The 57,671-nt window shown below is 49.4% G+C and carries 37 protein-coding genes, 1 pseudogene and 1 riboswitch (1 of these 39 running past the window's edge); of the genes and pseudogenes, 9 read left to right on the top strand and 29 right to left on the bottom strand.

Features of this window, described 5'->3' with window-relative positions; all coding sequences use genetic code 11:
* The 3 genes from sbcD to B5F87_RS15175 all read left to right on the top strand — a co-directional run.
* Nucleotides 1-168, top strand: partial view of an exonuclease subunit SbcD gene (sbcD, locus tag B5F87_RS15185; RefSeq protein ID WP_087282515.1) — the final stretch only. The gene continues 1,044 nt to the left of window position 1, outside the view; only the last 168 of its 1,212 coding nucleotides appear in the window; its start codon lies off the left edge, out of view; its stop codon occupies nucleotides 166-168.
* Nucleotides 165-3,566: an SMC family ATPase gene (locus B5F87_RS15180; protein WP_087282513.1), complete on the top strand. Its 3,402-nt coding sequence runs from the start codon at nucleotides 165-167 to the stop codon at nucleotides 3,564-3,566. Before sbcD ends, B5F87_RS15180 begins: the two co-directional genes overlap by 4 nt.
* A gap of 98 nt (nucleotides 3,567-3,664) precedes the next feature.
* On the top strand, nucleotides 3,665-4,597 hold the full coding sequence (locus B5F87_RS15175; protein WP_158097060.1) for an SH3 domain-containing protein: 933 nt from the start codon (nucleotides 3,665-3,667) through the stop codon (nucleotides 4,595-4,597).
* Between the two features lie 105 nt (nucleotides 4,598-4,702).
* Here B5F87_RS15175 and B5F87_RS15170 read toward each other — a convergent pair whose 3' ends face one another.
* From B5F87_RS15170 to B5F87_RS15160, 3 genes are all read right to left on the bottom strand, one after another.
* Complete coding sequence (locus B5F87_RS15170; protein WP_087282527.1) at nucleotides 4,703-5,800, bottom strand: glycerol dehydrogenase; 1,098 nt, start codon at nucleotides 5,798-5,800, stop codon at nucleotides 4,703-4,705.
* Nucleotides 5,801-5,948: 148 nt separating this feature from the next.
* Entirely contained in the window at nucleotides 5,949-6,908 is a 960-nt protein-coding gene (gene pta, locus B5F87_RS15165) for a phosphate acetyltransferase (protein WP_087282508.1), read from the bottom strand.
* A 195-nt stretch (nucleotides 6,909-7,103) separates the two neighbouring features.
* Nucleotides 7,104-7,946, bottom strand: coding sequence for a hypothetical protein (locus tag B5F87_RS15160; protein ID WP_087282507.1), 843 nt, complete (start codon nucleotides 7,944-7,946; stop codon nucleotides 7,104-7,106).
* Between the two features lie 213 nt (nucleotides 7,947-8,159).
* Between B5F87_RS15160 and B5F87_RS15155 the strand changes: the two genes are divergently transcribed.
* Entirely contained in the window at nucleotides 8,160-8,906 is a 747-nt protein-coding gene (locus B5F87_RS15155; protein WP_143405264.1) for a hypothetical protein, read from the top strand.
* Between the two features lie 26 nt (nucleotides 8,907-8,932).
* Nucleotides 8,933-10,120 carry a CDP-glycerol glycerophosphotransferase family protein gene (locus B5F87_RS15150; RefSeq protein ID WP_087282503.1) on the top strand — a complete coding sequence of 396 codons (1,188 nt, stop codon included), beginning with the start codon at nucleotides 8,933-8,935 and terminating at the stop codon, nucleotides 10,118-10,120.
* A 109-nt stretch (nucleotides 10,121-10,229) separates the two neighbouring features.
* Here B5F87_RS15150 and B5F87_RS15145 read toward each other — a convergent pair whose 3' ends face one another.
* Genes B5F87_RS15145 through B5F87_RS15115 form a run of 7 tightly spaced genes read right to left on the bottom strand, consistent with a single transcriptional unit; the run spans nucleotide 10,230 to nucleotide 17,791 of the window.
* Nucleotides 10,230-11,189 carry an ABC transporter ATP-binding protein gene (locus tag B5F87_RS15145; RefSeq protein WP_087282501.1) on the bottom strand — a complete coding sequence of 320 codons (960 nt, stop codon included), beginning with the start codon at nucleotides 11,187-11,189 and terminating at the stop codon, nucleotides 10,230-10,232.
* A complete protein-coding gene (locus tag B5F87_RS15140; protein WP_087282499.1) occupies nucleotides 11,182-11,964 on the bottom strand; it encodes an ABC transporter ATP-binding protein in 783 nt (260 codons plus the stop codon). Before B5F87_RS15140 ends, B5F87_RS15145 begins: the two co-directional genes overlap by 8 nt.
* A gap of 12 nt (nucleotides 11,965-11,976) precedes the next feature.
* Nucleotides 11,977-12,804: a nickel transporter permease gene (nikC, locus tag B5F87_RS15135; protein WP_087282496.1), complete on the bottom strand. Its 828-nt coding sequence runs from the start codon at nucleotides 12,802-12,804 to the stop codon at nucleotides 11,977-11,979.
* A 5-nt stretch (nucleotides 12,805-12,809) separates the two neighbouring features.
* Entirely contained in the window at nucleotides 12,810-13,748 is a 939-nt protein-coding gene (gene nikB / locus B5F87_RS15130; protein ID WP_087282494.1) for a nickel ABC transporter permease, read from the bottom strand.
* Between the two features lie 46 nt (nucleotides 13,749-13,794).
* Complete coding sequence (locus B5F87_RS15125) at nucleotides 13,795-15,462, bottom strand: ABC transporter substrate-binding protein (protein ID WP_087282492.1); 1,668 nt, start codon at nucleotides 15,460-15,462, stop codon at nucleotides 13,795-13,797.
* The gene (locus tag B5F87_RS15120; RefSeq protein WP_087282490.1) at nucleotides 15,462-16,796 is read right to left on the bottom strand and encodes an MATE family efflux transporter; all 1,335 of its coding nucleotides are present in this window, start codon (nucleotides 16,794-16,796) and stop codon (nucleotides 15,462-15,464) included. The genes B5F87_RS15125 and B5F87_RS15120 overlap by 1 nt, the downstream gene beginning before the upstream one ends.
* The gene (locus B5F87_RS15115; protein ID WP_087282488.1) at nucleotides 16,793-17,791 is read right to left on the bottom strand and encodes a M14 family metallopeptidase; all 999 of its coding nucleotides are present in this window, start codon (nucleotides 17,789-17,791) and stop codon (nucleotides 16,793-16,795) included. The genes B5F87_RS15120 and B5F87_RS15115 overlap by 4 nt, the downstream gene beginning before the upstream one ends.
* 277 nt (nucleotides 17,792-18,068) lie before the next feature.
* Nucleotides 18,069-18,249, bottom strand: a riboswitch (cobalamin riboswitch).
* A gap of 279 nt (nucleotides 18,250-18,528) precedes the next feature.
* Here B5F87_RS15115 and B5F87_RS15110 point away from each other — a divergent pair.
* Nucleotides 18,529-19,347, top strand: coding sequence for a DUF4097 family beta strand repeat-containing protein (locus B5F87_RS15110; RefSeq protein WP_087282486.1), 819 nt, complete (start codon nucleotides 18,529-18,531; stop codon nucleotides 19,345-19,347).
* A gap of 82 nt (nucleotides 19,348-19,429) precedes the next feature.
* Here the strand turns inward: B5F87_RS15110 and B5F87_RS15105 are convergent, their stop codons facing one another.
* The 7 genes from B5F87_RS15105 to B5F87_RS15075 all read right to left on the bottom strand — a co-directional run bounded on the left by B5F87_RS15105 (nucleotide 19,430) and on the right by B5F87_RS15075 (nucleotide 28,142).
* Nucleotides 19,430-20,545, bottom strand: a complete 1,116-nt coding sequence (locus tag B5F87_RS15105) for a HAMP domain-containing sensor histidine kinase (RefSeq protein ID WP_087282484.1) — start codon at nucleotides 20,543-20,545, stop codon at nucleotides 19,430-19,432.
* Nucleotides 20,542-21,216: a response regulator transcription factor gene (locus B5F87_RS15100; RefSeq protein ID WP_087282482.1), complete on the bottom strand. Its 675-nt coding sequence runs from the start codon at nucleotides 21,214-21,216 to the stop codon at nucleotides 20,542-20,544. Before B5F87_RS15100 ends, B5F87_RS15105 begins: the two co-directional genes overlap by 4 nt.
* 148 nt (nucleotides 21,217-21,364) lie before the next feature.
* A complete protein-coding gene (locus B5F87_RS15095; protein ID WP_087282525.1) occupies nucleotides 21,365-21,967 on the bottom strand; it encodes a cytidylate kinase-like family protein in 603 nt (200 codons plus the stop codon).
* Between the two features lie 35 nt (nucleotides 21,968-22,002).
* On the bottom strand, nucleotides 22,003-23,775 hold the full coding sequence (locus tag B5F87_RS15090) for an ABC transporter ATP-binding protein (protein WP_242964503.1): 1,773 nt from the start codon (nucleotides 23,773-23,775) through the stop codon (nucleotides 22,003-22,005).
* Between the two features lie 101 nt (nucleotides 23,776-23,876).
* Nucleotides 23,877-25,634: an ABC transporter ATP-binding protein gene (locus tag B5F87_RS15085; RefSeq protein WP_087282478.1), complete on the bottom strand. Its 1,758-nt coding sequence runs from the start codon at nucleotides 25,632-25,634 to the stop codon at nucleotides 23,877-23,879.
* 158 nt (nucleotides 25,635-25,792) lie between these two features.
* The gene (cysK, locus tag B5F87_RS15080; protein WP_087282476.1) at nucleotides 25,793-26,722 is read right to left on the bottom strand and encodes a cysteine synthase A; all 930 of its coding nucleotides are present in this window, start codon (nucleotides 26,720-26,722) and stop codon (nucleotides 25,793-25,795) included.
* Between the two features lie 103 nt (nucleotides 26,723-26,825).
* On the bottom strand, nucleotides 26,826-28,142 hold the full coding sequence (locus tag B5F87_RS15075) for an O-acetylhomoserine aminocarboxypropyltransferase/cysteine synthase family protein (RefSeq protein ID WP_087282474.1): 1,317 nt from the start codon (nucleotides 28,140-28,142) through the stop codon (nucleotides 26,826-26,828).
* 184 nt (nucleotides 28,143-28,326) lie between these two features.
* On the opposite strand from B5F87_RS15075, the gene B5F87_RS15070 reads away from it, so the two are divergent.
* The gene (locus tag B5F87_RS15070) at nucleotides 28,327-28,635 is read left to right on the top strand and encodes a thioredoxin domain-containing protein (protein ID WP_087282471.1); all 309 of its coding nucleotides are present in this window, start codon (nucleotides 28,327-28,329) and stop codon (nucleotides 28,633-28,635) included.
* Between the two features lie 62 nt (nucleotides 28,636-28,697).
* Here B5F87_RS15070 and B5F87_RS15065 read toward each other — a convergent pair whose 3' ends face one another.
* From B5F87_RS15065 to B5F87_RS15055, 3 genes are all read right to left on the bottom strand, one after another.
* Complete coding sequence (locus B5F87_RS15065) at nucleotides 28,698-29,483, bottom strand: ZIP family metal transporter (RefSeq protein WP_087282523.1); 786 nt, start codon at nucleotides 29,481-29,483, stop codon at nucleotides 28,698-28,700.
* Nucleotides 29,484-29,696: 213 nt separating this feature from the next.
* The gene (locus B5F87_RS15060; protein WP_087282522.1) at nucleotides 29,697-30,572 is read right to left on the bottom strand and encodes a LysR family transcriptional regulator; all 876 of its coding nucleotides are present in this window, start codon (nucleotides 30,570-30,572) and stop codon (nucleotides 29,697-29,699) included.
* Between the two features lie 169 nt (nucleotides 30,573-30,741).
* Nucleotides 30,742-40,839 carry a fibronectin type III domain-containing protein gene (locus B5F87_RS15055; protein WP_158097059.1) on the bottom strand — a complete coding sequence of 3,366 codons (10,098 nt, stop codon included), beginning with the start codon at nucleotides 40,837-40,839 and terminating at the stop codon, nucleotides 30,742-30,744.
* A gap of 324 nt (nucleotides 40,840-41,163) precedes the next feature.
* Here B5F87_RS15055 and B5F87_RS15050 point away from each other — a divergent pair, with 324 nt between their 5' ends.
* Together B5F87_RS15050 and B5F87_RS15045 are read left to right on the top strand one after the other, a co-directional pair.
* Nucleotides 41,164-41,901, top strand: a complete 738-nt coding sequence (locus tag B5F87_RS15050; RefSeq protein ID WP_087282467.1) for a LytTR family DNA-binding domain-containing protein — start codon at nucleotides 41,164-41,166, stop codon at nucleotides 41,899-41,901.
* Nucleotides 41,898-43,277 (top strand): sensor histidine kinase, encoded by a 1,380-nt coding sequence (locus B5F87_RS15045; protein WP_087282465.1) that lies wholly within the window; start codon nucleotides 41,898-41,900, stop codon nucleotides 43,275-43,277. The genes B5F87_RS15050 and B5F87_RS15045 overlap by 4 nt, the downstream gene beginning before the upstream one ends.
* 130 nt (nucleotides 43,278-43,407) lie before the next feature.
* On the opposite strand, the gene B5F87_RS15040 is transcribed toward B5F87_RS15045, so the two are convergent.
* From B5F87_RS15040 to B5F87_RS21225, 9 genes and pseudogenes are all read right to left on the bottom strand, one after another.
* Nucleotides 43,408-45,297 carry an ABC transporter ATP-binding protein gene (locus B5F87_RS15040; protein ID WP_087282463.1) on the bottom strand — a complete coding sequence of 630 codons (1,890 nt, stop codon included), beginning with the start codon at nucleotides 45,295-45,297 and terminating at the stop codon, nucleotides 43,408-43,410.
* A complete protein-coding gene (locus tag B5F87_RS15035) occupies nucleotides 45,290-47,023 on the bottom strand; it encodes an ABC transporter ATP-binding protein (protein WP_087282461.1) in 1,734 nt (577 codons plus the stop codon). Before B5F87_RS15035 ends, B5F87_RS15040 begins: the two co-directional genes overlap by 8 nt.
* The gene (locus B5F87_RS15030) at nucleotides 47,016-47,504 is read right to left on the bottom strand and encodes a MarR family transcriptional regulator (RefSeq protein ID WP_087282459.1); all 489 of its coding nucleotides are present in this window, start codon (nucleotides 47,502-47,504) and stop codon (nucleotides 47,016-47,018) included. Before B5F87_RS15030 ends, B5F87_RS15035 begins: the two co-directional genes overlap by 8 nt.
* 245 nt (nucleotides 47,505-47,749) lie before the next feature.
* A complete protein-coding gene (locus B5F87_RS15025; RefSeq protein WP_087282456.1) occupies nucleotides 47,750-51,034 on the bottom strand; it encodes an alpha-mannosidase in 3,285 nt (1,094 codons plus the stop codon).
* Nucleotides 51,035-51,202: 168 nt separating this feature from the next.
* The gene (locus B5F87_RS15020; protein ID WP_087282452.1) at nucleotides 51,203-51,871 is read right to left on the bottom strand and encodes a chloramphenicol acetyltransferase; all 669 of its coding nucleotides are present in this window, start codon (nucleotides 51,869-51,871) and stop codon (nucleotides 51,203-51,205) included.
* 59 nt (nucleotides 51,872-51,930) lie between these two features.
* Nucleotides 51,931-52,853: pseudogene (rhuM, locus tag B5F87_RS15015) on the bottom strand (RhuM family protein).
* A 447-nt stretch (nucleotides 52,854-53,300) separates the two neighbouring features.
* Nucleotides 53,301-55,928, bottom strand: a complete 2,628-nt coding sequence (gene ppdK, locus B5F87_RS15010; RefSeq protein WP_087282450.1) for a pyruvate, phosphate dikinase — start codon at nucleotides 55,926-55,928, stop codon at nucleotides 53,301-53,303.
* Between the two features lie 150 nt (nucleotides 55,929-56,078).
* The gene (locus B5F87_RS15005; protein WP_087282447.1) at nucleotides 56,079-57,422 is read right to left on the bottom strand and encodes a chloride channel protein; all 1,344 of its coding nucleotides are present in this window, start codon (nucleotides 57,420-57,422) and stop codon (nucleotides 56,079-56,081) included.
* A gap of 17 nt (nucleotides 57,423-57,439) precedes the next feature.
* A partial coding sequence (locus B5F87_RS21225; RefSeq protein ID WP_204246081.1) for a hypothetical protein occupies nucleotides 57,440-57,671 on the bottom strand: 232 nt, incomplete at its 5' end.

Here is a 57,671-nt window from a genome sequence, read left to right as displayed (position 1 = left end):
GTCTTCCCGGAAGACGCCGGTTCCCCGCACACCTCTGAGCCCATGGAAGACCTGCCTTTTGAGGTTCTCGTGAAAAACTATTATAGAAAGAAGTTCCAGACAGAGATGGATCAGGAGACCCTGGATCTCCTTCTGGAAATCATGCAGGATGAGGAGGATCTGCCATGAGACCACTTAAACTGACCCTGCGGGGTATCAACAGCTACCGAAAAGAGCAGACTATTGATTTTGAGACATTGACCTCCGCCGGATTATTCGGTATATTCGGCCCCACCGGCAGCGGTAAATCCAGCATTCTGGACGCCATAACTCTGGCTCTGTACGCCAGACTTCCCCGTTCCACCAAAAACTTTATAACCATCAATGAAGAGACGGCCGCTGTCTCCTTTCTGTTTTCCATCACCACAACAGAAACCCACATATACCGGGTGGAACGCGCTTTCCGCTATCATAAGGGAAACGCCGGCTCCACAGTGCGCAACACCGGCGCTTCTCTGGCAGATATGACAGAAGACCAGCCCCGGATTCTAGCAGACCGCCCCACGGAGGTAACACAGGAATGCATTCGTCTGCTGGGCCTGAACAGCGACGATTTCATGCGAACCGTCGTTCTTCCTCAGGGACAGTTCAGCGAATTTCTCAAGCTTAAAAACGCCGAACGCCGCAGCATGCTGCAGCGTATTTTCCATCTGGAACAGTATGGCATGGATCTTACCCAGAAAATTTCCTCCGCCAGGCAGAAGCAAGAACTCCTTCTCAGCAATCTGGACGGACAGGTGCAGATGTTTGAGAATATCTCCAGAGAAACTCTGCAGGAACTGAAAGAAAAATACGCCGCTCTAATCAAAAGCATGAAAAAAACTACCGAAAAAAAGGAGGAAGCCGCCCGGGCATTCCAGGAAGCGGACGCCGTTCGTTCCCTTCTCATTGAATACGAACCCGTCAGGAAAAAGTATGAAGAGGCTCTTCAGAAGATGCCAGCCATGGATGAAAAGGAACAACGGCTCAATCTCGGAAAACGCGCCGCGCAGGTCCGCCCTTTTGCCGCGCAGGCGGAAAAAAGCAAACAGGATGCTGAAGATGCACAGCGGACTCTTTCACAGGTACAGAGGGAATTACAGACTCTCCTTTCTTCCTGCCGTCAGCTTCAGGAAGAAAAAGAAGCAGCCGCTGAAGCCTATGCTTTGCATCTGCCAACATTATTACAGCAGGAACAGAATTTTCTGCATGCCATAGAACAGAGTCAGTCCATTCATACATGGATGAACCGGCAGAAAGAAACGGAGGAACAGCTTCTCGATATGCAGAAAAAGTTGTCTGTGCTCAATCAGAAAGAAGATGAATTCCGACGTGAAGAAAACAGACTTCAGGAAACCATTTTGTCAAAAGAACAAAAGGCTGCAAAGATCAAACCGTCCCGCGAGGAGCTCCACGGTCTGGAACAAGGGCATATTCTGGAAGAGAGCTATCGGGAAAAACGCGGCCTTTATGAAGAAGCCAGACAGGAGACGCAGGAACTGAGGCGTCTGCTGGAAGCCGAACAGTCCGAACTCTCCTGCCTCACCGGACAGCTCACATCCATACATGATACAGCCCGCCGATATCTCACCATACAGCAGGAGCAGCTTGCCGAACTTTCTGTGCAGCTTGCAGCGTTCACAAAGGCCAAGGTTTCCGTTCAGAAAGACACGGAAGAATTACAGAACAGACATATGGCGCTGACGTTAAGAAGCCGTCTGAAAGATGGGGATATATGCCCGGTCTGCGGCGGTATTCATCATAAAGACCACGGCATGCATCCGGACAAGGTCATCGCAGAAAGCTCCCCGGACACAGCGGAGCTTTCCGATGATGCGTCAGTACTCCTTCAGCTACAACATTTACAAAGCAAGGCAGAAGAACTGACCCGACAGGAAAAAGAACTGGAAGATTCCCGGAGAAAAACGGAGGAACAGATCTCCTCCGCTTCCCGGAATCTGGAAACGATCCATCATCTTCTTCCGGAGCTATCCGCTGCTTTTGATACTGATAATTCCGCCTCTCCTTCCGGAACTGATGACCGCAGTGCCGTTGATTCTGCTGAGATTCCCGCTGCCGGTAATTTTGACGCCGACACTCTCCGTCTGGAACTTCAGAATCTCTCCACACAGTTCCTTGCCTGCCGCGAACGGTTTATGCAGCGAAAAGAACAATATGACCGCCTGCTAAAACAAAATCGGGAGCAGTACAGCAGACTGCAGCAGTCAGGGCAGGAAATCCTCGCCCTTCGAAAGCAGTGGAATACAGAAAACTTTACCGAGACTCTTGAAGCAAAACAGGCGGCGGAAAAGAACTATGATTCTTTGCAGGAAGAACTGCATTTTCTGCGGCAGCAGATGGAAAGCAGCCGGAAGGACAGAGAAGCTCTCACGGCAGAATCTCAGGCATTATCCGGACAGATTACGGCAGCCCGAAACAACATCACCCACTTCCGCACACTCATCGGAGAGGCCGAGCAAAAGCTTCCCGGCGGTTATTCCTCCCAGACGGATTTTTCTGTCCTTTTGGAAGAAACCAAAACTCAAAGAGAGCTGCTGGAACGAAAAAAAGATACACTGGAAAAAAAATATCAGGAAAACGCACAAGCTCTGCAGTCCAAACGAGAAGAAGCTTCGGCCGCGGAAAACCAATGGAAACTCTGCAGAAAAAATCAGAAGGAAGCAGAAGCAACTCTGCGGAAACAGCTCACCCTTGCCGGTTTTTCCCCGGATGCCGTCTTGGAGGACATTTATCTCTCTGAAGAAACTCTGACTTCCATGGAAACAGAAATATCAAAGTTCCGCGAAACCTTTGCCAAGACGAAAGAACGCCTCGCTTATCTGGAAGAAAAAAAGCAAAATCAGAATATTTCTGAGGAGGAATGGAAAAAACGAAAGAACGATATGGAGCAGGCGTCTCTCCTGTTGGAACAGCAGCAAAAAGAAGAGGCCGTATTATCAAATGAGACAGCGGATTGTGAACAAAAACTGAGACAGAAAAACAAACTGCTGCAACAACAGAAAGAAGCCCTGCACCGCCGGGGTCTCATCCGCCAGCTGGAGCAGCTTTTCAAAGGAAATTCGTTTATTGAGTATGTAGCGGAATCCAGACTCCGCTACATCGCCGCAGAAGCTTCCGTCATTCTTTCTTCTATCTCCAACGGAAATTATGAACTGGAGATCAATGAGAATACCGAATTCATCATCCGGGATAACAAAAACGGAGGAAGCCTTCGTCCCTGCGATACCCTGTCAGGAGGCGAAACCTTTATTACCTCTCTCTCCCTTGCGCTTGCACTGTCCTCAGTCATCCAGCTAAACGGCACCGCCCCTCTGGAACTTTTCTTTCTGGACGAAGGTTTCGGCAACCTGGACGACGATCTCCTTGATGTAGTCATGACAAGCCTGGAACGCCTTCAAAATACACGGAGAAGCATCGGGATAATCACCCATGTGGAGGCCATTCAGGCCCGGGTTCCGGTGAAGCTCATCGTCATTCCTTCTGATGACAGTCAAAATGGAAGCCATATCCAAATGGAATACAGTTAATAAGAAAAATGTTACATTTTTGTTTTGATTTTTAAGTAAAGTGTGTTATACTTTACAAAAATGTAATGATTTTCATTAAGAAAAGGGAGAGATGTTACATGCATTTTAAAATTCGACATGGTTTGATTCTCGTGTCGGCTGTCTGTCTGATTTCAGCGGTACCTGCGCAGGCCCGGACCGCCTATAAGACTACTGCCAAAACCGTCTGTCTGACCAAAACCAGTGTTCACATGCGAAAAGGGCCGGGACTCAACTACCCGGTGCAGACCACCATACGAAAAGGAGCGCGCGTAAAAAAAATAGGAGCTTCCGGCTCCTGGACAGCCGTTAAAACAAACGGTTCTGTCAGTTACATCAAATCCCGCTATCTAAAGAAACTGTACAAGGTCATATATGTATCCGGCGATGGTGTCAATCTCCGGACGGGTCCCGGAACCGGCTACAGTTCCATTGCCGTCGTGCCGCAGAATACCCGGCTGAAATGCCTCGGCAAACATGCAGGATGGGCTAAAGTCAAATACAAAAAGCGTACCTGCTATATCAGCAGCTCCCTGACTTCCACCCGCAAAACTGCCTCAGCTTCCGGAAGCCCCGCCGGCAGCACCAGTACAGGCTCCGCCGCCGGCTCCCAGAGTGCGGACGCCATACGGTCCAAAGCAATATTTGCTGCACGCGCCCGTCTTGGCGATCTCTACAGTCAGTCCAAACGGAATTTTCCTGGCTATGCAGACTGCTCCAGTCTTCTGCGCGACGTTTTTCTATCTGCTTCCGGCATCAATATCGGAGAAACCACCAGCGGACAAATCGCCAGACTTACCGCTTACAGGAAACCGCTCTCCGCTCTTCAGGCAGGAGATATCCTTATGCGGATTGAATCCGGTTCAAACCATGCGGCCCTGTATATAGGCAATGGTCAGTATATTCACGCATCGTCCACCAGAGGAAGGGTCATTATCTCAACCTACTATCCGGCCAGTTCCTACTGGACATGCTGTTATGACGCTGCCGCCTACTGCAGCAGCCAAAGATAATCCGTCTTCTTTGTCCGGGTAGTCAAAAACCCTCCCGGGAGTCAAATCCCTGGAGGGTTTTCTTTATAAGATCATAAATTCTTTCTCTGTTAATCTTCTGCGATATTACAGTCCTTTATAATATCTTCCCAGAGCGTCTGCTCCTACCATGGCTGCGTATACCTTCTCCGGTGTAATCTCCATAGGCTCATTGCCCAGAGTATCGGTCGGAGCTGCTGCCAGCGTAGCCGCTTCCATAAGAACATCCTTGTCAGGATTCTCAATTCCCAGATCCGCAAAGGTAGTAGGAAGTCCTACTTCCATACAGAAGGAAATCACTTCATCCAGTAAGTCTTCGTCTGCATTCTCCAGAACGAGCTGTGTCAGAGTACCGAAGGCAACCTTTTCTCCATGATATAAATGGTGGCATTCTTTAATACAGGTAAGACCATTGTGAATAGCATGCGCGCCTGCCAGACCGCCGCTCTCAAATCCGATACCGGAAAGAAGGGTGTTGGCCTCGATGATCTTCTCCACTGCCGGAGTACATACGTCCTGTTCCACTGCCAGTTTTGCCTTTACGCCTTCCTCGATCAGAGTATCGTAGCAGGCTTTTGCCAATGTCATAGCTGCAACAGTCACATTGCCGCCCGCACAGCTTGTGGCGTTGGAAATCTGACATGCTTTTGCTTCAAAATAAGTTGCCAGAGCATCACCCATACCGGATACAAGAAGTCTGGCCGGTGCTTTGGCAATAATGTCGGTGTCTACCAGAACCACATTCGGGTTAGCCGGCAGCCACAGGTATTCTTCAAACACACCGTCATCGGTATAAACAACTGTCAGTGCGGAACAAGGCGCATCCGTTGCCGCAATGGTCGGACAGATGATAACCGGCGTCTCTGTGTAATACGCAACAGCTTTTGCGGTATCAAAAATCTTTCCGCCGCCGACACCAATAACGAGATCACAGCTTTTTTCTTTTACGATGGCAACCAGACGGTCGATCTCTTTTTTGGAGCACTCGCCGTTGAATGTCTCAAATGTCAGTTCACAGCCGGTATCTTTGAAGCTGTCCTCAATGATACCGCCGACACGCTTACGTCCGCCTTCACTGATCAATACAAACGGTTTCTTACCTAACTTCACCGCGTATTCTGCCACATTTGCAAGTTCTCCCGGGCCCTGCACATATTTTGATGGGCTGATAATTACATTTGCCATAATAGAATCCTTCCTTTCCTTATGCACATGCAAATATTCCGGCATAGTCATTATGCCGTAAAGTCTCCTTCATATCGAAACTTTATGTGATTATTATAACAAACACTTTGCATAAATGGAAGAAATTATTTAAAAATTGCACAAAAAATCAGCTCAAAGCCGCTGTCACAAGAGCCATTTTATATACTTCGTCTGCGTTGCAGCCGCGGCTCAGGTCATTGATCGGCGCGTTAAGTCCCTGCAGCACTGGTCCGATGGCTTCGTATCCTCCAAGACGAGCTGCGATCTTATAACCGATGTTGGCAGCGCTGATATCAGGGAAGATAAAGGTGTTGGCCTGTCCGGCTACCGGAGAGCCCTGACATTTAATCTTTGCCACTTCCGGAGACACAGCCGCGTCAAACTGCAGCTCGCCGTCGATAGCCAGATCCGGAGCCAGTTCTTTTACTTTTGCTGTGGCGTTGGCCATTTTTGTCACAGAATCTCCCTTTCCGGAACCCAATGTGGAATAAGATAACATGGCAACCTTCGGATCAATACCGAATACCTCAGCCGTCTTTGCGCTCTCGATGGCAATCTCCACCAGATCGTCCTCGGTCGGATCAATATTGATCGCACAATCCGCAAAAGCAAGCTTCTCGTCGCCCTTTACCATGATGAAAGTAGAGCTTACGATCTTGTTGCCCGGTTTTGTCTTAATCAGCTGAAGCGCCGGACGAACCGTATCTGCTGTGGAATAGGTGGCGCCGCCCAGCAGACAGTCTGCCTTGCCCATCTTCACCAGCATGGTTCCGAAATAATTTCCCTGCGCTAAAGCGCTTCTTACCTGTTCTTCCGTCATTTTACCCTTACGAAGACGAACCATCTCTTCCACCATGGCTTCCATCTCCCCGTAATCCGCCGGATTCACAATCTGACATTTGTCAATATGAAAACCGCCTTCCTGAGCAGCTTTTTTCACTTCTGCTTCTTCACCGATAAGAATCACGCCGAGAATCCCTTCATTGGTCAGCTTATCAGCCGCATTGAGAATACGGGCGTCTGTTCCTTCTGTGAAAACAATAGTTCTCGGGTTTGCCTTTAACTGCTCCGCTAATTTTGTAAACATTTCTTGTCCCTCCAATAAAATATTCTGTATGTATCTTTTGAGCATGTATACAAAATACATGTAATTCTATCTTAATATTACGCCGCCGATATTGCAAGTATTTTATCCTAAACATAGGAATACGGCATGTGCAGCCAGCTGCGGAATCTGTTCCCGCAAAGCGCCGCATTTCACATCTATCCTAAATTATCTATCCTAAATCTGTCCGCATTTCTTTCTATATATATACTGCAGAGTTCCATCCACAAACCGGCCTTCCTGGAATGTTCCGGCCTTCACCATCTCCCAGTCTTTGTCTCCCGGCTGTCCATTCTCCGGAAGACGGGCAAAACCTTCCCACACTTTTCCGTCCCGGAAGACAGCGTCACAGAGCATGGTTCCGTCTTCCTCAAATACCTGATACCGGCTGCCTTCCCAACGGTAAGCAGTCACGCCGGAACGGTACCTGTTCTTATATCCGAGACGAAACTTCTTTCCGGTCAGCCGATGGAACAGATTGAGCATAGTCTGATTGAGAAGCGCTGTATATCTGACGCCATCCAGTTTGTCATAATACACCGGATAGAACGGAAGCACCATGCGCAGGAATACCTGACGGAGCTTTTCTGCGTCCCTCACCTCTCCCGGCTTCTTTTCTTCAGAACCCTCGCTGTCAATACAGGAAAAGAAATCGTCCAGAATATCCGCAGACTGAGGCGTCAGAGACTGCCTGATTCTGTCGTAATGTTTCTGCACCGCACCGGAAGGAACATTGACCCGGGTCAGCTGATTCCAGGTACCTCTCCGGTAATGCATGAACATCTTTTTGATAACCTGCGTCAGATACTGATACAAATCTTTTTTGGCTGCGGTCACCTCCGGATCCTCTTTGACCGGTTCCTTTTTTCTCTTCATTTCCACCGCGTCCACTTTCAAATCTCTGATTCGATTCCCGCCTTCTTCCTTTTGTTCCCCGGATTTTTTCCCGGATATCATTGCTGCGGCTGCTATCGCCAGAATAACCACAAGAGCAATGATGATTATTACCATTCCATTCATTTGCTACCTCCGTCTCTTCTCTCTCTTTTTTACATTCTGTACTAATTTTATACAATTCACGCTGAAATTTCAACATAATTCTCTGTCACAGGAAGTGCAATACCTCTTTTTTCGTCACAATTTTTTCGATTTCATCTGATAGAATAAGAACAGTTCTTGTAAAATCAGCATAATGATGATATGATAGGCCATATTTTCAGCGAGGGAACATATATGTTTGACTTATTTATCCAATGTAATATCAAAATACTGCTGGTACTCGTTGCTTTCGGTTTTATCATGGGCCGGGCCAGGCAGTCTGCATGGCGTAATTTTTCCAAAAACGCCCGGGGATATTTTCTGCTTGATTTTTTCAACCTGATCGGGACACCGGTTCACGAGCTGTCGCATCTGATTTTTGCGCTGCTTTTTGGATACCATATCGACAAGGTCTGTCTGTACCGGCGGATCAAAACAGCAAAGAAAAACGGCGGCACTCTCGGTTATGTCAAAATGCATTATGAAGGACAGGGGCTGTTTCACAGCCTGCGCCGGGATACCGGTCTGTTTTTTATCGGCATCGGGCCTCTTCTGCTGCCTCCGTTTCTTCTTTTTCTCGGAGGACAGTTTCTTCCGGACAATCTGCAGGCACTTCCTGCCGCTTTCCAGAACGGAACAGATTCTTTTTTTAAAGCCTTGCAACAGCTCGGCGGCGCTGATATAATAATAATGTTTGCATATTTATATGTTATCATAAGCGTATCAATGAATATGGAGCTGAGCCGCCAGGATCTGCATATGGCCGCAGGGGGATTGTTAATGCTGGAACTTTTATTTCTCCTGTTGTCCGTCTGCGCTCATTTTTTTGGCTGGAATCCGGGAGCCTTCATTGATTTTCTTTTTCAGTGGAATCTTTTGATCGCATCCATCGGAATCATCTGCGGCCTGACTTTTAACCTGATTTCACTGATATCTTCATAAAATATATTTAACAAAGGAGTTTCTCAATGGGAGTCATTCGAACTATTAAAAGAGCTGTTATCAAACGACTGAAACTGATCTATAAGCATTACCGTTATAAAATTTATTTTCCAAAACTATATCGGCAGTGCTGCAAAGACAATCCGGTCCAGGAGAATAAAATCCTTTTCCTGGAAATGCGCTTTGACAAACTGTCTAATTCCATGGAATACATGTACCACGTGATGGAACAGTCCGGCAAATATGAGCTGGCCACCGCCCATCTTCATTTTAATTTCTCCAGAGGACGTGAATTTACAGAAAATGTAAAGCATATGATCAGGGAGCTGGCCACCAGCCGGTGCGTGATCCTTGACGAAGCTTCCATCGTTCTCTCCTGTCTTCCTCTCCGGAAGGAAACCATGGCGATCAATCTTTGGCATGGCTGTGGTGCTTTCAAGAAGTTCGGACGAAGCACAGCGGAACTTAAATTCGGCGCTTCCGCCGCCACACTGGACAAATATCCGAATTACGGTAATCTGGACGTGGTGACTGTCAGCAGCCCGGAAGTAATCTGGGCGTACGAAGAGGCTATGAATCTGCCAAAGGGCATCGTACAGGCCACGGGAATCAGCCGGACGGATTTATTCTACGATGAGGAATTCGTAAACAGCCGCAGGGAGAAACTCTACGAAGTAATGCCGGAAGCAAGAGGCAAAAAGGTTATTCTCTACGCGCCGACTTTCCGCGGACATGTGGCCAGCGCCACTTCTCCGGACGAGATTGATTTTTACCGGTTTGCAAAGGAGCTTGGCGATGAATATGTTCTTGTCTGCAAGCATCACCCGTTTGTCAAATTCCCGCCGGAGATTCCAGAGGAACTTTCTTCTTTTGCCAGAAATCTGACACAGGAACTGACTATCGAAGATCTGCTGTGCAGCGCGGACATTTGTATTTCTGACTATTCCTCTCTTATCTTTGAGTATTCTCTCTTTGAGAAACCGATGATTTTCTATGCCTATGATTATGAGGATTACTGCGACTGGCGCGGCTTCTATTACGATTATTTTGAACTGACGCCGGGGCCGGTGGTAAAGACCCAGGACGAACTCCTGGACACTATCCATCATATCGACGAGCGGTTTGACAGACAGAGAGTCATTGACTTTAAGAACAAGTTCATGGGAAGCTGTGACGGACATGCCACAGAGCGGATTATTTCCCTGATAAAATAAATTCATCACTGACCATAAGGAAGGAGGAGCGATTCACCGGAATCACCCCTCCTTTTGCATTGAGAAAGTTTTTTATTAAGAAATGTATAAGGTATAAAGATTGAGAAGTTTATATCAGATTAAAATGACAGGCCACTTCATGCCCTTCACCGATTGTTCTGAGGACTGGGCTTTCGGCGCGGCACAATTCGGTACAGTGATCGCAGCGGGTCTGAAAAGGACATCCGGCAGGGATATCCAGCGGGCTCGGAATCTCACTGTCGATACGCTCGATTTTTTTGCTGAAATCCATTCTGGTATCAAAAATAGCTTTTATCAGAGTCTTCGTGTAAGGATGCTGTGCCTGATCTACATTTTCCCCCGGAATGATTTCTACGATATTACCCAGATACATCACGGCAATCTGATGCGCAAAAGACTGAATCAGTCCCAGATCGTGGGCAATAAAGCCGATGGCGATATTTTTCTCCTTCTGCAGCCTGCATACAAGTTCGATGATGGTCTTCTGCACAGATACATCCAGAGCGCAGGTAGCCTCATCCATGATGATCAGATCCGGCTCCAGGGCGATAGCCCGGGCAATGGCAATCCTCTGCCGCTGTCCGCCGGACATATTATGGGGATAACGATCGGCAAAATCCGCCGGAAGCTCCACTGTCTCCAGAAGCTTCCGGGCTGTTTCTTCCTTTTGAGACGCTTTGATCCGTCTGAAATTTATAAGCGGCTCACAAATGATATCCCGAATCTTCATCTTCGGATTAAACGAACCGCCCGGATCCTGGAAAACCATCTGGATATGCTGACGGGTCTGCCGAAGCTCTTCTCCCTTCAGATTGGTCAGATTCTTCCCTTGGAAAATAATTTCCCCTTCCGTCGGTTTATCCAGTCTGACCACAAGGCGCATAAATGTAGATTTACCGCAGCCGGATTCTCCTATCAACCCCAGCGTTTTCCCTCTATAAAACTTCAGACTGACATCATTACAGGCCGTCAAAGTCCTTCCGCCCGGAGCGGGAAAACGTCTTGTCACGTGTCTCGTCTCCAGAAGCAGATCCTTTTCATCAAACATAACGTTCACCTCCCAAAGACGGAACCGCATCCAGAAGCTCCCTGGTATAGACACTCCTGCCTCCCTGCAGGATCTGTTTTCTGTCTCCCATATCCGCAATCTGTCCATCTCTCATCACCACGATCTGGTCGGACATATAGGCAGCAACTCCCAGATTATGCGTAACCATAATAATACTGGTTCCATATTCATCCCGAAGTTCCATCATCTGCCGTACAATTTGCGCCTGAGTGGTCACATCCAGCGCCGAAGTCGGCTCATCGGCCAGAAGCAGTTTCGGCTGAAATGTCATTGCCATGGCGATGCCGACACGCTGCCTCATGCCGCCGGAAAGCTGAAACGGATAAGAGTTCATAATATTGTTTCCATCAGGCAGGCGCATGCGTTCCATCATCTCAATTCCTTTTTTCCAGGCATCTTTTTTACTGACTTTTTCATGGGTACGGATATATTCCACAAATACATTGCCGATTTTTCTGATGGGATTCAGCATAGAGCCGGAGTCCTGGAAAATCATGGAAATGTCCGTGCCCCGGAGCGCTCTCCACTGTTCCCCCGTGTTCTTCAGCAGGGACTTCCCTTCAAAGAGGATATCCCCCTTTGTCACTCTGCCGCCTCCGGGAAGAAGCCCCAGCACCGCGCGGATCACAGTGGTTTTTCCCGAGCCGGATTCGCCTACCAGCGAAGCAATCTCCCCCTTCCCCATGGTCATACTGAAATCTCTGACCACCGGGCGTTCGCCATAGGCAATCGTAACATTTTTTATTTCTAACATACCATTCGCCTCCTACTCATCTTTGGGATCGAGAACATCCCGAAGCGCGTCGCCCAGCAAATTAAAGACAACTACCACGATAAAAATGGCGGCTCCCGGAAAGATCATCATCCAGGAAGCGTTCTGGATAAACTGACGCCCTTCATTCAACATCAGTCCCCATTCGGGCGTAGGAGCCTTGGCACCAAATCCCAGGAACGAAAGTCCCGCCAGTTCCAGCATCATGCCTCCAATATCCGTAGCGGCTGTGATGACCAGAGTCGGAATGACATTGGGAATCATATATTTTTTTAAGATGTAGGGCGTTTTAGAGCCCGTGACCACAGCTGCTGCCACATAGTCCCGGTTTCGGATTTTTAATACCAGACTCCGGGCCAGACGGGCATATTTGGTCCAGCTGACTAAAGATACGGCGATCACCGCATTTCTTATGCTGGCTCCCATGACGCCGGCGATAGCCATGGCAAAAACCATACCCGGGAACGATACCATCAGATCGGCGATACGCATGATAACGGCATCCACCCATCCGCCAAAGTATCCGGACAGTACTCCAAGCACCGTTCCCAGAACAAAGATAATGATAACAACCGAAAATGCCGATACCAGACTGGTGCGTGCGCCGTAAATAACGCGGGTATAGATATCACGTCCCAGCTTGTCCGTCCCAAAAATATGCTCCGAACTTGGGGGCTGCAGCGCATCTTCCAGTACGGCTTCCGACGGGCTGACGCCGCCCGTAAGTACCGGCGCGAACACAGCGGCAAGAATGATCAGAAGGGCGAGGAACGCAAAGAAACAGAAAGACTTATTTTTCACAACGAAATTTTTAATTTTCATTTTCTCTACCTCTCCCCTTTCATCCGCGGATCAACCAGATTATAAGAAATATCCACCAGCAGGTTGACCACCATGTAAATCAAAGATATCCATAAAACATAACCCTGAATCAGCGGATAGTCGTAAGCGGTAATGGCAGATACCGCCAGATTTCCCATTCCCGGATAAGTAAAAATCACTTCGACCACCGCAGTACCGCCAAGGAGCGATCCCATGGATAATCCAAGCATGGTAAGTAATGGCAGCAGGGAGTTTGGAAACACATTCATCCATAGAATCTTCCATTCTTTCACTCCCCTGGCCCTTGCGCCGACCACATAATCCTGGCTCAGTTCTTCCAGAATCGCCGTCCGCACCTGTCTTGTATATTTGGCAGACATAGCAAAAGCCAGGGTAACAGCAGGAAGAATCATACTTTTAAAATCTCCCCCGGAGCAGACAACCGGAAGCCATTTAAGCTGGACGCAGAAAAACAGCATCAGCAGCAATCCCACCCAGAAATTCGGCATGGAAACGCCAAAAAATGTAATCCCCCGCAGTCCGTAATCCAGAACTGTATTTTTATGGGTCGCCTGTATCATACCCACAGGAACAGACACGGCCAACATAAGAATCATGGCAAAAATCGAGAGCTTTAACGTCGGCCAGAGCCTGTTTAAAAGCAAAGTAGAAACGGGATTGTTATATGCGTAAGAAGTGCCGAAATCACCGTGGAGACATCCCCACAGCCAGTCGGCGTATTGCACCAGCACAGGGCGGTTCAGTCCCATGGCTTCCCGCGTCTGCTGGATGACTTCTTCACTGGGCACGATACCGGAAGCCGCGTACATAGTCCGTACGGGGTCTCCGGGAGCCAGGTATGTTATCAAAAACGACAAAAAACTGATCCCCAGCACCACAAAAACAATCTGAATCAGCCTTTTTCCCAATTGTTTCGCAGTCACATTTTTTCTCCTTTCTGCACAACAGATACCGCCTGCAGACGTCCGATTATTCTGCAGCAGGATAAATTTCCGTTGTCAGCCAGTAATAATCGGCAGTATGAATCGCGGCGCCGCCTATGGCGGCATTTCTGGATATCATGGAACTGTTATAATAACCGTGGACGATAACTACCGCATCATCAATAAGAATCTGCTGCATCCGCTGAATGATATCACGGCGGGCATCTTCATCAAAGGTAGTGCTCAATTGGTTAAATAATTCATCATATTCATCATTTTTATAGCCGCAGTAATCGGAGCCGGATGTGGAACACCACGCCGCCAGGTATTCCGTAGGGTCTCCGGTGCCTACTGTCGTCCAGTTGGAACCGTTCAAATCGAAATCACCGGACTGGTAGCTGTCCCACTGGCGTGCGGAATCTCCAATCTCCAGATCGACGCCAATACCAATTTCGGCAAGCTGCTGTTGAATAGCCTCAGCAAAATCATCCAGACAACGGTTCTCATAGGTCACATAATGAAGAACAACCTCCTCTCCGTCCAGCTCGCGAATACCGTCGCCGTTGGTATCTACGATTCCCGCCTCGTCCAGGAGCTGTATCGCCGCTTCCTGATTATAAGAATACGGGTCTGTCAGGTTCTCATAGCCATAATCCAGATTGGACGGCAGCACAGAATAACCGGAGGTATAAAGGCCGCCTACGGTGACAGAACACATGGTCTCATCGTCAAGGGCCATCTGAACAGCCTCCCGCAGCGTCTTACTGGACAGGAGCCTTCCCTCGGACACGTTCATATGTGCCAGACCGGTTCGCACACTGCTGGCAATAGTAACGGTAAAGTCAGGATCTTCCCGCAGTGTATTTAAGTCGTTAATATTGGTAACATTCTCCGCCAGGTCAAGCTGACCGGACTGCAGCGCCATAGCCTTGGCGGAAGCATCCCCCATATACAGAAGTTCTACCGTCTCAAAAGGCACTTCTCCATCCCAGTAATTTTCATTGGCTATCATGGTATATCCCACTTCTTCCCGGAAGTTAGTGGCAACATACGGACCGGTACCGATCACGCCATGGTCATAATCCGTCGTATGTTCCACATCCACAATTGCCATGACCGGATAAGCAAGATTCTTCGTCAGATCCACATACGGTTGCGTCGTCTTAATAGTCAGGGTGCCTTTCTCATTATCTGCAATCAGCTCCGCTTCTTTCTCCAGGTATACTTCCGGAGCGGAAGAACCGCTCTCACCAGCCTCAAAGAGCCGCTCAAAACTTGCCTTCACCTCTTCCGGCGTGAGATCGCATCCATCGGAAAACTTCACGCCGTCCCGTATATGGAACACCCATTCCGTATGCTCATCATTGACGGTGTACTCATCGCAGAGGGTATTGACCACATTCATGGAATCATCGAATTTAAAGAGGCATTCCCCGACTCCATATCGGGAAAGATTCCACGCACAGTTGATCTCGGAAGCCGGATCCAGACCACCGCCGCTGTAATTCTGAATACCAAAGGTCATGCTGCTGCCGGCAGCAGCGTCTTGCTCCGTCTGATACGCCTCCTGATTTACTTCATCTTCCCGGTTGCCCGAAGACGCCGCTGTATCTGAGGTACTGCCTTCCGTTCCTGAAGACCATCCGCAGCCGGTCACCCCTCCGAACAACATCAGCGAAGACATTGTCACTGCCAGTATTTTTTTTATTTTCATTACATTTTTCCTCCTCTGTTATTAAATCTTCGTACAACAAACGCCAGGAGAATCACCGCTGCCGCCCAGGACACCGGATAGCTGAGAGCCACGCTCTGCACCGATGGCTTCACTTTCATAGCTGCCAGCATAAACAGGATTCTCAATCCACAAAAGCTTATGATAGTCACCAGCATAGGCGCAGCCGCCTTTCCATATCCCCGCAGATTACCGCTTAAGCATTCCAGAATCACATACAGGAAATAAAACGGAAAAGTAGTTCGGATAATCGATGCTGTCTGTTCGATCACCGCCGCATCCTTCGTAAAAATGTGAAGGTATATCGGCGCTGTCAGCATCAGCACAATTCCGGCCGCTATGATCACGGCGGAACCTCCAGCCATACAAACCCGGTTTCCTTGCCGGATACGATCTGTCTTTCCTGCGCCATAATTTTGTCCTATAAAAGAAACCACAGCTTGTCCAAGAGCCAGAATCGGCAGATACATCACCATCTCCGTCCGAAAATATACAGTAAACGCCGCAATGGATGTTACCCCCAGCGTATTAATCTGTGACTGAATCAAAATATTGGAAAAAGTGATCACGATTGACTGGACGCCAGCCGGCACGCCTACCCGAAGCACATTTACAAACTCCCGGCCGTAGAATCCGGATTCGGACAGCCGTAACGCGTACGGACTGCGAAGGCGAACCAGATATACTACGGCACAGATGGCTGCCACGGCCTGCGAAATCACTGTCGCAATGGCCGTTCCTTCCACTCCCATTTTCAGAACAACAATGCAGACATAATCTCCAATGATATTCAGAACACCTCCCACACACTGGAAAAACATAGGATTTCCGGAATCCCCCAGCGCCCGGATAATACCGCTCATGAGGTTATATAAAACGATCGGTACCATACCGCTCATGTACACCTTCAGATAAAGGACCGCCTGTCTCATGATATTTTCGGGCGTTCCCATGGCGGTAAGAAAAATCTCTGCACCGCTGATGCCAATGATCATCAGAATGATGCCGCCTCCGATTCCCACCAGAAACATTGTCTGAATGAGACGCCTGAGTTCTTCCCAGCGCTTTCCTCCGAAATACTGTGCGGTAAATACGCTGGTCCCCACTGCCATACCGGTAAAAAATCCCACAAGACATGTGATGATCAGGCTGCTGGCTCCCACTGCCGCTGAAGCTTCCGTCCCCAGAAACTGCCCCACAAAAACCAGATCTACCGTTGTGTAAAGCTGCTGGATCAGGCTGCTTCCCAAAAGAGGCAGAGCGAAAAACAGTATCTTTTTCGTCACATTTCCTTCCGTAAGCCCTGCATTTTTCACTGTTCAGCCTCCTGTGGATCCTGATTTTCCTTCTCAATACAGGAATCATAATGGCCATAGGCGATAAGCGGGGAATCGGCAGGAACGGAATAGGATATCGTCTGGTAAAGAATCACCGCATCCTCTCTCATCCGTACTTCCTCGATCACATTTCCGAAATAATCTTTCAGCACGCCGATACACTCGCCTTTTTTCACTTCATCACCGGCGTTTTTAAAAGGATGCCAGCAGCCCTCATTGACGGAATCCACATAATGCGCGTGGCGCATATGTACCGGCGTCTGCGTCTGCGGCTCCGGTTCTGTTGTAAGTACTCCCAGATAACGAAGAATATTGCGGACATCTTTCCGCGACGCCTCCGCCTCTTCCTCCGACCACTGGCCTTTGCAGCCCCTCTCAATAAGAACCGATGGGATTCCCAGCGTACCGGCATAATTGTACGCGCCTCCGGTACCAATGCCCGATTTTACATAGAACGGCACATCTGCTTTTGCGGCCATTTCTTCAGCTTTTGCCACAACTTCCGGCGCAGCATTGCCCACACTGTAAATAAATGGTTTCAAATCCTCAAACCAATCGCCATTGTGAACATCGATATAGTAATCGATTCGGGAAAAAAGCTCTTTTTCCATAAAAAAAGCCAGCTTTTCTGTAAATGTACCGTGCTCACTGCCCGGGAACACTCTGTTTAGGTTTTTGCCGTCCTCTCTGGACACGCTCACTGTACGGGCGCGGAATCCATTGATATTGACGATATGAATGAGAATCAAGATCCCCTTCACATCCTCCGGATCCAGTTCTCTGGCAAGACCTGTCACGGCTTCGATGCCCACATACTCCGCATTATGGATTCCTCCTGTGATAAGCACAGTATCACCATCCTCCTGCCCATATATAACTGTGGCAGGAAGACCTTCGTCTGTAAACGGAAGATCCAAAAATCCACTGATTTTCTCTCCCTTATGTACTGTAAAATTTCTCAACTGAAATTCCATACAATATCCTCCTGTAAAATCAATCGCAGACTATGACCATATAAAAATAGTCTTCAGTCTGTACAGACACACATCTCCTTTCTATGAAATTGTAAATAAAAGAAAATAAATAAAACATGGGTAAAAACAAGAAAATAAATTCTAAGACCTTACTGCATATCAGAATACTGGAGGCAGCAAGCTGTTATCAAAAACACAGTCTTAGAATTCTACCGAAGAAACGGTATAAGAAATTCTAAAGATATACTAATACATACATCGTCCATCGACCGCAGACAGATGCAAATCCCTGACAAGCAGTTCTCCTGACTTCGGCTTAGCGCTCTCCTGCGCCTTCCCAGAGAACGTCTTCCCCAGTGGCAAATGCAGGCAGCAAACCATTCACAGTGACGGGATCGTACCGGACTCTCACCGGTTTCTCTATTAATCCTCGCGGAACTTGCCGGACTGTGCAATTTTCTATGAAATTACCTTTATCACACCAAAATTGTATCATGATATTTTATATATGTAAATGAATCTTTTTATTATTATACAGGCTTGACAAAAAATCATATATTTTGTGCTTTTCTGCAGTAAAAAAATGCAGACTCTGCGCTCTTTTTTGTTCTAAATTATATTATTTCATGGTTTCGATTTTACATTGCTTAATTTTATTTTCTATTTTATAATAATATCAGTATAGGCTTTACGGCCGCGTTTTATGAAATTTCACTAAAAGAATCGAGGAAATTACTATGAGCAACGAAAATATCTCTAACCCAAAAAATTTTCAGAAAGAAGCTGACAATATCATCTCCATGGATATTTCCACTGTAAAAAATCTGCAGCTTGGATATCACGGAGAGACTATTTTTCTGTACAAAGCTGAAGATGAAAACTTCGTGTTAAAAGAATACATCGGCGGACTCTCCGGTTCTGAGTACTACGCCAAAGTCACTGCAAACCGGATTAAAACCACGATTCGTTACGGACGCCGGGAAGAAGTCAACCGCGATACATATGTGGAGGTATTTCTGCCGGAAAGCTGGCACGGCGAGCTGCAGCTCTCCAGCCAGTATGGCAACATCATCACGGAGGAAAACTGGTCCTTTGAACGTTTTGCCGCAGAGACCATGGAAGGCTCTATTTCTCTGAAAGAGATTTCCGCTCCCCGCATCCGCATGAGCTGTCCGGTGGGCAGTATCCGGTTTGATAAAGCAACCGGTTTCGCTGACCTGCATTCTGTCTCCGGCAGCATCACCGCCGGTCTCATTGACGGCGGAGCTAAACTGGAGACCTCCGGCGGCCCGATCTACGCGGCGTTCTCTTCTCTCAATAATATTGTAGAGTGCAACACCCTGAACGGACGCATCGAACTTGTTCTTCCGGCCGGCGCCGGCATCCGCATGGACGGCATCAGCAAGACCGGAACCATCACCTCGGAGATTGAGGGACTGACGGTACAGACAAAGCCAGGCAACAAACAGTGCATTTCCGGCATCATCGGAGAGAAGCCATTTCAGAATGTTCGTATCTCCACCATTAACGGAGATGTGCTGCTTCAGGAAAACTGATTCCGTTTCCCGCAGATATGTAAAACTACGATGGTATAAAAGAATTGCTGGACGATCTGCCGCAGCAAACCGGCGCCGGTTATCACGGCTGCCGGTTCTTTGGGAGTTCCACCCAGAATGCAGTCTCACGGCTGTCGCTCTCCACGCGGATCTCTCCCTCGTGGAGTTCCACGATTCTTTTCACAATGGCCAGTCCGATACCTGTGCCTTCCGCAGCGTGGGAAGTATCGGACTGATAAAATTTATTAAAAATACGTTTCCGGTCCTCTTCTTTGATCTGAGGGCCATTATTTTTGATGGCAACGGCGACCGTTCCGTCTTCCTGACACTCTTCGTCAGGATGCTCCCGGATGAGAACCGTTATCTTTCCTTTCTCCGGCGCAAATTTTATGGCGTTGTCCAGAAGATTTACCCATACCTGCTTCATCATTTCTTCATCTGCCTGAATCATATGTTCATTGAAATCACAGGAAATCTCCAGCTCCTTCTGGCTCCATTTTTTCTCCAGCAGGAGAACAGAACGCCGAAGCTGTTCTGAAAGATTGTATTCTTTCACGCCGCTTAAGATCGTCTGATTCTCCACTCTTGTCATATCCAGCACATTGGTAGCCATCTCCGCCAGACGGCCGGACTCCTGCTCGATGATGGACAGGTATTCCCGGGTCTGCTCCGCTTCCAGATTTCCCCGGCACAAAAGTCTGGCAAATCCATAAATGGAGACAATAGGCGTCTTAAATTCATGGGAAAAATTATTGACAAAATCAGAACGGAGCATTTCTGTATTGGAAAGCTCTTCTGCCATCTTATTGAAGCTGTCCGCAAGCTTTCTTCCGATTTTCCGTTCTCCAAAATACAGCCGAACCGAATAATCGCCGTCCGCAAGCTGATTCATGGCGCGGATCAGTTTATTCAGCGGCCGCAGAGAAATACGCCCCACCACAAAGGAGACGATCGTTCCCACGAAAACACTCGCCAAGGCAAACTCCAGCAATACAAAAGTCAGGCCGTAGCGCGCGGAATGAGGAAAATGAAAAATTCCGGCCTTGATCAGCAGCCAGGTAACAAACACAACGAACGCCATGGTCACAACCAGAACAAAAAATGCGACGACCGTCACAAGAACAATGAGAGGAAAAGGACTTTTTGGCTTTCTTTTCCTTCTCGTCCATCCTCTGTTTCCACTGCGCTTCTTCTTCATACTTTTCTCACCGCCTTATATCCAAGTCCCCGGACAGAGACGATTTCAAACTCATCCCATCCTTCGAACCGCTTTCGCAGCCGTCCGATATGCACGGTCACCGTCTCCCAGCCCGTATCGCTGTCCATCCCCCAGATTTCGTCCATGAGCTGAATCCTGGTAAAAATCTGTCCCGGATAGGAAAGCAGCTTATACAAAAGAAGAAATTCTTTCTGCGGAAGCTCCTGCGTCTTCCCATGGCCTGTGACAGTCATGGAATTATAATCAAGAACCACATTCCCTATGACAATTCTCTGCTCGCTGACGATCTTTGCCCGGCGCAGCAGAGCGCGAATGCGCAGCAGCATCTCTTCTTCATCCACCGGCTTGGTCATGTAATCGTCCGTCCCGACAAGAAATCCTTTCTTCTTATCAGCCGGGAGCTGTTTTGCCGATACCATCAATATCGGAATAGTATCCTGCACATCCCGCAGTTCTTTTGTGAGAGTATAGCCGTCCATCTCCGGCATCATAATATCCAGGACAATCAGATCAATATGCTCTCTGCCCAGAATATCCAGAGCCTGCACACCGTTTTCCGCCGTGGTTACAGTATAGTGCGCCTCTTCCAGCACCGCCTGCATATATCTTCTTGTATTTTTATCATCGTCCACAACTAATATACGAAACATGGTAGTTCCTCCGCTTTTTGTTTATATATTCTTATTATAGCCGCTCCTCCTTATTCTGGCAAACCCGCCTTCCCGGGAAGACGCCACGCGGCGCCGGCACGATATCCCGATTGCCTTCGTGCCGGCGCCGCTGTAAATACATCTGTTTTTATTTCCGGAAAAGCCCCTTCAGTACTGCCACGCATCCCTCGATACCCAGCTGGGAAGAATCCAGGACAATGTCGTAATTTTTCATATCATTCCAGTGTCTTGTGGTATTACCGTAATAATATTTGGAACGTTTATTATCATACCTCTTCCGGGTACTTTCCACATCCTGCTCCGGAATATGATAATCCGCCATAATCCTTTTTTTCTTCTCCTCATTATTTGCCCGAATGAAGACCTTCACAACTCCGCTGTGTTTCTTCAGTGCCTCCGAGGCGCAATGACCAAGAAAAACGGCCGGACCCTGTCCAGCAAAATACTCAATGGCCCGCTGCTCCTCGACGAACACCTTGCCTTCTCCGGAAAGCATATCAGAATCGCCGCTCTGAACCTTACTCATGACAAAAAGCGTGTAAAGAAAACTTCCGGAAACAGACTCCTCCAAATGCTGTATCTGATCGACAGATATACCATTTTTCCTGGAAACCGCTTCCAGAATCTCTGCTCCATAACAGGCGATGCCGCATTCTTCCGCAAGACGGCGGGCAATCTTGGTGCCGCCGCTGCCGTATTCTCTCTCTATGGTAATATAATTACATTTCATAACAATTCCTTCTTTCTTCACAAATCCCCACACAGTTATGACGCCTGATCAAACTGGCTGTTGTAGAGGTCGGCATAGAATCCTCCTCTGGCAAGCAGCTCTTCGTGAGTGCCGCTCTCGATGACGTCGCCGTCTTTTAAGACAAGAATCAAATCGGAATTCTTGATGGTGGAAAGACGGTGGGCGATAACGAAAGAGGTTCTGTTCTCCATCAGCTTATCCATGGCGTTTTGAATCTGCAGTTCAGTACGGGTATCCACAGAGCTGGTCGCCTCATCGAGAATCAGCATCGGTTTATCGGCAATCATGGCCCGGGCGATCGTGAGCTGCTGCTTCTGACCCTGAGAGAGATTCAGCTGATCATTCAGTACGGTGTCATAGCCATGCGGCAGTGTGTGAATAAAATGATCGAGTCCGACGGCTTTGCATGCCTGTTCCATTTTTTTATCATCGGCATCCGGCGTGCAGTAAATCAGATTTTCCCGCACAGTGCCTTCAAACAGCCAGGTATCCTGCAGTACCATGCAGAACTGAGAATGTACATCCTCTCTCTTCATGGATCTGGTGGAAACGCCGTCGATCCGTATATCGCCGCTTTCAATCTCATAAAAGCGCATCAGCAGATTGACCAGCGTGGTTTTTCCGGCTCCTGTCGGGCCGACGATGGCGATTTTCTGTCCGGGCTCCGCGTGAGCGGAAAAATCGTGGATGATGGTCTTTCCCGGATCGTAGCTGAACTTCACGTGGTCGAAATCCACATATCCGCGGGCTTTTTCCAGATGCGCCGTCTTCTCGCTCTCGTCTTCCATCTCTTGAGCTTCCAGGAACTCAAAGACACGCTCTCCTGCAGCCGCGCCGGACTGTAAGGACTGGGTCGCCTGGGCAATCTGCGAAAGCGGCTGTGTAAAGAAACGCACATACATCATGAAAGCAACGATGACTTCAAAACCAATCTGCCCGTTCATGGTGAGAACCGCTCCGACGACGCAGACCGCCACATAACCCAGATTGCCAATAAAAATCATCAGCGGCTGCATCAGTCCGGCCAGACACTGCGCCCTGAAAGCGCTGTCCCGCAGAGTACCATTCAGTTCATCAAAGGTTTTCTTCGCGTTTTCCTCATCGTTATAAGCCTTGACAACGGTATGACCAGAATACATTTCTTCAATATGCCCGTTCAGTTCTCCCAGATGCCGCTGCTGTCGGGCGAAATATTTCTGGGAATGGGCGGTGATCACCCGCATCAGCATGAAGCCGATAAAAATTGCCGCAACAGCAGTAAGCGCCATGATCACATTGGTAATGAGCATCATAAATAAGGAACCCACGAACAGAGTGATCGCCGATACCAGCATACCGACACTCTGGTTCAGCGACTGGGAAATCATATCCACATCGTTGGTTACCCGGGAAAGAATATCACCGTGGGAAGTATGGCTGTAAAATCCCATGGGGAGATTGTTGATTTTCCGGGTAATGTCGCTGCGCATCCGTCTGGAAACTACCTGGGCGATGGTCGTCATGATAAAATGCTGTATAAAAGACAGCAGAATACTACAGAGATAAAATCCAATCAGTGTAAATCCTATGCCTGCCACGGCATCAAGATCAATTCCCGTCATCATGCCATCGGTGATCACCGCAGTCAGATCTGATAATTTATCCGGTCCGACCAGCGTGAAAATGGTGCCGCCCGCAGCACAAAGAACAGCAATTATAATGGCGATTGAATAATTTTTACAGTAGAGTATCAGTTTCTTCCATGTACCGGTAAAATTTTTGGCTTTCTCACCGCCGCCCCTGCGCATGCCTGGTCCGCGGACGCCGCTGTTTCTTCCGGCAGCATTGGACGAATGGGCCTGGTTTTCCGTCTGGCCGGAAACATTTGTCTGATATTTCTTATTTTCCATTATGCCAATTCCTCCTTTGAAAGCTGTGAAAGAGCGATCTGCTGGTAAACGTCACAGGTCTTCATCAACTGGTCATGGGTGCCCATACCTGCTATCTTTCCGTCGTGCAGAACAATAATCTTGTCGGCGTCACGGATTGTTCCGATTCGCTGTGCCACGATGATCCGGGTAGCGTCGCCGCATTCCTTTTCCAGCGCTTTACGGAGTACACGGTCCGTCTTATAATCCAGGGCAGAAAAAGAATCGTCAAAAATAAAGATTTCCGGATGACGGCAGATTGCTCTGGCAATGGACAGACGCTGCTTTTGTCCGCCGGACAGGTTCGCTCCGCCCTGCGCCACATAGCCGTCATAGGTACCCATCATTTTTTCTACAAAGTCATTGGCCTGCGCCGTGTACACAGCATCTACGATGTCCTCGTCAGGAAACTCCTCACGTCCGTTGTCTCCAAAGGCGATATTGCTTCGGACAGTTCCGGAAAACAGAGTTGCTTTCTGAGAAACATATCCAATCTTATTACGGAGTGTCTGTTGATTATATTCACGGACGTCCACGCCGTCCACCAGCACCTGCCCTTCCGTAACGTCGTAAAATCTGGGGATCAGGTTGATAACCGTACTCTTGCCGCAGCCGGTGGAACCGATCAGCGCCACGGTCTCCCCCTTATGGGCGGTAAAGGAAATGTTGTGGAGCATGTCGCCGTCAGCATCCGGATAGCGGAAACTTACATTGCGAAATTCCACCTCACCCTGCAGATCAGTCTCCGGCTGGGTGACCGGTCCGTCCTTAATGCTCGGCTCGGTATCAAGCACTTCGTTGATTCTTCTGGCAGCGACCGATGCACGGGGCAGGATAACAAGGATAATAACAAGCATCATGAAGGACATGACAACCTGCATGGCGTACTGGGAAAAGACGATCATATCAGAAAAAATAGACAGCTTCGCCGGCCCCTGCGCACCGTCCACCAGGTAAGCGCCTATCCAGTACACAGCCAGCGTCAGTCCGTTCATGACAAGCTGGATACCAGGCATCATGAAGGCCATAGTCCGGCTGGCGAACAGCTGCGTCTTTGTGAGCCGCTCGTTTGCGTCCTCAAATTTTTTCTTCTGATAGTCTTCTGCATTATAGGCGCGGATGACATTTAATCCGGTCAGATTCTCTCTGGTAATCCGGTTGATATCATCAGTGAGCACCTGCAGCTTTTTAAACTTCGGCATGGCAATAAGAATACAAGTACCGACAATAAGCAGGAGAACCACAACAGCAACGCCGGTGCTGAATGTCCACTGCCAGCTCTTTCCCGCAATCTTTCCTATGGCCCATACCGCCGTGATCGGCGCCTTCAGAAGAACCTGCAGTCCCATAACGATGAACAGCTGCACCTGCATCACGTCGTTTGTGGAACGGGTGATCAGGCTTGCTGTGGAAAACTTGCCGATATCCGCCATGGTGAAGGACTGCACCTGATGAAAGAGCATTCCTCGTAAATTGGCAGAAAAATTAGCTGCGATCTTCGCAGCGCAAGTCACAGTACACACAGAGGCCGCAAAGCTGCCCAGCGCACAGCCAAGCATTTTTCCTCCGGCGGCAAGAATCTCGCTCATGGCGCTGCCTTCGGTCTGTACCAAAGTGGTGATTTCCGACATGTAATCCGGAATAGTCAAATCCATCCAAACCTGAAGGATTATGAACAACAATGCCGCAAAAGAGAGCGTCCACTCTGTTTTTGTAAACTTTTTAAGCAGTTTCAGCATAGTATTAACTCCTTTCATAATCTTGAGAGTGATAATACAATAAGGCGGAAAAATAAACTGAATCTAAACAGGAGAGCTGAATTAAATTACAAAGGATATACAAGAAGTGATCACATCAGAAAAGGAAGCTCCATTAATCGGAACTCCCTTTTTATTTTCTACTGAAACAGCGGTGTGGAATAGTACCGGTCGCCGTTGTCCGGCAGCAGCACAACGATGGTCTTTCCTTCATTTTCCGGCTTCTTCGCCTCTTCCATGGCGGCGTAGAGTGCCGCACCGGAGGAGATTCCCACCAGGAATCCTTCTGTCTTGGCGAGTTCTTTGCCATACTCAAAGGCGGCGTCATTCTCCACTGTGACAACCTTATCATAGATATCTGTGTCAAGAATCTCCGGCACAAAGCCTGCGCCGATGCCCTGAATCTTGTGCGGGCCGGCTGTGCCCTCCGACAGCATCGGGGAAGCTGCCGGTTCCATGGCGATGATTTTTATGTCCGGATTCTTTTCTTTCAGATAGCTGCCGATTCCGGTAACCGTTCCGCCGGTTCCCACGCCGGCCACAAAGATGTCCACCTCTCCGTCGGTATCTTCCCAGATCTCCGGGCCGGTGGTCTTCCGGTGTGCCGCCGGATTGGCCGGATTCTCAAACTGTCCCGGAATAAAGCTGTTCGGAATCTCTTTTGCCAGCTCCTCCGCCTTGGCGATGGCTCCCTTCATGCCTTCCGCTCCCGGCGTCAGCACAATCTCAGCCCCGTAAGCCTTCAAAATATTTCTCCGTTCCACGCTCATGGTATCCGGCATGGTGAGAATCGCCCTATAGCCTTTTGCCACAGCCATGGCCGCAAGACCGATTCCGGTGTTGCCGGAAGTAGGCTCGATGATCGTCGCTCCCTCAGAGATCAGACCTCTTGCTTCCGCATCCTCGAGCATCTCCTTTGCCACACGGTCCTTGACGCTTCCCGCCGGATTAAAATACTCAAGCTTCAGGAGAAGCCGCGCTTTCAGGTTCCATTTCTTCTCAAGATTCACCGCCTCCACCAGAGGGGTACGTCCAACTAAATCAAGAATTCCTCCATATATTTTTGCCATAATGATTTCCTCCTGTTTTTTCTATAGTATTTCTGCTTTTACCTTCTATTATTATAAATGTTTTGTGGATTCTACATATTTCTTCCGACACATTTACACCAATTTATAATTCCTCGGTCACCGCCCGGAACGCCTCGTCCAGATCCTCGATGATATCGTCGATGTGTTCCGTTCCGATGGAAAGCCGGATGGTATTCGGATAGATTCCCTGCTCCAGCAGCTCTTCGGCGTTAAGTTCCGCGTGAGTGGTGGACGCCGGGTGAATCACGAGAGATTTCACGTCCGCCACATTGGCAAGAAGTGAGAACAGCTCCAGGTTATCGATGAAGGTGCGGGCGGTATCCTCGCCTCCCTTTATCTCAAAGGTGAAAATAGAGCCGCCTCCCTTCGGGAAGTATTTGGCGTAAAGTCTTTTCTGCTCTTCGTCCTCTGTGGCCAGCGGATGATGAATCGCCTCCACCAGCGGCTGTTTTTTCAGGTACTCGATGACCTTCTGCGTGTTTTCCACGTGGCGCTCCACCCGGAGGGACAATGTCTCCAGTCCCTGCAGGAAGAAAAATGCGTGGAACGGAGAAAGACATGCGCCCGTATCCCGTAGCAGGATGGCACGGATTCTCGCAGAAAATGCAGCGTCTCCTGCCGCGTCCACAAAGCTCAGCCCGTGGTAGCTTGGGTTCGATTCCGTAAACTGCGGGAACTTTCCTGACGCTTTCCAGTCAAATCTGCCAGAGTCCACAATGACGCCGCCGATGCTCGTACCGTGGCCGCCGATAAATTTCGTGGCCGAGTGGATCACGATATCCGCTCCGTACTCGATGGGCCGCAGCAAATACGGTGTGGCAAAGGTCGCGTCGATCATCAGCGGGATCTGATGGGCGTGGGCAATCTTTGCGATGGTCTCCACATCCGCCACTTCCGAATTCGGATTGCCGAGGGCCTCTATGTACAGCGCCTTTGTATTGTCCTGAATGGCCTCCTCAAAGGCCTGCGGACACAGCGGGTCCACAAAGGTTGTGGTGATGCCGTAATCCGGCAGCGTGTGGGCCAGCAGGTTGTAGCTTCCGCCGTAAAGATTCTTCGCCGCCACGATGTGTCCGCCGCCCAGGGCGATATTCTGCACCGCGTAGGTCACTGCCGCCGCGCCGGACGCTGTGGCAACCGCTGCCACGCCCCCCTCGAGGGCCGCCATTCTCTTCTCAAAAATCTCCACCGTCGGGTTCGTAAGCCGGGAATAAATATTCCCCGCGTCTTTCAGAGCAAACCGGTCTGCCGCATGCTCCGAGTTATGAAAAACGTAGGAAGAAGTCTGATAAATCGGCACCGCTCTGGCGTCTGTGGCCGGGTCCGCCTCCTCCTGTCCCACGTGCAGCTGTAATGTTTCGAATCTGAAATTTCTGTCTTTATAATTTTTTTTCGCCATAATCTTGTGTATGTCCTTTCATTTAAGTCTTTTGTATCATACATTTCTTTTCCTACTTTGTCAATAGGAAAAAGGGTCTTTTTTCAAAATCTTATTCATCAACAACATTTTTCTCTCATGCATAAATATATTTTTTCCGGAGATACTGTCCTTATCTATATCTATAACACTAAGGAGTGATACTATGCCAATTACTGTTACCAATCAAAATTTTTCCCGGATAATTTTCTCCGGCCCGAATCCCGTCCTTTTATATTTCTCCAGTCCCGAAAACGAAATATCACGCAGGCAGGATACCATTCTTCGGCTTTTTGCCCACGAACATCCGGAGATTGTCATAGGGCGGATTAATACACGAAAGGAACCGTCTCTGGCCGCCATGTACGGCATTGAGACGATTCCTTCTATTAAGATATTCAAAAACGGAAAATGTACTGCCACCGCCGCCGGTCTGCAGGACAAACCGCAGATCTCCCGGCTTCTGATCCAGTAAAACATTTTCATATTTGACCGCGGGAACGATGACCGGACGATTGGAACGTTCCCGCAGAAATTTTATCCCAAAGCTACATCAAGAACCATCATCACAACAAATCCGACTGCGAAAGCAATGGTTCCCGCATTGGAATGTTCTCCTTCCGCCATCTCCGGAATCAACTCTTCCACCACAACATAAATCATGGCTCCCGCCGCAAAGCTAAGCAGGTAAGGCAGAGCCGGAACCACCAGTCCCGCCGCAAGAATCGTAAAAAACGCCGCCAGCGGTTCCACGATTCCCGTGAGCGTGCCGTAAAGGAACGAACGTCCTTTGCTCACCCCCTGGGCTTTTAACGGCATGGAGATGATCGCCCCCTCCGGGAAATTCTGAATGGCGATTCCCAGAGCCAGCGCTAAAGCACCCATGGCGGAAATATCCACATTTCCCTGTATCCATCCGGCAAAAACCACGCCGACTGCCATCCCTTCCGGAATATTGTGCAGTGTCACCGCCAGAAGCAGCATTGTCGTTTTCGAAAGAGATGTCTTTGGTCCTTCTGCTTCCTCGCTGTTCATATGCAGATGCGGAATCAGCTCATCAAGCAGCAGCAGGAAACCCATACCAAGAAGAAAACCCGCAGCCGCCGGGATAAATCCCCATTTGCCCATGTGTTCCGACTGTTCCAAAGCCGGAATCAGCAGACTCCACACGGAGGCCGCCACCATAACGCCGGCGGCAAAACCGGTCAGCACCCGCTGCACTCCTTCATGCAGATCCTTCTTCATGAAAAATACGCAGGCTGCGCCCAGAGTCGTTCCCGCAAACGGCAGCAAAATCCCTCTTATAATCTCAAAATCCAGCATAAATCTTTCCTTTCCCAAACATTTACTCTCCTGCGTCTGCACAGCAATCTGTATACAGTATCCTCCGGACATCTCCGCACTGTGCGCTGCAGCAAGAGCATAGGCTATTATACCATTTTTCCGGAAAAAAAACAGTTTTTGCACAGTATTTTTTCTGCAATAACAAAGAACAGTGAAAACCAACGGCTGTTTTCACTGTTCTGTCTTTTTCTGCTATTCTTTTTCGACATAATCCCGAAAAAAATCGATAAATGCTGTGGCTGCCGGAGAAAAAGGCTGTACTTTTTTCCAGACAAGAACCGTGCGGCTTTCCAGGCGGGGCGCAAGGGGAACAAAACTAATGCCGTCATACCTGCAGTCCAGCCGTATTGTCACCGCGACTCCCACCTTTCCGCTCACCATGGCCGCCATATTATACTGAAGATTACCGCTGGCAACCAATTTCATCTTATCTGAGCAGGAACCAAACCAGTTGCGTATCTGCTGATGTACCATTTCTCTTTGTCCAAACAGCAGCGGATAGGAAACAAGGTCTTCCGGTCTGACGCTCTCCTTCCCCGCCAGCGGAGAATCGTCCGGCACAAGAACTCCCCATTCCTCTTTTACAGGAATCTGAATAAATTCGTACTTGCTGATATCCACCGGTTCCAGCAAAATCCCCAGATCCAGCAGCCCTCTCTCCATCCGCTCCTTGATATTATCAGAGTCTCCGCTGAATATCTCAAACTGAACCAGCGGATGTTTGTCATGGAAAGCAGCGACAACCTGTGAGAGGAACCGGGAGCTTTTCAGCTCACCGCTGCCGATGGAAATCTCGCCCATCAGCTCTCCCTCTCTTCTCACAAACTCTCTCTCTGTCTTCTCCGCCAGACTGACAATCTCCTGGGCCCGGCGTTTTAAAAGCATACCGTCCTCCGTAAGTATGATCCGGTGCCGGCTCCGCTCAAAAAGTTTCACGCCAAGCTCCTCCTCCAGCTGCATCAGCTGCCGGGACAGCGTCGGCTGCGTCACATGAAGAAGCTGCGCCGCCTTTGTGATATTTTCTTCTCTTGCCGCCATGAGAAAATATTTCAGTACACGAAGTTCCATACTCTTTCTCCCTTCCGTATTAAAGCCGTCGTCCGCCCGGGGCATCTCTCCGACTGCACAGCAGCAATAAAGCTGCCATTTTATTTATTATACCAACCGGTTGTTACAATCGGTCAAGAGAAAAAGTAAAGCAATTCTTTTTTATGCTTTTTTCCGTGTTTCATGCGCGTTACTTCACCGTCACCGTAATCTTTTTGCTGACGCCGTTTTGCGCGATGGCATAGACGGTGGTGGTTCCTTTGCTCTTTGCCTTGATGACGCCTTTTCTGTTCACAGCGGCAATGGTCTCGTCCACTACAACGTAGCGAATTTCATCACAGTGCTGCTGGCAGATGCGGTTCTTCGGCAGAACAACGGATGCCTTGATTTTCTTTTTCTTTCCGGCTTTTACGGAAATCTTCGTCTTATTCACTTTTACCTTCACCGGGTTGGCGTATCTTGTGCTTCCCGCGGTGACTGCGTGAACCACCGGCGTTTCGCTGATGACAACTCTCTTACCGTTCACCTTCTTAAATGCCTTGATCTGATATTTGTACCAGGCAGCGCTCTTCAGCTTCTTATGAGTCCAGGTGGTGCGGTCGCCAGAGACGACAGTCTTGACTCTCTTCACCGTCTTTTCCTGTTTTTTGCTGCGGGTGTTGCAGGTATCGGCCAGAATGATGTATCCGTCCGCACCGTCCACTTTGTTCCAGGAGAGACAGTTTTTATTTCTTCCCGCTCTGATCGGTTTTACGACAATCGGCTTCGGAAGCATCTCCGTGCTTTCTGTGTAGCTGTGACCGCAGCGCCGGCAGGTGTAGGTCTTCGTGCCTTCCTTCTGGGTGGTCGGATCTGTGGACGCTGTCTGCGTGTAATCATGACCAGTGGCTTTGATCACCTGCCCCCTCGCTACCAGCGCGCCGCAATCGGTGCAGTAAGTATCGCCGGTATATCCGTCTTCGGTACAGGTTGCCTCTTTCGCACCGCGAACCTCTGTGTTCTTGTGCTCGGTCATGGCAAATTCAGCCGACACGGCAATGTCTTTCCTGATGTCTGTCAGGGTCACGCTCACAGCTTCTCCGCGATTTGCAGCTTTCGCTTTGGTATTCGCGGCGTCGCCGCCCCATTTTGCAAAACGGTAATGATTATCCGGCGTTGCGGTAAATGTAACGGCGCTTCCCTCTGCCACAGCGGTGCCGTCGGTGATGACATTGCCGTCATTATCCCGGGCGGTAATGCCGCCGTGCTCTGTCTGCCCGATAGAGACAGTGTAATAATTTACCGTATCCACCTGGAGACGAATGTCCCTGGTTACATTTTCGATGGTCACCGCGTAGCTGCCGTCGTCGTTTTTGGTGTAGGATAAACGGTTGCCGGTTTCGCTGCGGGTCTTCCGGCTTTCACCTTCGCCGGCCAGGCGTATATCCGTAATCCACTTGCCTTCACCCGGCACCAGAGTGAAGCTTACGCTGCCTTTGTCTCGGATTGTGTCTTCGTACTCCGGCTCCTCCGGCAATGTGTCCGGTATGCGGACAAGGTTTTCGATGTGATAATCGTTCTTTCCGTCTTCGTCGCTGTCGTAGTCAGTCTCTTCCGGAACGTCCCACGCTTCGATCTCACGGAAGGAAACAGAAACAATGGCGTTGCGGTTCAGTCCTTCCAGAAGCAGTGCATTTTCCAGGCCCAGCTCCTGTCCGGTCACGGCGGAGCCGTCGCTGTAAGTGACAGTCCATGCATCGATCATCTGACCGGCCGGAGGCGTCACGGTAAAGCGCACGTTCTTGCCGCTTAATACCTGTACGGATTTGCCCACCGCCTCAATATTCTCATAAGACGTATAATCATCGCCGTAACCGGCTGCCACCGCCGGATGGCACTGGTCTTCCAGTCCCTCAGGAATCTCGAAGGATACCTCCACCAGCTCTGCCGGGGAGAATTCTGCGATGATGCTCTCCGCTCTGGTCACATCTTCAATGGTGTAGGTGAGAGAATCGCTGGCCACACCGTTCCATGCGCTTAGGAAACTGTATTCGTCATGAGGAACAGCTGTGACACTCACCGTGCTGTGGCGCGGCGCGGTAAATGTACCGTCTTTTATATCTGTCACCAGTTTTCCGTTGAGGGTCACTTCCAGAGCGCCGCTGCCGGTTCCCGTGGTTCCCACAGTAATCTCGTAGGACGGGATAGCCTCAAACTTCACGTACACCTGCGCGTCCCCGTAGAGGGAATCGATCACGTAGGTATTCTGTTCATACTGTGTTCCCTCGATTCTTGATTCTTCCGTCATGGACGCATCGGAGTACCAGCCTTCCACCAGATATCCTTCCGCCGGCGTTGCCTGGAAGGTTACTCTGTTATAGGAAGGAACTGCTGTGCCGGAGGTAATGGCTTCGGCCTCCTGTCCGTCCTTCGCCGTCTTGGCCGTCACTTCTCCCATGGACGCATCGTTGCCGCCAAAGGTCACGGTGCCGGTCGCAAGCTCATAGATCACCCTCACCTTGTGGCTGTCTTTGCTGACGGTCAGCGTGTAGCTGTCTTCGCTTGTCTGGGTGTCAGCGCCGTCCACCATCCAGGTCTTCACGCGGTAATTCTTATCCGGCGCCGCGGTAAAGACAATCTTATCTCCTTTCGCGCCTTTGTCTCCGTTCCGGAATGGTTCACCGTTCAGGGAAGCGCTCAGACTTCCGCCGGTGTTTTCGCTGCCGCTGATATCCTCCGCACTGAAAGTCACCTGACAGTTTGGCTCCTGCGCAAAGACAGCGGTCACCTGTACATTTGCTTCCAGGGTAAGGGTCAGCACATTCTCTTTCAGGCTATTTTCCGGAACCGTGACTCCGTCCACCTTCCAGCCGGCAAACTTCATGCCGGCGTCCGGTGCGGCGGTAAATGTGATCTCTCTGCCGCCTCTCACACTGGCTCCGTTTGATACTTCGTTATGGTCTGTCGCATTTTCGGCAGTCACCGTACCGCCTGTGGCGGACCATGCGACGGTATATGGCAGCCGGTCAAAGACTGCCTTCACATCGGTGACACTGTCGGCCTTAATCTCACGGGTAAATGTATTGCCGGTCTCGCCGGATACCATCTCTCCGTCCATCTCCCAGCCCACAACCTCATAGCCGTCTGCAGCCTCGGCAGTAAATGTCACTTCCGAATCCGCCGCCAGAGTGTTGCCGGAATAGAACGGTCTTCCGGTACGGTTGTTGACCGCCGTCACCGTGCCGCCGGCCGTCTCGTCGTCAAGGATGCTCCTTGCGCCGAAGGTCAGCTTGTTTCCTGTCTGTGCCAGCTGCGCCATGACGCGCACCGGTTCTGTATCTTTCTCCGTTACCGTATAAGTAAATGTATCGTTGTCAGAATTTACTGTACTGATGCCTTCCGTGACTTCCTCGCCGTTGACAAACCATTTGGCTGCCTCATAGCCCTTGTCCGGGGTCACGGTAAATGTGATGACGGAATCCCGGTAAATATCTGTGAGACTGCCGCTCTGTGCCGGTTCTTCTGTGGTCTGTCTGTATTCTTCGGCGCCGAAGCGTTCGACGGAAACCTCCATGGTTCCGTGTACGCCGTCGCCCAGATCATAGAGACTGTACTCGGCCTTTGTCACCGGAGTGATCGGCTTGAAGGACACGGTCACTTTTACATCTTCCGTAAAGCCCTGCTCTCCCGGCGTCAGCGTCAGAAGAACATCGGAGCTGTTTTCCACCCGCTCCATGCTGCCGGTCACAGCTTCTGCCTTATCTGCAATTACTGTCCCGGCCGCTGCCTCAAGAGTTTCACCATTTATAAGAACAGTGTCTATCTCATAGCCGTAATCCGGAGATACCGTCAGCACAATGTCCTCTGTCCGGTATTTATCCAGATAAGAGCCGGACTGCAGTTCCCCGCAGGTTACAGTATTGTCGGCATCCGCTCCCGGAATCTCGACCGCCTCGTAGGTGAGTGTCGGACGTTTTTCCAGATGAACAGTCACCCATGTCTCATCGGAGAGACTGGTAAGGGTGTAGGTTACGGCATCCTTGCCCTCGGCCACAACGGCTTCCCCGCCGCCGCCCTGCCGGAGCGTCCAGTTCTTCACCTGATATTCTTCCGGAAGACTGGTCGTAAAGTCCACCGGTATGTAGGCAGTGTACGCCGTACCGTTCTCAAGCTCTGTGCCATTCCAGGAGGCGCGGAGTACATTTTCCACGTCCACGGTACTTCCGTCTTCGTCAACCGCCGCAAAATGAAGCTGGTACGTCTTCATCTCAGAGACGAGAATCTCCACCCGGAGGTTCTCCTGTACGTTGGATACAGTGTAAGTGCCGGCATTGCCGGAAACCACCTCGTAATCGCCCTCGGCGTCATAGACTCTCCACTCGCGGACGATGTTTGTGTCCGGAAGCTTGGCTGTGAAGGTCAGGGAAGAGCCTCTCCTGGCCGTGCCGTCTTCTGATAAGCCATCCACGGTAATCTCACAGCCCGGAACCGTGTTGCCTTCGTCATCCACCACGGAAGTCTCCACGGTGTAGAATTCTTCCGGCTCAAACTCCACCTGTACGGTGGTATCGGCGGCCAGCCGCTCCAGATCCAGAGTATCGCCTGCATAGATGCTTCCGTCGGCATTGCGCCTGATTACAGGCGTTCCGCTTCCTTCCGTGACAGTCCACTGTTTTACCACGTAGCCGTTATCCGGTGCTGCGCTCAGGCGAACGCTCTTGCCTGCGGCCACAATCTCCGGTGAAGTCAGGGCTGCGCCGCTTCCCTCGCCGTCTTTTATGTACTGTGCGGTGATGCTGCCGTTATCACCGGCGGAGAATGTCAGTTGGTAGCTGGCTGGCTCAAAGCTTACCTGCACATGCATCTCCTTTTTCAGAGCAGGAACGATCAGCCGGTTTCCGCTCACCGTGTAATCTTCCCCTTCGGTCAGCGGCTGTCCTTCTCCGTCTGTCACCGTCCATTCCTTCACCTGGAAGTTCTCATGAGCATCTGCCACAAAGGTGATTTTTGTACCTTCCGTGAGAGATGCGCCGGAATCAAAGGCCGCCTGATTATCGCCGTAGTATCCCCGCAGAGTTCCGTTGGCTCCGGACTCATAGGAGACGCTGCGGACGCCGGCCACGATGTTATAAAGGCCGTTCTCCATGGTTGCGTCATATTTGTCCAGGAACTGCCGCACAGTCTCGGTATAGGCGGCTTCTCCGTTGCCGCTGCCGCTTCCTGCGCCGGCGTCTTCCGCATCGCTGCCTCCTGCGTCGTCATCTCCCGCCTCCGTCTGATAAGCCAGTCCGGTGATATAATCATTGGCTCCGGAGTCCACGGTCAGTTCCGGTCTGCTGGTGATCGTAAGCAGTGTCTCCGGGCGGAAGGCTTCCGCATCGGTATCAAGGATGGCGGTTTTCTCCGCGTCGCCCGTATAGCTGGTCTTCACCTCGCTGAGTTTCGGAATCTTGTTGGCCGTATCCGTGCTCGAAATGCCTTTCCTGGACGGTGCCGTAAATGTCACCGGCCGTTTCAGCACATTTACATAGCAGGTAGCTTCGTCGTCTCCCACCTGCGCTGTAAATGTATAGTCTCCCGGTTTCTTCGGCGTACAGGTCACGCCCGCCGTGCTGCCGGAAAGAGTTTCTTCCTCGATATTGCCATCATCCTTCTTATACTGCATCTTGTAGACAACAGAGGTACCGGAAGGCAGATCTGTAAGCGTCACATTGCCTGCTTCATCCGTTCTGGCCTCCTTTATAGCAAGGCTGAGGCTGTCTCCGTAAACGGCACTGCTCTCTCCCTGCAGCACGTAGCCTACCTTGCCTTCCGGACCGTCCGTGGCAAAATAGCTGGCCGTGCCGGAGGAACTGTTGAGCATCTCATTGCCGCCGAAGGTAGCCGTTATGGTGTAATTGCCCGCTTTCACCGGCGTCCACGTTGCAGTCGCCGTGCCCTGGCCTTCGCCTGTCACATCGGCAGAGACAGCGGTGAAATCACCGGTTCTGTTGTTGACCATCTGGAAGGTGACGCCGCCGTCCACCGACTTTCCTTCGCTCAAGGAAGCCACGTTGGCCGTAAGGGTCACAGAATCGCCGCTCACCGCCGTGTAGACGATTCTTTCCCGCTCTTCCTGTACGGTAACTGCCGATTCTTCCGGAAGCACGTTGTAAGTTTCTGAAGCATCAGCCAGTCCCGTCGGCACGATCAGATAGATCTCCTTCATGATGAATCCGGTGACTGGTTCCTCGCCGCCTTCTTCCCCTTCGCCAGTCGGAGGAATCTCCGGTTCCTCGCCCGAAGAAGTATCTTCCACCTTCTGATAATAGTGAACAACTCCCTGTTCATCGGTCTTCTGATAGAGTCTGACAGCGGAATCCTTCCAGTCCTGCCATACCTCATAGGTCACACCACCGACGATCTCGGTTCCCGGATTGGAGGAATATACCGGCTCCGGCGCAAGATAGCCGCCCTCATCGGTCCACTCTTTTACTCCGTCGGTCCATGCCTCTTCTTCGTCAGTCCACAGAGTCATCACGCCGTCGACCATCTGGTACAGGCGCGGACGACCGGAAATGCCCGCCTCGTTCTTTGCATAGAGGTTCACGAAGACGCCCAGTCCTTCTCCTTCACCGTCTTTTTGTTCTACCTGCCAGCAAAGGTATTCGGTCGCGGAATCGCCGCTGCCCTCCGCCGGTTCCGGCCCGTCATATTCGTAGATCTGCTGCTCCGTGCCGGTCAGCCGGTCCGGAGAGAGACCTTCCACGGCCTGGCTTCCTTCCTCGTCCCAGGCAAAGTAATCGTCCGGCTGGCTCAGAAGGATTCTTCTTGTCGCCGTCTGTCCGGATCCTTCCGAACCGTCCGTGAGGTCTTCGAGAATGTAGTAGCTGTCGTCGCTCTGGGAGCGGTAAATGTATTCCGGCTGCGCGGTGTTTTCACCTGACTGCACATTTTTATTCTCATAAATCTGATAGGTTTCCGTTACATTTTCTTCTTTTGTACCGCCGTCTGCACCGACAGTCTCCGGCGTGGTCACCGTCGCCGTGGCGATCACGTTGACGTTTTCTTTTATGGTCTCTGATATGGAATAATCGGCGCTTCCCGTATTCTTCGATTCATTAAGAGCCGATACGGTCACCTGCGAATCCGCTTTGTCCACGGTGAGCATGCGCGCCTCGCTGTATGAGTAGGCCCGTCTGCCGTTATGCACCTCTGAGACAACACAGCGGTAACGGTTTCCGTCCATATCTTTTGTGACATTTTTCAGCGTGAGCGTACTGCTGCTTCCCCCGATGTTCTCCCACACGGTGGAGTCCGCCGCTCTCTTCTGCCAGGAATAGGTCAGTCCGGTTTCCACGCCCTGGGACGGTGTGGCGTCCACGGTAAAGGATGCCGTATCACCCGGCGATACGCGGACGTCGTCGCTGATGCTGTGGATCTCCGGCGCCGGCCCGTCCTTTAAGGTCGTTCCCGTCACCAGAGACGAATACTCCGACACAACCCGGTCTCCGTTATCATCCACGCCGACGGAACGGATGGCAAAGGTATAATCGCTGCTCGGTTCCAGATCTTCATAGGTGAAAGAGGTCTCCTCCCCGTCCAGGGTGGCGATAAGAGAATAGCCGCTGTCCGCCACGCTGTCCTCAAAATACTGATAGATCTCGTAGCTGACCGGTCTTCTTGCGCCGTGTTCCCAGCTTAATGTAATGGAATCCTGTGTTACTGTGTCCACTGCGATATTCTTCGGGAGACTCGGCGGTTCCACCACGTTTCTGACCAGATATCCGAGCACCGGCACCTCGGTGTCGCCCACATTGGCCCGCCATGTACCGAACTTCCACTGGAAGGAGTACGGATATTCTGTGGACGGAGGGGACGCCACTGTTCCCGCCTTGGTTACATTATTGTACTCAAAGGTGGTGCTTCCTCCGCCCCAGCCGCCTCCGCCGCTGAAGCCGCCCCCGATGGAGAAAACGTTGTCCTTGCCGCCGGAAAGTCCAACCTTCAGCTCAAAGCTGTTGTTGTAGGACTGGCTGGCGCTTGAGGTCTCGCCGGTGGTGATGGACTGGCTTGTCATGGCCGTCGTGGTGCCGGAAGAACAGGAGACAAAGTCCTTCGCTCCCGTGAAATCCGTAAGCCCCGCGGCGCTTGTCTTATAGGTGGACGGCTGTCCCGGAGTGGAACCCAGAACGCTGTCGCTGATGACCTTATCCTTCATGGCATCATCCTGTGCGGCCAGCGTATTGTACTCATCCATCTCCATGACGCTGTACACCGGATTATCCTGTATGCCCACCGTCATACTGTAAGTCTCTCCGCCTCTGGCCGGGTGGACGTCATAGTAATACAGCGTCACCGGCGTCCGGTACAGAACCACGCTGTCTTCCATAAAGCCGCCCTCGAAGTTTACGCCGTATTCTATGCTCTTCTCCTGCTCATATTCCCACTCCCATTCATGGCTGTAGGAAGCTTCCGCAGTAAAACTTAAGATTCCCGGCAGGATGGACTTTTCTCCACTGATATAAGCCCCCGCTGCCGCGGACTTCGTCGTGGATTCACTGCCGCCGGAGCCTTCCACCTTCTCAAAGCTGGTGCTTCCCACTCCGTCCGGATATTCATCCATCAGATCCTCAAAATACGGCGCTGCCTGCAGAATCGCCAGTACATTTACATTAGTATATGTATATTCCTTGCGGGAATACACCATCGTATCCGTGTCATCGTCGGCGTCCACTGCCGCCAGCGCCACAAAAAGATGATCGCCGCCGCTGTTATGGTAGCGCACATACTCCCAGAGATTATCGTAATAATTCCCCGGCGCCTGCTGCTCGCCCTCATGCTTCGTCGTTTTCCCCATTACATTTACATTGTAGAAAAAGTAATTGAGGCTCATCTGTTTGTATCCGGTGGTGTAATATACCTGCTCAATGCCCAGATCATTACCGTCAAAATTGCCGGCCACCGCCGTCTCCATCCATGTGTTGCTGATAATATATCCATTGATACCGTCATCGGATTTCGTATATTTATCATAGGTATGTTCATGCGCCCATTCGCTATCCTTAAACTGATACATGGAACCTTCCAGGAACATTCTCTCACTGTCGTTCCTGCCGTTGATGGCCACACAGGTGAGCGCCGGCGGCGCCTGGATGTTATCGCCCGTATACAGACCGTCTTTTACGAATCCGTTCATGTCCACCTTCAGGGCGGCGCCCTTGCTCATCTTCCCGGTATTCGTGTCATATGCCAGAGTCATCACGGCAAACTGGCTGCCGTTTAAGCTGTCATTGCTGGCTCCCGTGCTGTAATAGCCGGCCACCACGATCTCCGGAAAGCCGTTGTAGTCGATGTCACCGGCAGCGCAGGAAGCGCTTCTGAGATAGACAGCGCCGTCATTCATCCGGAAGGTGTCGCCCCATTTCGCCAGGGTTCCGGAATCATTCATCTTGTAGATGCCGAGAGCTGAACTTCTGTCCGTGATCTTTTTGGTGTCATCGTTCTCATGAAGATTGGCAAAGGAACCGAGCATCAAAAGCTCATCTTTGCCGTCCCGGTCCAGGTCGGCGGCCTCCAATGACGCCTGCACCATGGCCCGTTTGGTTCTTCCGTCATTATTAAATTCGCCGGAAATGTTCGCATCCGCTCCCATAAATGCACTGTAGGAGATCTCATTTCCCACCTGAGTAAATGTACCGTTGTTATCCTTCAGGATACGCACTCTCGGATTGCCCCGCTGCGGGATATAGACGGCCACCTCGTCATCGCCGTCGCCGTCAAAGTCCCCGGCTGTCAGGTTAAAGAAGCTGGTGTACTCCCACTGGGCGATGTCGTCGAACCAGTCGCTGTTGTCACCGCCGCCCACATCAATGGTATAATCCGGCCCCTGCTGTTTGGTCCGGGTGTTGTAGTTCCACACCACGATGTCGTTATTCTTAAGTCCCACCATGGCGACCATATAATCGTGTCCCTGCCCGTCAGGGTCATAAGCCTTGGAAACCACAAAGTCCGCCTCGCTCTGACTGCCGCGGCTGGCAAGGGACACCTGCGTTCCCGCCGTCACTCCCTGCTGCGGTTTTACGTCATTCCAGTAATCCACATTCATGGAACCTTTGGATGACCGGAAAACAAAAGGTTCCATGATTGGATTGAGGGCCGTATATCCTTTTCCGTACGGATTCTTTCCGTCCTTCGGATTAAATTCCTCCGGTGGTTCCGTGGAGAACCCATACTGGTCCGTCGCCGCCTCCGTCTGTATCGGACTGCGCCCAAGAAGCGGCGCAACGAGACAGAAAACCAGCAGAATTGCTATGATTCTTTTTCTCACTTTTCTCTCCTTTCCCTTTCTCCTCTTTCCGGACGTCATATTAACGCCGGTCTCCTCTTTTTTTGTCAAATATTACCCAAAAATCATTACCATCTTCCTGGATAGTATTTGACGTCTTTTTTTACATGTAATATAGTAACATAATCTCTTCTCCCCCGGTTCTACCACTGGGTCGTCAGAATGAACCACTGAGTCGTCTGACACATGACCTCCGCTCCTGTTTTATCTGACCGAACCGCTCAAAATCTTACCGAACAGGTATTGGACTTTTTGTGATTTTTCTATATAATACATATATATCATTTTTACATCAGGAGGAGCGTTATGCCGCAAATCGCAGTCTGCGAAGACGATAAGACCGATCTGTGTCTGCTGCAGAACACACTAGAATACATACGACAGGAATTTCCTGTACAGACGAATATTGACTATTATCCAAGCGGCGAGGCATTGATGGAAGCTGTCCGGCAAAATGTCCGCTATGATCTGCTTCTGCTGGACATTTATCTCACCGGTATGAGCGGCATTGAGACCGCCCGCTGTATCCGAAACATTATCCCGGAAGTACAAATTGCTTTCCTCACTTCTGCCAGGGAGTACGCGCTTGACGCTTTTGATTTATATGCTGTCCATTATCTTATCAAACCAGTAAACAACGACAGTCTCCGGGAACTGTTTCGACGTTTCTTTCGTCATCTTCACCGCCCGGAAAAATATCTGGAGATTCATTCTGACAGCAAAAATTATACTTTCCCTCTGGAGCAGGTGCAGAAAATCCAGAGTAATAACAAGGGCGTTGATATTTACCTGAAAAATATCCCGAAGCCACAGCGGATTCCTCTTCCGCTCATACGGGTGGAAGAACAACTGAACCCGGAATATTTTCTCAAAATATCCCGGGGGCTTATCGTCCATATGTCCTACATTCTATATATTGATAAAAATGTATGCAAATTCCGGGACGGAACGTCTGCGCTGATCAGCCGGGGCGAGAAAGTTTCCGTCCGAAAAAAATATAATGATTACTTATTCGCACATTCACGGAAAGGAGATTATTTATGACTTACGTGGATTTTATCTGGCAGGCGCCGGGTTTTCTCCTGCAGACGCTTCCCATTGCGCTGCTTTGCTTTGTCCCATTTGAAAAAAAGGAGCTGCTTCTTCCCCGCAGAACACTTCATTATTTAATAACAGCAGGAGTGCTGATTTTTTCCATCGGTTTTGTTCTGATGCATTTTCTGATTTCCGTGGTATCCAGAAGAACACATCAATTTTTGCGATCTACTTCCAACCTCTATATGTGTGTCTTCGTCCTGCTTTTCGTTATTTTTTTCTTTTACGTGATTCGCGCCGCCGCCGCAAAAAAAATACTGGTTCTGACTCTCTTGATTCATTACGAAGCTATTTTATTCACGGCGGTGTCTGTTTTGAACGGCATCATCCAGGATCCCCTGAAACAGAAGTTTCCGATCATTTACGGTCCTCAGGATATTTTTCTCTATATGACCGGGATTATAATTACATGTCCTGTCGTTTATGTCTTTCTTAAACATGTAGTAAAAGCCGGATTTCCATATATGACCAATCCCATTTTGCACCGTGGATGTATTTACCTGCTCAGCGCGCTCCTGCTGTATAGTTTCTGTATCTTTTCTTTGACGAACTATGAATTTTATTACGGAGTGACAGGATATCCGCTTCTTCTCTTTTTACTGGCATTTATTTTGACTGACGCCATCCTTTACTACATGTTTTTCTCTGAGGTACACCTCTCAGCCGAGAATCGTGAGCTGCAGGATCAGCTGAGAACTTTCGATGAGAAATACCGCCAGATCAGCGCCAGCGTCGCCGAATCCCGCCGGGCCCGCCACGATATCCGCCATCATCTCAATGTTATCGGCGCCCTGCACCGGGAAGGGAAGGACGAAGAGCTCGACCGGTATCTGGAACAGTACGAGGCCTTCTGCCAGGAACTTGAGAAAATGCCGCTGTCCGGCTATTCCTCGCTGGACAGTATTCTGCGATACTATATCCAGCAGGCCAGAGAAGAAAAAATCACTGTCCACACAGATCTTCAGCCTCTGCCCAACACAATGCGTTTCGACGCCATAGATCTGACCGTCCTGCTGGGTAATCTGATGGAAAACGCCATTGAATCCTGCCGGAAACTTCCGGTGTCAGAAGACCGTTTCCTGCATATCTGGATACGTCTGGAAAATGTATCCCTTCTCATGCAGGTTGAAAACGCCTGCTCCGCGGAAGGTCCTGATTCTCCCGATTTCTCCGACGGCAGAGAGTTTATTTCCACCAAGCACACCGTACTCCGTGGCCAGGGTTTAAAAAGTATCCGCTGCATCGCCGGAAAATACGGGGGCAGCGCCGAATTTAAAAAAACGGAAGGCATATTCACCGCACGAATTGTGCTGAACCTTCCGTAACGCAAAGATTGTCATACAGATTGTCATAAAAAAGCCCCGGAGACGCCGGAACAGATCATCAATGTTCCGGCACCTCCGGGGTATATTTTTGTTTCAGTGATTGCCGGGCCGCAGGCCCGCATTGTATTTTCTAATCCAGTTCCAGCTTACCGGTATAAAGCTGATAATATGTTCCTTTCAGCTTCAGCAGCTCGTCGTGAGTTCCCCGTTCGATGATACGTCCATGCTCCAGAACCATAATGGCGTCACTGTTCCTTATGGTTGAAAGACGATGGGCGATAACAAATACGGTACGTCCCTTCATCAGGTTATCCATACCTTTCTGCACGATACTCTCAGTTCTTGTGTCAATAGAGGACGTAGCCTCGTCAAGAATCAGCACAGGCGGGTCCGCAATGGCTGCTCTGGCAATGGCAAGGAGCTGTCTTTGTCCCTGGGAAAGTTCTTCACCATCACCGCTCAGATGGGTGTTATAGCCGTCCGGCAGCATACGGATGAATCCGTCGGCATGTGCCAGTTGTGCTGCTTTATACACTTCCTCATCGGTGGCGTCCAGTTTACCATAGCGGATATTCTCCATAATCGTTCCGGTAAACAGATGTGTATCCTGTAAAACGATTCCCAAAGAACGACGCAGGTCCGCCTTTTTAATCTTGTTGATATTGATACCATCGTAACGGATCTTGCCGTCCGCAACGTCATAGAACCGGTTGATCAGGTTGGTAATGGTGGTCTTTCCGGCTCCCGTGGAACCGACGAACGCCAGCTTCTGTCCCGGCTTCGCATAAAGGCTCAGATCATGAAGCACCATGTGATCCGACACATAACCAAAGGTCATATCATCAAACTGTACGTCTCCCTTCAGCTCAGTGTAGGTCACAGTTCCGTCCGCCTGATGCGGATGCTTCCACGCCCATAAGCCGGTTCTCTCTTCACACTCGGTGATATTGCCGGCAGCATCTTTCTTTGCGTTGACCAGGGTAACATATCCCTCATCTACCTCCGGCTCCTCATCCATCATCTTAAAGATTCGTTCCGCACCGGCCAGCGCCATGATAATGGAGTTGAACTGCTGCGCGATCTGCATAAACGGCTGAGTAAAACTTCTGGTAAACTGCAGGTAGGACGCCATAACGCCGAGGGTGATGTTGCCGATTCCCATGACAGAAAGGAATCCGCCGAACACTGCTGTCAGCACAAACAGAAGGTTACCCATATTTCCTATGATCGGGCCCATAATGCTGGCAAATGTATGTGCTTTGGAGGAACTTTCAAACAGTTCCTCATTAAACTTGTCAAACTCTTCCTCAGACATTTTTTCATGGTTAAATACCTTAACCACTCTCTGCCCGCTCATTCGCTCTTCCACAAAACCGGTGATATTAGCCAGGTCAAGCTGCTGGCGAATGAAATATCTTCCGCTGTTGCCGGATACAATTTTTGATACAAAAAACATCAGAATAATCATCAGCACTGCCAGCACTGTGAGAATCGGGCTCAGCACCAGCATGGAAATAAATGTGACAACGATGGTAAAGGCTGACATCAGCACCTGTGGAATCGACTGATTGATCATCTGCCTTAAAGTATCTGTATCGTTGGTGTAAAGACTCATGATGGAGCCGTTGGTATTCTGGTCAAAATAGCGGATCGGCAGCGTCTGCATGTGAGCGAACATCTCGTCACGGACACGTTTCAGAACGCCCTGTCCGATCACAACCATTAACCGGCTGTATACAAATGTGGCGATGACTCCGCAGAGAAAAATGGTTCCCAGCACTGTCAGCGCAAAATAAAGCTCAGAATAATCCGGATTCTGCTGTCCAATCAGCGGAATGATATAATCATCCAGCAGGAAACGCAGGGAAAGCGATACGGAGATTGACGCGATGGAGCTCACAAGGATACAGAAAATAACAAGGATGAACTGTATCTTATATGTACTGGTCACATACCTCAGCAGACGCTTCGCTGTCTTGATAGTCCCGCCGGTAACCTTTGGTTTTTCTGGTCTACTCATTGTCAGCGCCTCCTTTCACCTGTGATTCATATACTTCTCTGTAGATCTCATTGGTCTTCAGGAGTTCTTCTGAAGTTCCGATGCCATTGATCTCACCGTTATCCATAACGATGATCATATCTGCATCTTCCACAGAAGACACTCTCTGCGCGATAATAATCTTGGTTGTATCCGGAATCTCCTCCCGGAACGCCTGACGGATCATTGCGTCAGTTTTGGTATCCACCGCACTGGTGGAATCATCCAGAATAAGAATCTTCGGCTTTTTAAGAAGCGCTCTGGCAATACAAAGCCTCTGTTTCTGACCGCCGGACACGTTATTACCGCCTTCCACGATCATCGTCTCATATTTATTCGGGAACTCCTGAATAAAGCTGTCGGCCTGGGCCAGTTTACAGACTCTCTGCACTTCCTCATCACTGGCATTCTCATCACCCCAGCGGATATTTTCATATATAGTTCCCGTAAACAGCACGTTTTTCTGAAGCACCATGGACACCTGGTCACGAAGCGCCTTCAGGTTATACTTTCGCACATCGACGCCGCCGACCTTCACACAGCCGCCCGTCACATCATAAAGCCTTGGGATAAGCTGTACCAGAGTGGATTTGGCGCTTCCGGTACCGCCGATCACACCAATGATCTGACCGCTCTTGATATGAAGATTCACATCCTTTAAGGACAGGTTGCCGCCCTCACCGGAATAACTGAAATCCACATGCTCAAAATCAATATCTCCGCTGGCAACTTCCGTGAGAGCATTCTCATCATCTATCATCTCAGGCACTTCATCCAGCACTTCCTGAATACGATCTGTGGATGCTTCCGCAATCATGATCATAACGAATACGAAAGTTACCATCATCAATGACATGAGAATCTGGAGGGCGTACACGATAATACTGGTAAGCTCTCCTGTCTGCATAGTTCCCCGGATGATGCTCTCGCCGCCCACTAATACCATGAAAAGCACAACGCCGTAAATGGTAAACTGCATAACCGGCGAGTTCCACGCCACAATTTTTTCCGCTTTGGTAAAGAGCTTAAATACAATAGTGGAAATCTTTCCAAACTTCTCATTTTCATGATCCTCACGAACATAAGCCTTAACCACACGGGCTGCATTTACATTTTCCTGCACCGTATTATTCAGCACGTCATACTCATCAAACACCTGAATAAAATGCGGATGCGCCTTCTTGGCAATAAAGATCAGCACGCCCCCCAGAATCGGGATCATGGCAAGCAGAAGAAGCGCGATCGGCACGTTGATGGTGAGAGTCATGACCCATGACAAAACGATCATGATCGGCGCACGGGCCAGCAGGCGGATGGTAAACATATACGCCATCTGCACATTGGTGATATCTGTCGTCAGACGGGTCACCAGACTCGGCGTGGAAAAATGGTCAATGTTTCCAAATGAAAAATCCTGAATCTTATAGAAGATATCATGCCGCAGATTCTTGGCATAACCGGCCGAGGCAATCGCTCCAAGCTGTCCGGCCTTCGCTCCGAAAAACAGAGCTACCATGGCAAGAAGCACCAGAACGACTCCAAGTCTGATGATATATCCAATATCTCCGTTGGCAATGCCAACGTCAATGATATTAGCCATCAGAAGCGGTATGAGCACCTCCATAAATACTTCCAGCGCCACAAAAACAGGCGTCAGTATCGTCTCCCGCTTATACTCGCGGACAGAACGAAGTAATTTCCTATTCATGTTTTGTTGTCTCCTTTCCTCTGTCATTCTCATAATCGGCTAAATTTGCAGACATTCGCTCCAGCACATGGATACAAACTTCCAGCTCCTCCCTGGGAATATCTTTTCGAAGAAGAGCCTCCATATAACGGATATTGGAAATAATGTGCCCATGAAGCTCTTTGGTCTTCTCTGTAGGGACAATCTTTTTCAGCCGTGCGTCCCTTTCCACGGTCTCACGGTAAATGTATCCTTCTTTTTCAAGAAACTGCAGGATACCAGTTGCTGTCGAGCGGCGAATCTGGAACGCCTTCTCCACATCCTTCTGGTAGATATCCCTCTCCACGGTCTGAAACGCTATGTAATGCAGCACCAGACTCTGCATGTTGGTCAGACCGCTCTCTTCCTCCAAAGCACACATCTGCCGTTTCAGCTGGTGGGACAGACCATTAATCATCCGCCCCACATGGTAAGTAGAATCGTATTCATTCCGACCTTCCATATACATACCCTCTTCAATCTCTTCTTTGCAGAATATTATCAGACGAGACGGAACCCGCCCCGCCTGATAATTAGTTCGGTAGCTAACAATATAATATATAGAATAAAAATTATTGTCAACCCGTTAAAATGCACAAGAAACAGAAAGAAAACTTTTAGTTTTTTGACACACATTCTTTCTTTGTTACAAAAAAGTGTCATCTGCATTTATATTCTGTAGTCATCACAATATTCCATCCCGCCTTGCTAAAAATACCATTTTAACGTTTTGATCTCAAATGGATGGAAAGTGAGAAGAGCCTCGCTGGTATTCACAGCGTCAGTTTCTGCGCCGGTACTTTCCTCCTTCTGGAAATCCCGTTCCAGAAGATTACATGGCGCCATCCTTTTTACCGGGAAATCTGACGAAACCACAACCGACGTCCGGCCGCCCCGGCACTCATGCATCCGGACAATGAGACAGTCTTCGTCCTCTGCTTTTTTGACTGCGTCAATCTGAACGCTGCAGGCGGCAGAAGCCGGATGTCCGGATATTTTCACCAGCCGGCGCTGTTCCGTCATCCTGCCCGCCACGACCTGGGCCGGCAGATTCAGACGGCATGCCTCCTCAATGACGCCGCCCTCAGTTACTGCTCCTTCATGCGGGAACAGAGCATAAATAAAAGTATGCTCTCCCATATCCGCCTCCGTGTCCGGATTCTTCGCGCTTTTCAGCAGGCTCAGCTTCATAGCGTTGTCCTTGATACTATAGCCGTATTTAGAGTCATTGAGCAGACTGACGCCGTATCCTGTCTCCGACAGATCCGCCCATTTATGACCACAGACTTCAAATCGGGCCCAATCCCAGCTGGTATTCCAGTGCGTCGGTCTCTCCACATGACCAAACTGCGTATCATACGCAGCTTTCGTGGCGCGGATATCCGTATAAAAAGCGGTCTTAAGCAGCCGGTGATCTTCCCTCCAGTCTACCCAGGTCTTAAAATCAATCCTCTTTGAATCCCGGTACAAAATCATATCCTGCACCAGACGGGACTTCCTGTACCGATACACAAAGCGCAGCACTATCTTGAAGGCGTTCTCTTCCACCAGCCGCACCGGCTCGCAGATGCTCATGGTCTCCATCTTCTGGGTGTAATAAATATCAATATCCCAGGCGTCAAAATCCATCGGCTTATCCTCATAGACTTCCAGCACATTTCCTTTCTGCCCCTCTCTCAGCACTGAGCGTCCTGCCTTCTTATCATACAATTTTGTCAGCTGACCGTCCGCATTCCAGGCAAGGAAATAAAAAGGAGTTTCCAGGGTATTATCTTTATAAATAAATGAAGGCTGTGAAACACCGGAGTTTTCTTCTCTCTTCTCCGAATCAATTTTCACCGAAGTATCCTCCACAGTAAATGTCACATTCTTGACGGCAAATGGCTCCACATCTACCAGCAGCTCATAGCCTTCCGCTGTTCTGTCCGCTTCCAGCTCATTTCCTTTCCCGTCATAAAAACGCCCGCTCTCCTTCACCGGCACTGTCACCAGCTCTCTGCCTCCAAAGCTGCAGGCAGAATAGATGGAGAAGTTCTGGCTCTGTTGGTTGTCTGTCAGCTGGGCAACCAGATTCTGATTCTGGCCGGCCGGCACATCCGGAGTCTCATTCTGTTCCGTCAGCTGCCCCAATACATTTTCAAGCACCTCTTCCACCCGGCGTTCCGCTTTTCCGTAATTGATTCTGGAATCATCGTACACCTCATGAATGGAGGAACCCGGAATGATATCGTGGAACTGATGAAGCAGCACACACTCCCAGCTCTCATGCAGAGCTTTCTGCGGATAATCACCGCCCAGACACCAGGACAGAGATGCCAGCCATTCAGTCTTAAGCAGCTTATTCTCCAGACGGCGGTTCATTTTCTTATTATATCCCTGCGAAGTGTAGGTTCCCCGGTGATACTCCAGATACAGCTCCCCGTCCCAGGTATGCACATAACGGTCAGTGTTCTCCACATTTTCGTGCATTTTCCGGAAAAATGCTCCGGCAGTGCCGGTCTTCACATTTGGCAGCCCCGGAACCGCATCCATGGCACGGCGCATGGCGAGCATTTCCCGGTTGACACCGCCTCCTCCGTCCCCGTATCCATAAGATATGAGCGTATCCCTGCTGATGTCCTTATTCCGGAACTTCTTCCAGCTTCCAAGAACCGCCCGCGGATTCATGTACCCGTTATACGTGGAGAACCGGTCCGTCATCTCCCGTCCTTCGTCCGGCGTGTTGACAAAATATGTGAGAATCTCCGTGCCGTCGATTCCCCGCCACCAGAACAGATCATTGGGAATCGTGTTAAACTGGTTCCAGCTGATTTTTGTCGTCATAAATGTATCAATCTCGCAGAGCTTCAGAATCTGCGGCAGCGCCCAGCTGTATCCGAACACATCCGGCAGCCACAGATACTCGCATTTCTTCCCGAACTCCCTCTCAAAAAAACGGGTGCCGTGAAGGAACTGCCGCACCAGCGATTCCCCCGACGGGATATTACAGTCGGCCTCCACCCACATGCCGCCGTCCGGCTCCCATTTTCCTTCCTTTACCTTCAGGCGGATTCTCTCATACAACTCCGGGCAGTCCTCTTTGACATACTGATACAACTGAGGCTGCGTCTGCAGAAAAACATAATCATCATATTCTTCCATCAGCCGCAGCACCGTAGCAAACGACCGCTGCGCCTTCTCTCTCGTATGTTTGAGCCGCCAGAGCCAGGCCACGTCAATGTGGGTATGTCCCACCGCGTGAACCGTGATATCCGTGCTCTTCTTCATGCGGGACAATTCATCCACCAGAACCTGATACGCCCGGTCAACGGAGCCATAAAATGAAGATTCCTGTTCCATATTTTCGCAGGCAGCATCCTCATCCCAGTCAATACACAAAAGCGCCCGGTCGAGAGCCGCCGTAAGCCCGGCGTAATTCACATCATCCTCCGGCAGCAGCCGCAGCGTCTCCGTTACCGCCTTTGCCAGATGATACATTTCATCGGTATTGCAGTGAAGATATCCGACGTCCGCCTGGCGGCACTGATGATAGAAAGTGCGGTGCGAACCGCCGCCCTCCAATCCGGTCCAGAGCAGAAAGGCGAGCTTGGCTTTCTCTCCCTCTTTTCCTGTAAAAATAACCTCCTTATGGTTGGTATCCACCCCCTGATACGGATGGCCATCCACATACAGCAGCGACTCAAATCCACTGTTATTTCCATCTCCGGTCTCTCCAAAATCAAAAAGCCCCACGACCCGGCACCCCTCTTTTGCCGTGGGCAGAACCAGATCTTTTTCCAGCCAGAGATACCGGTCCCTCCCCGAAAAGAAGTCATTTATTCCAAATTTCTCTCCTTCGTCTGCAATTCCTTCCGGCGGCGCCCCATAATAATGCTCGTCCTCTCCCAGCCTTCCCGGAACAGCTGCAAAGGGGGCAACGCACATAAGCCCAAAATACCTTCTCCTCCCCAGCTCTTCCACTCTTCTTTCAAACTTTTCCACTGTAAAAAACATTGATATACTCCTCCTGATATATAATAAGTTCCGGCTTATGGCACAACAGGAGTTCCAACGGAACATCCCCTAAAACACAAAAACTCTCCGGATTGCGTAGTTATATCTTACAACAACCTGGAGAGTTACACAATTTTCTTTTTTTGTTCCTGATAGAAAAAATAATCCCTATTTTCTGCCGCTCGCCACTGCCTTTCCAATATCATTGACAGACTCCTGCAGCTTCTCAAAAAACAGACCGGAATGATAACCATCGCACACCGCATGGGCAATGGTCAGATTCACCGGAGCTGTTGTCTTGCCAGCATCGGTTTCATACTTTCCGATGGTGATAATCGGAAAATACGACGGCTCCCCGTTTGGCACCCTGCTGGTATAGCTGGTAAACGCCGTCCACGGCGCGCAGGAAATGCAGTAAAAATTAGGCGGCTGATTCTTTCTCGCCTTGATTCCTTTTACGTCTTTATACTTCTCCATGTCCTCCGTAATGGTCCGGTAAAATGTATCAAAATCTTCACAGTAATCCGACCAGCAGTCGGAAAATGTCTTGTCATCCTCATGAAAGATGGTATAGCTTGGAATCACCCGGTTCCACACGCAGAGACTGCCGTCCCCGTCCAGAAACATCCGCAAGTTCTCAATCTCATTGACTACCTTCGTCACAAAATAAATCATCGACGGATAGAATCTGTACCCGCCTGCGTGGCAGAAATCCAGCAGTTTTGTGATGTCAATGGAAGTCGTGATGCTGTACTCCACTTTTAATCTCTCGGTATAATATTTATAATGTTCCCGGCGCGGCCAGGATTCCATGTCTATTTTTCTGTAAGTATTCATACGTCGTCCCTTCTGTCATGTCAAAGCAAATTTCATCATACAGAGCAAAATCAAGCAATCTACTTCTTTGCATTCTCTTCCAATTCCAATATGTATTTATCAAAATCAGACATAAACAATCTATCCTGAACAACACGGTATTTTTCAAATTCAGTCTCAGCTTTTACCTTGGCAATCTCTGCTGTGATTTTTCCCGCATCTTGTAAGACTTCTCTATCATCTGCCATCAGGAATAAATCCAGTCGTTTCGACCAATCTTCCATCGTCATTGGTATATGGCGCTCTGCACGGTCTTCTGCCAAATCCAGGTAAGCAGATACAATACGCTCTAATGAACGACTCTCTTGCTCTGAAAGATAATTCTTCGCAATACTGACATCGCTTTTTACAATCTTACCTTCCGGTGCTGCTGCCCATGTGGTAAGTCCCATATGTGGTTTCTCTGCATCCGCACGCTCATAAATCAGTTCCGCTGCTGTATGCCCATGTACTGCATAGTACATCTTATTCTGTACTTTTGCGAAGAACTGTTTTGTCGTTTTTGCTGTGCGATCATAGTCAAGCGTTCATCATCCATAACCCATCCTTTGATGGTATAGTCCTTCACGATACCGTTGGCCCATTTACGGAACTGTACAGCTCGTTCATTGTTTACCTTAAAACCAACTGCTATAATCATTTGAAGATTGTAATGCTTAGTATTACGAGTCACCTGACGGGAACCTTCCGTTTGAACTATCCGGAAATTCCGGATAGTTGAATCTTCTTCAAGCTCTGAGTCCGAATAAATCTTTTTGATATGCTCGTTGATTGTTCGAACATCCACATCATACAATGTGGCCATCATCTTCTGTGTCAGCCAAATATTCTCATCCTCATAACGCATTTCAAAGCTATTTTGTTGGCCGCCAACAGAAGCAACGTAAGTCAAATATTCTGCTGCGCTGGAACGGATGGATATTTCCTCTTTTTTCTTTTTCAAATTAAATGTCCTCCTCCTTTCTTATTTTGCCGCCTAAATCCCTGTGTTAATCTCATTATTTGCAAATACATATCAAATACTTTCATATTTGTATTATACATTATTTAGTAAATCAAGACAATTATCAATCTTCGTTCTATAAGATATCATTCAGGCAATATACATTACACAGTTTTTATAGAGCATAATCAAATCACTATAGTAAAAACCAGAGGATCTTCCGTACAATTTTATATAGTTTCACTCATCCATCACAAATGAACTCTTCTTTCGAATAATTCCCTTCCTGCCAGAATTCTTGCCTGGCAAATCCCGGTATTCATCTCGATGCCGGAATATCCCGTGAGAATATCCCATAAAAATGTAAAAACAGCGCCCTGCTCCAAAGAGCAGGACGCTGCCAATATTGCTTATATTCTATGCACTTCTATCCGCGAACCGCAGTAATTATTTTGCGGCGATTGCTGCCTGTGCTGCTGCAAGACGAGCGATCGGTACACGGAATGGTGAGCAGGATACATAGTCAAGACCGATCTTGTAGCAGAATTCTACGGAAGATGGGTCTCCACCGTGCTCGCCACAGATACCGCAGTGGAGGTCAGCTCTCTGGCCTTTACCTAATTTCACTGCCATATCCATTAACTTACCAACGCCATCCTGGTCGAGTTTAGCGAATGGATCGTTCTCGAAGATCTTAGCGTCGTAGTAAGCATCCAGGAACTTGCCGGCATCGTCACGGGAGAAGCCGAATGTCATCTGTGTTAAGTCGTTTGTACCGAAGCAGAAGAACTCAGCCTCTTTTGCGATCTCGTCGGCAAGTAATGCTGCACGAGGAATCTCGATCATGGTACCAACTTCGTATTTGAGGTTGGAGCCTTTAGCTGCGATCTCAGCGTCTGCTGTCTTAACAACGATCTCTTTCACGTATTTCAGCTCTTTTAATTCGCCTACTAACGGAATCATGATCTCAGGAACGATAGTCCAGTCTGCATGTTTCTCCTGAACAGCCATTGCTGCACGGATAACAGCTTTTGTCTGCATAACAGCGATCTCTGGGTATGTTACTGTCAGACGGCATCCACGATGTCCCATCATTGGGTTGAACTCTTTGAGACCTTCGATGATTGCTTTGATATCTTCAACAGTCTTGCCCTGAGCGTCAGCCAGTTTCTTGATATCTTCTTCTGTCTGAGGAACGAACTCATGCAGAGGCGGATCCAGGAAACGGATTGTTACAGGGTTGCCTTCCATAGCTTCGAATAACTGCTCGAAGTCTCCCTGCTGGTATGGAAGAATCTTCTCAAGAGCTTCTTCTCTTTCTTCTACTGTATCTGCACAGATCATCTCGCGGAATGCGTCGATTCTGTCGCCTTCGAAGAACATATGCTCTGTACGGCAAAGGCCGATACCTTCAGCGCCCAGCTCACGAGCTCTCTTAGCGTCTGCAGGTGTATCTGCGTTGGTACGTACGCCCATGGTTCTGTATTTGTCAGCCCATGCCATGATACGTCCGAACTCACCGGCAATCGTAGCGTCTACTGTAGGGATGATACCGTCGTAGATGTTACCTGTGGAACCATCAAGGGAGATAGGATCTCCTTCGTGGAACTCTTTGCCGTTAAGAGTGAACTTTTTGTTCTCTTCGTCCATAATGATGTCGCCACATCCGGATACACAGCAAGCACCCATACCACGGGCAACTACGGCTGCGTGAGATGTCATACCACCACGAACTGTCAGGATACCCTGTGCACTCTTCATACCTTCGATATCCTCTGGGGATGTCTCAAGACGAACAAGGATAACCTTTTCTCCTCTTGCTGCCCATTCTTTAGCATCTTCTGCTGTGAAGACAATCTTACCGCATGCAGCTCCCGGTGATGCACCAAGGGCTTTTGCCATAGGAGCAGCTTTCTTCAGTGCTTCTGCATCGAACTGAGGATGTAATAATGTGTCAAGGTTACGAGGGTCGATCATTGCAACAGCTTCTTCTTCTGTTCTCATTCCCTCATCTACTAAATCGCAGGCAATCTTTAAAGCAGCCTGTGCTGTTCTCTTACCGTTACGTGTCTGTAACATGTAAAGCTTCTTGTTCTCAACAGTGAACTCCATGTCCTGCATATCTCTGTAGTGATCTTCCAGAGTCTTGCAAACCTGTTTGAACTGTTCGAAAGCTTCCGGGAACTTCTCTTCCATCTGAGCGATCGGCATTGGTGTACGAACACCGGCAACTACGTCCTCGCCCTGTGCGTTTGTTAAGAACTCACCCATAAGCTTCTTCTCGCCTGTAGCAGGGTCACGGGTAAATGCAACACCTGTACCACAGTCATCGCCCATGTTACCAAATGCCATGCTCTGTACGTTAACAGCAGTACCCCAGCTGTATGGGATATCGTTGTCACGACGATATACGTTGGCACGTGGGTTGTCCCAGGAACGGAATACGGCTTTGATAGCGCCCATTAACTGTTCCTTCGGATCTGTCGGGAAATCATCCCCGATCTTCTCTTTATATTCAGCCTTGAACTGGGAAGCCAGCTCTTTTAAGTCATCAGCAGTCAGGTCAACGTCCTGTGTTACGCCTTTTTCTGCTTTCATTTTGTCAATTAATTCTTCGAAGTATTTCTTACCTACTTCCATAACTACGTCAGAATACATCTGGATGAATCTTCTGTAGCAGTCCCAAGCCCAACGTGGGTTGCCGGATTTTGCAGCCAATACTTCAACAACGTCTTCATTTAAACCAAGGTTCAGGATAGTATCCATCATACCTGGCATGGATGCACGAGCACCGGAACGAACGGAAACCAGAAGAGGATTCTCTTTATCACCGAATTTCTTTCCAGTGATCTCTTCCATCTTTGTGATGTACTCCATGATCTGTGCCTGGATCTCATCATTAATCTGTCTTCCATCTTCATAGTACTGTGTACACGCCTCAGTTGTGATAGTGAAACCCTGAGGTACAGGCAGACCAATGTTAGTCATCTCAGCAAGGTTAGCGCCTTTGCCGCCGAGAAGATTTCTCATTGTGGCATCGCCTTCGGTAAACAGGTATACCCATTTTTTTGCCATTGTTGTTCCTCCTTAAAAATTATCTATATTCTGCACACGTAACGCACATGATTCCTCACATGCGCAACTATTATAGCACAAAAAAAATTGATGCGCCATATTTTTCACGAAATATTGTCAAAAATATTTCATCGAAAACGCTGTTTTTTCTTATTCCTCGTAATCTTCCCCGTCAAAGTTTTCATCACCTGACAATCGATTGATATATTTCGGGTGATATTTGGAATAAACGATGATCTGTTCTCGGTAAAGTCCCTTGTATCCGGAGAACAGATAGCTGACAGAAATGACCAGAAGAATGAACACCGCTCCCTCAAACCCGAACAGCTCAAATCCTATTAACATAGAAGTAATCGGGCAGTTTGTGACGCCGCAGAACACCGCCGTCATGCCGAGGGCCGCACATAGAGAAGGAGAGATTCCCATGAGACTGCCGAACAGACAGCCGAAGGTGGCTCCGGTACAGAACGCCGGCACAATCTCGCCGCCCTTAAATCCCGCCGCCAGCGTCAGGGACGTGAACAGCATTTTCAGAAGGAAAGCGTAAGACGGCGTTTCGCCGTGCTCGATAGCCCGCTCGATGAGCTCCGTTCCCGCCCCGTTATAGTCAAAATCACCCACCAGCATTGTTAAAAGAATAACCAGTATGCCGCCGGCAACCACTCTTATGTATGGATTTTTGAAACATTTATCATAAAATGCATTGGCCCCTCGCAGGAAATTACAAAAAATAATGCTGACCACAGCGCAGCAGATTCCCAGCAGAACAAGCTTTCCGAAGCTCTCAAAAGATACGGCGGGAATCCCTGTCACATGATATGCTTCCGGCAGAATCCCCAGGCTGAGGGCAAACTGATTGGCCACCAGGGACGCAAACACGCAGGGCAGCAGCGCCGCGTAATGCATGATTCCCACGCTGATCATTTCCATGGGAAAGATGGCCGCCGCCATGGGCGTCCCGAACACCGCGGAGAAAGCCGCGCTCATTCCGCTCATCATCAGTATTTTCCGGTCTCCCTCATCCAGATGAAACAGCTGCCCCAGCGTATTTCCAAGGCTGCCGCCCATCTGCAGGGCCGCTCCCTCTCTTCCGGCGGAACCGCCGAAGAGATGCGTGATCAGAGTAGCGCCAAAAATCAGCGGCGCCAGATAGACCGGCACATGCTGTTCACTGTGATGCACCGCCGTGATCAGAAGGTTCGTCCCCGAGTCCTTTTTGATGCCGCAGAGCCGGTACAGCCACACAATGAGCAGACCGCCCGCCGGCAGTAAAAACAAAAGAAAAGGAAATACATTTCTTATGCGGGTCACCTCCGCAAGACCCAGCGTGAACAGGCTGCTGAAGCCGCCCGCCACAAGACCCACGATAAAGGCGCGCAGCATCCACAGGATACCGGTCTTTAAGTTAAAAAGTATCATCTTCAGATAGTGAATCTCCACTTCTTTGATCTGCTGCTGTATCTTTTTTAAATTTTCACTGATTTTCTCTCTCATCGTTTTATTCCTGCTTTTCAAAATAATCCACTTATCATTTTACACATATTGGCGCAGCTTTGCAACATCGTTCTGTCTCCACACAACAAAAAAGTATCATACATTTTCCAAAAAATCACTTCTACCCCCCCAGCCTGTCCGAAAACCTCATTTTCAGGCATAAATTTAGCCCCTTTCCTTCTTTTCTGTGACATTGAAAACTGAACAAAATACACAGAATGAAGGAAGGGGCTTATCCCTTTTCCATTA

It is taken from the genome of Eubacterium sp. An3, assembly GCF_002159465.1.
GTDB classification, from domain to species: Bacteria; Bacillota; Clostridia; order Lachnospirales; family Lachnospiraceae; genus Anaerobutyricum; species Anaerobutyricum stercoris.
This window is presented reverse-complemented; position numbering and strand designations above follow the sequence as displayed.

Bases quoted from the DNA above. Each gene is read 5' to 3' on its own strand.
- B5F87_RS15180 (WP_087282513.1), top strand. From the start codon at position 165: ATGAGACCACTTAAACTGACCCTGCGGGGTATCAACAGCTACCGAAAA.
- B5F87_RS15175 (WP_158097060.1), top strand. From the start codon at position 3,665: ATGCATTTTAAAATTCGACATGGTTTGATTCTCGTGTCGGCTGTCTGT.
- B5F87_RS15170 (WP_087282527.1), bottom strand. From the start codon at position 5,800: ATGGCAAATGTAATTATCAGCCCATCAAAATATGTGCAGGGCCCGGGA.
- pta (WP_087282508.1), bottom strand. From the start codon at position 6,908: ATGTTTACAAAATTAGCGGAGCAGTTAAAGGCAAACCCGAGAACTATT.
- B5F87_RS15160 (WP_087282507.1), bottom strand. From the start codon at position 7,946: ATGAATGGAATGGTAATAATCATCATTGCTCTTGTGGTTATTCTGGCG.
- B5F87_RS15155 (WP_143405264.1), top strand. From the start codon at position 8,160: ATGTTTGACTTATTTATCCAATGTAATATCAAAATACTGCTGGTACTC.
- B5F87_RS15150 (WP_087282503.1), top strand. From the start codon at position 8,933: ATGGGAGTCATTCGAACTATTAAAAGAGCTGTTATCAAACGACTGAAA.
- B5F87_RS15145 (WP_087282501.1), bottom strand. From the start codon at position 11,189: ATGTTTGATGAAAAGGATCTGCTTCTGGAGACGAGACACGTGACAAGA.
- B5F87_RS15140 (WP_087282499.1), bottom strand. From the start codon at position 11,964: ATGTTAGAAATAAAAAATGTTACGATTGCCTATGGCGAACGCCCGGTG.
- nikC (WP_087282496.1), bottom strand. From the start codon at position 12,804: ATGAAAATTAAAAATTTCGTTGTGAAAAATAAGTCTTTCTGTTTCTTT.
- B5F87_RS15125 (WP_087282492.1), bottom strand. From the start codon at position 15,462: ATGAAAATAAAAAAAATACTGGCAGTGACAATGTCTTCGCTGATGTTG.
- B5F87_RS15115 (WP_087282488.1), bottom strand. From the start codon at position 17,791: ATGGAATTTCAGTTGAGAAATTTTACAGTACATAAGGGAGAGAAAATC.
- B5F87_RS15110 (WP_087282486.1), top strand. From the start codon at position 18,529: ATGAGCAACGAAAATATCTCTAACCCAAAAAATTTTCAGAAAGAAGCT.
- B5F87_RS15105 (WP_087282484.1), bottom strand. From the start codon at position 20,545: ATGAAGAAGAAGCGCAGTGGAAACAGAGGATGGACGAGAAGGAAAAGA.
- B5F87_RS15100 (WP_087282482.1), bottom strand. From the start codon at position 21,216: ATGTTTCGTATATTAGTTGTGGACGATGATAAAAATACAAGAAGATAT.
- B5F87_RS15095 (WP_087282525.1), bottom strand. From the start codon at position 21,967: ATGAAATGTAATTATATTACCATAGAGAGAGAATACGGCAGCGGCGGC.
- B5F87_RS15090 (WP_242964503.1), bottom strand. From the start codon at position 23,775: ATGCGCAGGGGCGGCGGTGAGAAAGCCAAAAATTTTACCGGTACATGG.
- B5F87_RS15085 (WP_087282478.1), bottom strand. From the start codon at position 25,634: ATGCTGAAACTGCTTAAAAAGTTTACAAAAACAGAGTGGACGCTCTCT.
- cysK (WP_087282476.1), bottom strand. From the start codon at position 26,722: ATGGCAAAAATATATGGAGGAATTCTTGATTTAGTTGGACGTACCCCT.
- B5F87_RS15075 (WP_087282474.1), bottom strand. From the start codon at position 28,142: ATGGCGAAAAAAAATTATAAAGACAGAAATTTCAGATTCGAAACATTA.
- B5F87_RS15070 (WP_087282471.1), top strand. From the start codon at position 28,327: ATGCCAATTACTGTTACCAATCAAAATTTTTCCCGGATAATTTTCTCC.
- B5F87_RS15065 (WP_087282523.1), bottom strand. From the start codon at position 29,483: ATGCTGGATTTTGAGATTATAAGAGGGATTTTGCTGCCGTTTGCGGGA.
- B5F87_RS15060 (WP_087282522.1), bottom strand. From the start codon at position 30,572: ATGGAACTTCGTGTACTGAAATATTTTCTCATGGCGGCAAGAGAAGAA.
- B5F87_RS15050 (WP_087282467.1), top strand. From the start codon at position 41,164: ATGCCGCAAATCGCAGTCTGCGAAGACGATAAGACCGATCTGTGTCTG.
- B5F87_RS15045 (WP_087282465.1), top strand. From the start codon at position 41,898: ATGACTTACGTGGATTTTATCTGGCAGGCGCCGGGTTTTCTCCTGCAG.
- B5F87_RS15040 (WP_087282463.1), bottom strand. From the start codon at position 45,297: ATGAGTAGACCAGAAAAACCAAAGGTTACCGGCGGGACTATCAAGACA.
- B5F87_RS15035 (WP_087282461.1), bottom strand. From the start codon at position 47,023: ATGAATAGGAAATTACTTCGTTCTGTCCGCGAGTATAAGCGGGAGACG.
- B5F87_RS15030 (WP_087282459.1), bottom strand. From the start codon at position 47,504: ATGGAAGGTCGGAATGAATACGATTCTACTTACCATGTGGGGCGGATG.
- B5F87_RS15025 (WP_087282456.1), bottom strand. From the start codon at position 51,034: ATGTTTTTTACAGTGGAAAAGTTTGAAAGAAGAGTGGAAGAGCTGGGG.
- B5F87_RS15020 (WP_087282452.1), bottom strand. From the start codon at position 51,871: ATGAATACTTACAGAAAAATAGACATGGAATCCTGGCCGCGCCGGGAA.
- ppdK (WP_087282450.1), bottom strand. From the start codon at position 55,928: ATGGCAAAAAAATGGGTATACCTGTTTACCGAAGGCGATGCCACAATG.
- B5F87_RS15005 (WP_087282447.1), bottom strand. From the start codon at position 57,422: ATGAGAGAGAAAATCAGTGAAAATTTAAAAAAGATACAGCAGCAGATC.